The organism is Microbacterium sp. NPDC096154, from assembly GCF_040302945.1.
Taxonomy (GTDB): Bacteria; Actinomycetota; Actinomycetes; order Actinomycetales; family Microbacteriaceae; genus Microbacterium.
Map to the genome: position 1 here is coordinate 75063 of NZ_JBEOSM010000009.1, position 55092 is coordinate 130154.

Sequence of the window (55092 nt, forward strand, 5' to 3'; positions counted from 1 at the left end):
GTGTTCTGGGGTTGCCGAGCCGAGTGCACACCAATGTGGGTGTGTTCTGGGGTTGCCGAGCCGAGTGCACACCAATGTGGGTGTGTTCTGGGGTTGCCGAGCCGAGTGCACACCAATGTGGGTGTGTTCTGGGGTTGCCCGGCCGAGTGCACACCAATGCGCGTGTGTTCTGGGGTCCAGGCGAGTGCACACGCAAATTGGTGTGCAGCCGGGCGGGGTGGGGCGTCAGGGCTGGTCGCCGCGCATGGCGCGCTCGTTGGCCTCGTCTTCGAGCTGGTCCTCGAGCTCGCGCTCGGTCTGGGCGCGCGGGCGCGGAGCGCCGGAGGTCTCGGCCGCCGCCCGGCGAGCCGCCAGCGACTGCGACACCTCGCCGAGGGGACGGCGCAGGAACAGCACCGAGATGCTCAGTCCGATCAGCGCGGCGAAGACGGCGGCGAGCCACCACAGGTCGTGGAACGCCGGCAGCAGCATCATCAGCCCGAAGGGCACCAGGAACGCCGCGAGGCGCAGCACCGCATAGACGACGAACGACAGACCGGCTGAGTTCTTCACCCCTCGAGTCTAGATTCGCGACCTGAGCGCGCACCCGGCGGGCGGCGCCCATCCCGTGCATAGGCGGCACGCCTAGGATGAGGTGGTGGCACGCCTTCTCATCGTCCTCGGCATCGCCGCCGCGGTCTTCTGGGTCTTCAGCATCGTCGACTGCGCGGTGCAGCCTCCCGCGCGCCACCGCGGCGTCTCCAAGGGCGCCTGGATCGCGATCGTCGTGCTGATCCCCGTACTGGGCGGCATCCTGTGGTTCGTGCTGGGCCGCGCGCGGCCGCAGGCGCCGGGCCGCGTGATCGCGCCCGACGATGACCCGAACTTCCTCGGCACCCTGCGCGCGCCGAGCGATCAGGATGAGCGCATCCGGCTGCTCGAGGAGGAGCTGGCGCGTCTCGACTCCGAAGGCGACGACCCGCGCACCCGCCCGGACCAGGCCGAGCCGACGGCGCCGGATGACGACGAGCCCGGTGCCGACGACGACCCCCGCGGCCGCCGCGGCGGGGCGCTCTGACGTGACGTCGCCCGCCGGCGCGCACGCGCCGCTGGCCTCGCCCGCGAGCGAGGCGGCAGCCGCGCTGCTCGACGAGCTCGTCGCCCTCGGCGTGAGGCACGTGGTCGTGAGCCCTGGCTCGCGCTCGCAGGCGCTCGCCCTGGCCGCTGCGGCGCTCGAGAGGGTCGGGCGCATCCGGCTGCACGTGCGCATCGACGAGCGCGTCGCCGGATTCACGGCGCTCGGCATCGGCCGTGAGACGCGGCGGCCCGCGGCGGTGATCTGCACGTCGGGCACCGCGGTGGCCAACCTGCTGCCCGCCGCCCTGGAGGCTTTCCACGCCGGCGTTCCGCTGCTGCTGCTCACCGCCGACCGGCCGCCCGAGCTGCGCGGCGTGGGCGCGAACCAGACCACGACGCAGCCGGGGCTGTTCCCCCACGCGCTGTTCGCCGACGATCTGCCGGTGCCCGAGGGCGCCGCGGGCGAGCTCGCACGCGTCCGGCGCACTGCCGCTGAGGCGTTCGCGCGCGTGACCAGCGGACCCGTGCAGGGTGTGGGGCACCTCAACCTGCCGTACCGCGAGCCGCTCGCGGGCACGCTGCCCGACTGGTTCACCGCCGGCGAGACGCGAGCGGTGCCCGGCGACTGGCGCATCCGCTGGCACGATCCGCGGCCGCTGGCGCGGGGGCCACGCACGGTCGTGATCGCCGGAGCCGACGCGGGCGCCGACGCCGAGCAGCTGGCTCACGAGGGCGGATGGCCGCTGATCGCCGAGATCGTCAGCGGCGCCCGCTTCGGCCGGCAGGTCGTGCACGGCTACCGCGCCCTGCTGCGCGACCCCGACCTGGGCGGGCGCGTCGAACGTGCGATCGTGCGGGGGCATCCGACGCTGTCTCGCGAGGTGACCGCGCTGCTGTCGCGTGCCGATGTCGAGGTGATCGCGGTCGAGGGGCCGGGGGAGCCGCTCAACCTGAACCGCGCCACCACGCATGCGGCCGCCGTGGCGGTCGCGCCGGGCGAGACGGATCGCACGTGGCTCGGCGAATGGATGCGCGCATCCGCGGCGCAGGCCGTGGACCTGGATGCCCCCGCGCCGGATCTCGACGGCCTCACGTCGACCGAGCCGCGCACACGCGCCCACGCCGTGGCGGCCGAGCTCGCGGCGGTGCGGCGTCCGCTCGACCGCGAGCAGCTCGTCGCCGCCGTGTGGGCGGCGACGTGGCCGCACGACCGGCTCGTGTTCGGGTCGTCCCGGCTCGTCCGTGTGGCCGATGCGGTGCTGCCGGGCAAGCGCGTGCCCGTGCACGCCAACCGCGGCCTCGCGGGCATCGACGGCACGATCGCCACGGGCCTGGGCATCGCGCTGGCGAGCCAGGCGGACGGTCGCCCGGGCGTCACGCGCATCCTGCTCGGAGACCTGACGCTGCTGCACGACGTCGGCGCGCTGCTGCTGCCGGTGTCGGAGGACGAGGCGCGCATCCAACTCGTGGTGGGCAACGACGGCGGCGGCACGATCTTCGACGGCCTGGAGGTCGCCCGCGTGGCGTCGCCCGACGACATGGCGCGGGTGCAGTACACGCCCCAGGCGGTCGATCTCGCGGCGCTCGCTCAGGCCTACGGGTGGGAGCACACGCGGGTGACCACGCGGTCGGCGCTCGACCAGGCGCTGATCGCTCCCGGCGCGCGGCGCATCATCGAGGTTCCGCTCGACCGGTGACATCCGCCCGCCCCGGAGGAGGCGGCCTGCTAGAAAAGGCCCATGAGCGCCAAGAGTCAGGCCAAGTGGACCGAAGACGCCCTGCGTGCCCTGCGGGTCGACCGGGGGTTCCGGCTCGCCGACATCGACCCCGAGTCGACGCCCGGATACTCCGGCGACAAGGCCGACGGCACGCTCGACCTCGCCGCGGGCCTGGACCAGCTCGCCGAGTATCAGGAGCGCCTCTACGCCGCCAGCCGCGGCGGCGTCGCGAAGGACTCGGTGCTGCTCGTGCTGCAGGCCATGGACTCGGCGGGCAAGGGCGGCATCATCCGGCACGTCGTGGGCGGAGTCGACCCCCAGGGCATCCAGCTCGCGGCGTTCAAGGCGCCGACGGAGGAGGAACTGGCGCACGACTTCCTGTGGCGCGTGCAGAAGCGCGTGCCGGGGCCCGGGCTCATCGGCGTCTTCGACCGCTCGCACTACGAGGACGTGCTGATCGGCCGCGTGCGCAGGCTCGCCGACCCGCAGGAGATCGAGCGCCGCTACGGGGCGATCGTCGACTTCGAGCGCCGGATGGCCGAGTCGGGCACGCGCATCATCAAAGTGATGCTGCACATCTCGCCCGAGGAGCAGGGCGCCCGGCTCATGGAGCGTCTCGAGCGGCCCGACAAGCATTGGAAGTACAACCCCGGCGACGTCGACGAGCGCGCCAAGTGGCCGGCGTACATGGAGGCGTACCAGGTGGCGCTGAGCCGCACGTCGACGGACGACGCGCCCTGGTACGTCGTGCCGGCGAACCGCAAGTGGTACGCGCGCCTGGCGGTGCAGGCCCTGCTGCTCGAGACCCTGGAGTCGATCGACCCGCAGTGGCCGGTCGCCGACTTCGACGTCGAGGCCGAGAAGGCCCGCCTGCGCGCGACGCTGTAGTCGCCGGACGCGGTCTCGCCCGAGCACGACCCCGCCGCGGGGGCGGGCCTAGGCTGGGCGGGTGGGCACTCGCGTCGTGATCGCGCCCGACGGCTTCAAGGGCACCGTCGGGGCCGCCGACGCGGCACGCGCGATCGCGGACGGCTGGCTCGCCGTCGAGCCCGGAGCCGACGTCGTGCTGCGCCCCATGGCCGATGGCGGGGAGGGCACGCTGGAGGCGTTCGCCGGCGCGTTCCCGGATGCGCGCCGGATGCCGCTGCGCGTCACGGGCCCGGCGGGTGCTCCCGTGGACGCCACGTGGCTGCTGCTGCCGGCCGACGAGGCGACGCCCGGCGGCACCGGCGTCGTGGAGCTCGCATCGACATCCGGCATCGAGCTGCTGCACGGCGACCTGCGGGGGCGGGATGCCTCGACGCTCGGCTTCGGGCAGGCGATCCGCGCCGCGCTGGATCATGGCGTCTCGCGGCTGATCCTCGGCATCGGGTCCAGTGCCTCCACCGACGGCGGGATCGGCGCGCTCACGGCACTGGGCGCGCGCTTCACCGACGCGTACGACGTGTCGGTGCCTCCCGGCGCCGCCGGGCTCGACGAGCTGGGCAAGGCCGACCTGACGCGCCTGCGTCCGGCGCCGGCCGGGGGCGTGCTCGTGCTGACCGACGTCACGAACCCGCTCACCGGCACGCAGGGGGCCGCGGCCGTGTTCGGGCCGCAGAAGGGGCTCGACGCGGACGCCGTCGCGCGGGCCGACGCGGGCCTGAGCCGGCTTGCGAAGCTGCTCGCGGCGGATCCGGACGCGGCGGATCCGGACGCGGCGGATCCGGACGCGCCGGGGGCCGGCGCGGCGGGGGGTACGGGTTTCGCGCTGCTCGCCTGGGGCGCCCGCCTCGTGGGCGGCGCAGCCGAGATCGCGAAGCTGACGGGACTGCGCGATGCGGTCGCCGCGGCGGATGTCGTGGTCACGGGCGAGGGGTCGTACGACCGGCAGTCGGCGGCCGGCAAGACGACGGGCTATGTCGCGGAGCTCGCGCGCGCCGCCGGCGCGCGCGTCGCGCTGGTCGCCGGGCGCATCGGGGACGATGCCGACACGTCCGGCCTCTCGGCCGTGTCGCTGACGGCGCTCGCCGGATCGGCCGAGGCCGCGATGCAGGATGCCGACCGCTGGCTGCGCGCGGCGGGGGAGACGCTGGCCCGCGAGGGGAAGGATACCCGATAGGGCTGACCAACAGGGGGCTGACCAACATGGGGCTGACCAACGTGGAGCTGACCAACTGGGCGGGCAACGTGCGTTTCCGCGCGAGCCGCATCGCGACGCCGCGCACCGTGGACGACGTGCGCGACATCCTGCGCGGTCCAGGGCCGGTGCGCGCGCTCGGCACGGGACACTCGTTCAGCCTGATCGCCGACACCGACGGCACGATCGTCTCGACCGCCGGGCTCGACGCGGCATCCGCGATCGATCCGGACGCCCGCACGGTCACGGTCGGCGCGGGCGTGCGCTACGGACATCTGGCGCGGGAGCTGGAGGCGGCGGGGTGGGCACTGGCGAACCTGGCGTCGCTGCCGCACATCTCGATCGGCGGCGCCATCGCCACGGGCACGCACGGATCGGGCGACGCCGTCGGCACCCTGTCGTCGGCGGTCGCGGCGCTCGAGCTGGTGACCGCGACCGGCGACATCCTGACCCTGCGGCGCGGCGACGCGCAGTTCGACGCGGCGGTGGTGTCGCTGGGTGCGCTGGGCATCGTGACGTCGGTCACGCTCGACATCGAGCCGTCGTTCGAGGTGCGCCAGCGGCTCTACGAACGGCTGCCGCTCGAGACCGCGCTGGCGCACTTCGACGCGCTGACGGGCGCCGCGTACAGCGTCAGCCTGTTCCTGCGCTGGACCGATCCGGATGTCATCGACCAGGTGTGGACCAAGTCGCGCGACGGGCGGGCGCCCGCGATTCCGGGAGAACCGGCCCCCGCCGCCGAGCCGCTGCACATGCTGGCGGGCGCGTCGCCGGATGCCTGCACACCGCAGCTGGGACAGCCCGGCAGGTGGCTCGACCGGCTGCCGCACTTCCGCCTCAGCCACACGCCCTCCAGCGGCGCGGAGCTGCAGTCGGAGCACCTCGTGCCACGGCGGCACGCGGTGGCGGCGATCCGGGCCGTCCGCGAGCTGGCCGACGACATCGCGCCACTCATCCAGGTGACCGAGATCCGGTCGATGCGCGCCGACCGGCTGTGGCTGAGCCCGGCGTACGACACCGACGCCGTGGGGCTGCATTTCACCTGGCTGCCGGACCAGCCCGCGGTGGAGGCCGTGGTGGCGAAGATCGAGGCGGCCCTGGCACCGTTCGCCGCGCGCCCGCACTGGGGCAAGCTCTCGACCATGGATGCCGCCGGCCGCGCCGCCGTGTGGCCGCGGCTCGCCGACTTCGCCGCGCTCGCCCGTGAGCTCGACCCGGCGGGCCGCATGCGCAACCCGTACCTGTCGTTCCTCGACGAGCTGTAGCGGGCGCCGACGCCTGGGACCGGGGGCACCCACCCGGGCGAGGCGCCCGCCGAGGCGAGGCGCCGCCGGGCGAGGCGCCCGCCGGGAGGGGCGCCGAGCGCGCGTCAGTTCAGGCTGTCGACGATGGGGCGGAACTTCACCCGGGTCTCGAGCAGCTCGGCTTCGGGCACGCTTCCCGCCACGATGCCCCCGCCGGCGTGGGCCGTGACGGCACGCGTGCCGTCCGGATCGATGCGCCATCCCCCGTCGATCGACTCGCCGGGCACGCCGAACTGCGCGCAGCGCAGGGCGATGGCCCACTCGCCGTCGCCATCGCCGTCGATCCATCCGACCGGGCCCGCGTAGCGACCCCGATCGAAGGGCTCGATGCGCCGGATGGCCGCCATGGCGGCATCGCGCGGGGTGCCCGCGACGGCCGCGGTGGGATGCAGCGCGCGCACCATGTCGAGGGCGGTCGATCCGTTCGACAGCGTGCCCTCGACGTCGGTCGCGAGATGCCAGAGGTTCGGCAGCTTGAGCGTGAACGGCTGCTCGGCGGCGGCCAGCGCCGACGTGTGCGGACGCAGCGCATCGACCACCGAGCGCACGGCGTACTCGTGCTCGTCGACGTCCTTGGGGTTGGCGGCGAGCTCGGCGATGATCGCGGTGTCCTCGTCGGCATCGGCCCCGCGCGGCCGGGTTCCGGCGAGCACCCGGGCCGTGACCTCGCCGCCGCGCACGGTGACGAGGGTCTCGGGGCTGGCGCCGATGATGCCCTCGACGGCGAACGTCCACGTGTCGGGGTAGCCGCTGGCGAGCGCCCGCACGAGGCGCCGCAGGTCGGCGGCGACCGGCACGGTTCCCGCGATGTCGCGTGCGATCACGACCTTCTTCACCTCGCCCGCCTCGATCGCCGCGAGCGCAGCGCGCACGGCCTCGCCATGGGCGGCGGGGTCCATCCTGCCCGGTCCGAGCGTGGCCGACCAGTGCGGCCCGTACGGGGTGGGCGACGGCTCCTCGTCGGCGCCGAACGCGCGGGGAGAGCGGATGCGGGTGAGCCAGGATCGCCCGCCGCGCCGGCCCAGGATCAGCGACGGCACGGTGAGCGTGCTGCGCAGCTCGGAGGCGTCATCGAACGCGAAGGCGCCGAAGGCCACGAGGCCCGTGCCGGGCAGGCGCACCTGGTCGTCGACGTCCGCGGCCGCCATGATCTCGCGCCATGCGGCCGCGATGCGCTCGAGCCGGTCGGGGCCGTCGACATCCATGCGCAGCACCTCGGTGCCGGATCCCACCAGGATGTCTCCCCGCCGCTGCCAGACGAGGGGCCATGCCGGGCTGGCCCAGAGCAGCGGATCCTCGACCGGATCGATCTCCCGGGTCTCCACGATCAGACGCGGGACACGGCGGGAATCGCTCACCCGACCAGTCTAATTCGGCGGGCGCTTCGCCCCGGCGCCTGCCCGCCCCGAGTGCACACCAATGTTCGTGTGTACTGGGGCCGGCTGCCTGCCCGCCCCGAGTGCACACCAATGTTCGTGTGTACTGGGGCCGGCTGCCCGCCCGCCCCGAGTGCACACGCACTTCGGTGTGCAGTCGAGAAGGAGCCGGACGGCGGCGCGGGCATAGGGTCGAGGGATGCGCCACGTGCCCGGAACCACGCTCGCCTTCCGCTGGAGGAAGTGGGACGGGTCGCCGCACTGGCAGCACGAGTGCGTGTACCTCGGCGCGGACGAATACGGCGACTGGGTCGGGCAGCGGATCGGATCGCGCAGCTTCCGTCCCGGGCGCGACGTCACGCTGCGCTCGACGAGCGTCATGATGCTGCCCCACGACCGCCAGGACTTCGTGCTCACGGTCAACGACGCCCCGCAGGTGACGCGCGTCTACATCGACGTGGCATGGGATGCCGGCTGGGGCGACGACGGCCTGCCCACCGCGATCGACATGGACCTCGACGTCGTGCGTCGCCTCGACGAGCGCGGCGTCTACATCGACGACGAGGACGAGTGGGAGGAGCATCGCGTGCGCTACGGCTATCCCTCGCGCGTGATCGAGATGCTCGAGGCCACCGCCCACGAGCTCGAGGCGCGGGTGCGAGCGTTCGAGGCGCCGTTCGACGACGCCACCGCCGACCGCTGGCTGGCCGTGCTGGCCCGCCTAGACTCGAACGCGTGACCCGCGACGACCGACCCGCCCCCAACCGCGCCGACCTGGGCAAGGACCCGGATCGCGTGAGCGGGATGTTCGACCAGGTCGCCGCGAAGTACGACGTCACGAACACGGTGCTGAGCGTGGGCAACGACCGCCTGTGGCGCGTCGCCACCACGCGCGCGGTGACCCCGCGCCCGGGGGAGCGCATCCTGGATCTGGCCGCAGGCACCGGCGCGTCGTCGATCTCGCTCGCCCGGTCGGGCGCCGCCGTGGTCGCGGCCGACTTCTCGCCCGGCATGATCGCCGAGGGCCGCCGTCGGCACGGCGACGTGCGCAACCTCGAGTTCGTGGAGGCCGACGCCACGGCGCTGCCGTTCGGCGACGCCGAGTTCGACGCCGTGACGATGTCGTTCGGTCTGCGCAACGTCAAGCAGCCCAAGAAGGCGCTGGCCGAGCTGCTGCGCGTGACGAAGCCGGGCGGACGCCTCGTGATCTGCGAGTTCTCGCACCCGCCCGTGGCGGCGTTCCGATCGCTCTACCGCTTCTACAACGACCGCGTGCTGCCGCGCGTGGCCCGCCTGGTGTCGTCCAACACGGAGGCCTACGACTACCTCAACGAGTCGATCAGGCACTGGCCCGATCAGCGCACGCTCGCATCCTGGATCCGCGACGTCGGATGGACGGATGTCGCGTACCGCGACCTGACCTTCGGCATCGTCGCGCTGCACCGTGCGACGAAGCCGGCGGACGCCGCGGCGGACGGGTCGGCGGCGCATCCTGCCGACGAGCCCGCCGGTAGGCTGGACGCGTGACCCCCAGTCCCTCCATGGCGAGCCGTTACGGCCTGAGCGATCGGATGTTCGCGGGTCCCGGCGCCAAGCGGCTCATCGGCGTGATCGAAGGCGGCCTCGAGCAGGTCGAGCGCCGACTGTCGGATGAGCTGCGCTCCACCGACTCGCTGGTCGACGCGACCAGCCGCTACCTGTACGAGGCCGGCGGCAAGCGCGTGCGGCCGATGCTCACGATGCTCGCGGCGCAGCTGGGCGACGGCATCGTGCCCGACGTGGTCGACGCCGCCACGGCCCTTGAGCTGACTCACCTCGGCTCGCTGTACCACGACGACGTCATGGACGGCGCGGACCGCCGTCGCGGCGTCGCGAGCGCGCACCGCGTGTGGGGCAACAGCATCGCCATCCTGACCGGCGACCTGCTGTTCTCGCGCGCGAGCCAGATCATGGCGCGCCTCGGCGAGCGGGCGATGGCGCTGCAGGCCGACACGTTCGAGCGCCTGGTGCTCGGCCAGATGCACGAGACCGTCGGCGCGCAGCCGTCCGACGACCCGATCGAGTTCTACATCCAGGTGCTCGCCGACAAGACCGGATCGCTCATCGCGGCCTCGGTGCAGGCGGGGGCGATCTTCTCGCACGCCGACCGCGCGTATCACGAGCCGCTGCGCCAGTACGGCGAGAAGGTGGGCGTCGCGTTCCAGCTGCTCGACGACGTGATCGACCTGTCGGCCGACCCGGGGGAGACGGGCAAGGTTCCGGGCACCGACCTGCGCGCGGGTGTGCCCACCATGCCGTACCTGCTGCTCGCGCGGTCGGGTGATGCCGGGGCCCGCGCCCTGACGGAGCGCATCGACGCCGGGGTCGCGCGCATCGGCGAGGGCGAGGATCCGGAGATCCTCGATGCGCCGCTGGCCGAGTTGCGCGACCACGAGGCCACCGCGCGCACGCGCGAGCTCGCGCTCACCTGGACGCGTGAGGCGATCGACGCCCTCGCGCCCCTGCCGCAGGGTCCGAGACACGGCGGCGTGCGCGAGGCGCTCACCCGCTTCGCCGAGTCGCTCTCGGGCCGCAGCAGCTGACGACGCATTCCCCGCTGTCCCGCCGGAAGGGGATCCGCCCAGGATCTCCCGGCAGACTCGGGAAGATCCACGAAAGGCCTAACCGGCTGAAAGGAAAGTCATGACCAAGCTGAGGCTGGCCATCGTCGGTGCGGGACCCGCCGGCATCTACGCCGCGGACATCCTGCTCAAGGCCGAGAAGCAGTTCGACGTCTCGATCGACCTGTTCGAGCACCTGCCCGCGCCGTACGGGCTCGTGCGCTACGGGGTCGCCCCCGACCACCCCCGCATCAAGGGCGTGATCGGTGCGCTGCGCGAGGTGCTCGACCGCGGCGACATCCGCATCTTCGGCAACGTGCGCTTCGGCGAGGACATCACGCTCGACGACCTCAAGCGCCACTACAACGCGGTGATCTTCGCCACGGGCGCGGTGCGCGACGCCGACCTGAACATTCCCGGCATCGACGCCGAGGGTTCGTTCGGCGCGGCCGACTTCGTGAGCTGGTTCGACGGCCACCCCGACGTGCCGCGCACGTGGCCGCTGACCGCTCCGTCGGTCGGGGTGATCGGCAACGGCAACGTCGCGCTCGACATCTCGCGCATCCTCGCCAAGCATGCGATCGACCTGCTGCCGACCGAGGTGCCGCAGAACGTGTACGAGGTGCTGGAGGCGTCGCCCGTCACGGATGTGCACGTGTTCGGCCGCCGCGGTCCCGCCCAGGTGAAGTTCACGCCGCTGGAGCTGCGGGAGCTCGGCGAGCTGCGCGACGTCGACATGGTCGTCTACGACGAGGACTTCGACTACGACGAGGCGTCCAAGGCCGCGATCGAGACCAACAAGCAGGTCAAGGTGATCGACCGCGTGCTGCAGTCGTGGCGTCAGCGTCCCTCCGCGAACAACGCCGGCGGCACGGCGTCGCGCCGCCTGCACCTGCACTTCTGGGCCAAGCCCGTCGAGGTGAAGAAGGACGCCGAGGGCCGTGTGGCCGCGCTGGTGTACGAGCGCACGAAGCCGGATGGCCAGGGCGGCGTCGTCGGCACAGGCGAGCTGCGCGAGGTGCCCATGGGCCAGCTGTACCGCGCGGTGGGCTACTTCGGATCGCCGCTGCCGGGCGTGCCGTTCGACGAGCGGCACGGCGTCATCCCGAACCACGAGGGTCAGGTGCTCGCGCAGGACTCGAACGACCGCATGCCCGGCATGTACGCGACCGGTTGGATCAAGCGCGGCCCGGTCGGACTCATCGGCCACACCAAGTCCGACGCCATGGAGACCATCCAGCACCTGGTCAACGACCAGGGCTCGTGGTGGCAGCCCGAGGATCCGTCGGAGGCCGCCATCCCGGCGCTGCTCGCCGAGCGCGGGGTCGCCTGGACCGACCTCGAGGGCTGGCACCGCCTGGACGAGCACGAGGTCGCGCTGGGCGCTCCCGAGGGCCGCGCCCGCGTCAAGGTCGTGCCCCGCGACGAGATGGTGAAGATCTCACGCGGCGAGTGAGTCGCTGACACCGCGAGAGCCCGGTCCCTGGAGGGGGCCGGGCTCTCGCCGTCTGCGCCGGATCACATCCACCCGGTCCGGATCACATGGGGCGCGTGAGGCCACGCCCGGATGGATGCGGCCTCACGCGCCGGATGTGATCTCGTGCGCCGGATGTCGCGTCAGCGCGCGGTGCCCGGGGCCGAGGCGCGGCGCGGCCCGCGGCGGCGCTGCGGCTGGGGCGTCGGGGTGGCGGAGCCGCCGTGCGCGGGGCGCTGCGCCGGCTGGCCCGTGGAGGTGCTGAACATCGGGGTCGAGCCGCCGGACGTGCGCGCCGAGCCGCCGGACGTGCGGGCCTGCCCGCCGCGACCGCCGCGACCGCGGCCCTGGCCCTGGCGGGCCTGACCGCCGCCCGTGCCGCCTCCCTGGCGCTCGTCGCGGGCGGCGCGCTTGCGGCGCGCGTTGGCACCCTGCGACTGGCCGCCGCCGGTCGAGCCGGGCGCCGGCGCGTTGCCCACGCCGGGGCCGCCCGCCTGCGGCGCGACGCGCTCGGCGACCTCGCCGATCAGCTCCACGACCTGGGGGCTGGTCACCGTGACGGCCTGCGGCTTGGCCTGGATCGCCGCCCGGCGCAGCAGGATCTCGGTGTCCTTGCGCTGCGAGGGCAGCATGAGCGTCACGACGTCGCCCGCCGCGCCGGCGCGCGCCGTGCGGCCCGAGCGGTGCAGGTACGCCTTGTGCTCGGCCGGCGGATCGACGTGCACGACGAGGTCGATGCCGTCGACGTGCACGCCACGGGCGGCCACGTCGGTCGCCACGAGCACCTTCACGGCGCCCGACGAGAAGTCGGCCAGGTTGCGGTCGCGCGCGTTCTGCGACAGGTTGCCGTGCAGGTCGACCGCGGGGATGCCGGCTGCCGTCAACTGACGGGCGAGCTTCTTGGCCTGGTGCTTGGTGCGCGTGAACAGGATGCGCCGCGCCGTGCCGGATGCGAGCGCCTTCACGAGCTCGGTCTTGGCTTCGGGCGAAGCGGCCTCGAACACGTGGTGCGTCATGGCCGCGACGGGCGACTCGGCGGAGTCGATGGCGTGGCTCACCGGGTCGGTCAGGAACTTCTTCACGAGCTTGTCCACGCCGTTATCGAGCGTGGCCGAGAAGAACATCCGCTGGCCCCCGGCCGGGGTCTTCGACAGCAGGCGCGTGACGCCGGGCAGGAAGCCGAGGTCGGCCATGTGGTCGGCCTCATCCAGCACGGTCACCGCGATGCGGTCGAGGCGCACGACGCCCTGGCCGATGAGGTCCTCGAGGCGGCCGGGGCAGGCCACGACGATGTCGACGCCCTTCACGAACGCGGCCTCCTGCGGCTTCTGCGAGACGCCGCCGAAAACGGTGGTGACGTTCATGCCCGCGGCCTTGGCCAGGGGCTCGACCGTGCGGGTGATCTGGGTCGCGAGCTCGCGCGTCGGCGCCAGCACGAGCGCGGCAGGGGCACCGGGCGTGCGGCGGATGCGTGCCGCGGCGAGGCGGGCGACGAGCGGGATCGCGAACGCGAGCGTCTTGCCCGATCCGGTCTTGCCGCGGCCGAGCACGTCGCGCCCGGCGAGCGTGGAGGGCAGCGTCTCGCGCTGGATCGGGAACGGGGTCGGGCGCTCCATCGCGACGAGCGCGTCGACGAGCACGGAGGGGACGCCGAGGTCGGCGAACGAGGGGGTCTGCTGGTCAGCAGAGGTCATCTGGTGTGTTCCTTCGGATGTCCGGCCGAAAGCGCGCAGGAGCGCGGGCGCGAAAGAGCGCAGGCCGGTGGTGGCGAACTCGGCGGATGCCGGATCCGTTCGCCGCGGCAGGATGTGCGGGTCGTCAGCCGGATCATCCGGCGAGCCCTGGACTCGGAAGTCCTGTCGAGACACGACGATGCGCTCGAGATGCGAACGCACTATGACCGTAGCATCCCCAGCCCGCCGTCGGCTGTGAACCGTGGGTCAGTCCTCTGCGATCCACACCGTGGTGTCGGCGGGCAGCGCATCGCCGTCGAACGGCGTGCTGGCCACGAGCAGCCGGCCCGCCGGGAGCGCGACCGGCTCGGCTCCGAGGTTCGCGATCACCGTGACGCCGGTATTGCGGAACGCCACCGTCTGCGGCGGGAGTCCGTCGATCCACGACAGCTCTCCCGACGCCAGGGCGTGCTCCCGCCGCAGGCGCAGCAGTGTCTTGTACAGGTTCAGCGTCGAGTCGGCGTCGCCCTCCTGCTGGTCGCGCGCCAGCTCCGCCCATTCCGACGGCTGCGGCAGCCACGTCGCGCCCGTGTCGTTGAATCCGTACGCCGGCGCGTGGGCCTCCCACGGGATCGGCACACGGCAGCCGTCGCGACCGTAGCGCTCGCCGCCGGTGCGGAACCACGTGGGATCCTGGCGGGCGTCGTCGGGAAGCTCGATGACCTCGGGCAGGCCGAGCTCCTCGCCCTGGTACAGGTACGCCGAGCCGGGCAGCGCGAGCATCAGGGCCGTCGCGGCACGGCCGCGACGCAGTCCCACGGCGGGGTCGGGCTTGCCCGGCGTCTTCGGCCCGACGCCGTGACCCTGGGGATGGCCGGGTCCGAGCGCCAGCCGTGTGGCGTGGCGGACGACGTCGTGGTTCGACAGCACCCACGTCGTGGGCGCGCCGACCCCGCCGAACGCCTCCAGCGACTCCTCGATCACCTCGCGCAGGCGCGCGGCGTCCCACGGTGCCTGCAGGTACGGGAAGTTGAACGCCTGGTGCATCTCGTCGGGGCGCACCCACAGCGCGACCTCGGCCGCGGTGGGCATCCACGCCTCGGCGCACAGCGCGCGGTCGCCGTCGTACTCGGCGAGCACGCGGTGCCAGTCGCGGTAGATCTCATGCACGCCCTCCTGGCCCCAATAGGGCACGGGCTCCGTGCCGCCCATGGAGTCGGAGTCCTCGGGCGGCATGTAGTCGGGCAGCTCGTCGTGCTTCACGAGCCCGTGCGCCACATCCACGCGGAAGCCGTCGACGCCGCGGTCGAGCCAGAAGCGCAGGATGCGGCGGAACTCCTCGCGCACCTCCTCGTTCGCCCAGTCGAAGTCGGGCTGCGACGCATCGAACAGGTGCAGGTACCACTGCGGGCCGTTGGGGCCCGTGGCGTCGCCGTCGGCCTCCGTGACGCGCGTCCAGGCCGGACCGCCGAAGACCGACTGCCAGTTGTTCGGGGGCTCCTCGCCGTGCTCGCCCTGACCGTCGCGGAAGATGTAGCGCGCCCGCTCGCGGCTGCCGGGTGCCGCCTTCAGGGCCTCCTGGAACCAGGGGTGCTGGTCGGACGAGTGGTTGGGCACCAGGTCGACGATCATGCGGATGCCCCGCTCATGCGCGGCGGCCAGCATCGCGTCGAAATCGGCCAGGTCGCCGAAGAGCGGGTCGACGTCGCAGTAGTCGGCCACGTCGTAGCCCGCGTCCCGCTGCGGCGACGTCATGAAGGGCGACAGCCAGATGGCGTCGACGCCGAGCTCGCGCAACGCATCGAGCCGGGTCGTGACGCCCCGCAGGTCGCCCATGCCGTCACCGTCGGCGTCGCTGAAAGAGCGGGGGTAGATCTGGTAGATCGCGGCGGTGCGCCACCACTCGGGGGCGTGGTCGGACGTCATGGCAACGACTCTAGGAGAGACGGGATCCGGGGCGGCAGCGCTTGCCAACCCGCCGCCGGTCATGAGATAGGCCGGCGAGCGCGGGGGAGGAGGAGGGCCGTCACTAGGCTGAGGGAATGGCAGACGGCTGGATCCCCGACGTCCTCGGCGAGGGATTCGAGCAGCGCACGCTGCCGCTGGGCGAGGACGAGGAAGGGCCCGTCGCCGCGACGGTCGTGCGGCACCTGCCAGCGCCGCGCCGGTTCTGGATGCGCCGCCGCCTGCTCGAGGACGTCGACGTGCTCTACGTGCACGGCTGGTCGGACTACTTCTTCCACCGCCGCCTGGCCCGATTCTGGACGGACCGCGGCGCCCGGTTCTTCGCGCTCGACCTGCGCAAGTACGGGCGCAGCCTGCGCGAGTGGCAGACGCCGGGTTACGTCAACGACCTCGAGACCTACGACGCCGATATCCGTGCCGCGCTGCGGGCCCGCGGCTCATCGACGGGCCGCCGGCTCGTGCTGCTGGGGCATTCGACGGGCGGTCTCGTCCTGAGCCTGTGGGCGTCACGTCACCCGCGTGAGGTGGCGGCCCTGGTGCTCAACAGTCCCTGGCTGGAGTTCCAGCTCAGCGCGGTGGCGCGCGTGGCCCTCTCGCCCGTCGTCGAGCTGCGCGCCCGGCTGCGGCCGCTCGACAAGATCCGCGTCACGGATCACGGCTTCTACGCGCGGGCGCAGGAGGAGGCGGCCGATCCGGACGACCCGGTGTCGATCGACGAATCGTGGCGCCCGCCGGGCGGCTTCCCGGCCTATGCCGGATGGCTCGACGCGATCCTGGCCGGGCACACGGCGGTGTCGAAGGGGCTGGCGATCCCCGCGCCCGTGTGCATCCTGCTGTCGGCCCGCAGCACGCTGCCGGCCCGTTGGAGCGACGACCTGACGCGCTCCGACACCGTGCTCTACGTCGACGACATCGCGAGGGCCGGACTGCGGCTGGGCGCGTCGGTCACCGTGGAGCGCATCGACGGTGCCCTGCACGACGTGTTCCTGTCGCGGCCGGATGTCCGCCGCGACGCCTACGCGCGGCTCGACCGCTGGGCGCGCGGGTTCGCGGCGGCGACGCCGCGAGGGTGACATCGCCGACGGCGACCTCGGCGACCTCGGCGACCTCGGCGCGATCCAGCGGCCGCTGCGGTCAGATGCCGAACTGGGCCCGCACCAGGCGCTCTGCGGTGTCGTTGTCGCGATCGCGGATCGCCTGGCGCAGCTGGGCGTAGTTCTCGCGCAACGCGTCGTCCGACACGACGGGCCCGACGTGCCGGAGGTTGCGCTCGAGCGCGATGTCGAGGTCGTGCAGATGCTGGCTGTACACGTTCTCGGAGGCGAGAGAGGCGATGTAACGCGAGAACGCGACCCGAGCCTCGATCGATGCCTCGTCGTCGCCGAGAGCGGCCTCCATGGCGTCGAGCAGCTCGAGCGCACGGGCCTCCTGCGCGTCGGACATGCCGCGCAGCGTCGCGTGGATCTCGATGCCGCACTTGTAGCCGGCGTAGGCGAGCGACGAGCGCACGATCTCGTCGGTGACCGTCGTGACACGGGTGTACCGGCTCGGCATCATCTCGACCAGACCGATGCGCTCGAGACGCTGCAGAGCCTCGCGGATCGGCATGCGCGACACGTTCAGCTTCTCGGCGAGCTCCGCGTCGCGGATGCGCTCGCCCTGCTCCAACGTCCCGTCGATGATGGCGGCGCCCAGGAACTGGAAGACGGTGTCCGCCAGCAGCTGCTTGCCCTTGTCGATCGGAGCCAACCCGCTCATGCAACTCCTGCCCATCCACGTCGAACTCGCTGGGGGCGGTGGGGGAGGACGAGCGTGCTGCACACGCCAATCGCGCCCGCAGCGATCTGATCGGTATCCATCGTACGGGAGGCCGCCGAAGGATAGCAGGATATCGGGGGTGTCCCGGTGTTCCTTGTGCGCTCCCGACGGGGACCGCTGCCCTGCGAGGGCCGGTACTCGTCGCACCCGTGAAGCGGCCCGAGCACTCAGGCTCTGTGGCGGCGCCACTTACCGTGCCGGGCGCTTCCGCTCAGAGGGCGTCAGCCCCGCCGGATCGCAGCGCCCGCCGCTCGTAGCGTCGTCGGCATGACGACTTCCCGACACCGCGACCGCATCACGGTCGGGCTGCCCGCCGACCGCTTCGCCGTCCTCGCTCTCATCGCCGACTCCCAGGGAACGAGGATCGGCCACGTTCTGATGGACGCCGCGGCCGCGCTCGCCGAAGCGGCGCGCCTGGGCCTCACCGCGAGCCAGGCCCTTCGCGTGGCCCGGATGGCGCCTCCGGCTCCTCCGCGCGGCGCGCACATCCCGAAGGACGCGGCGACCGTGGTCGCCTACCCTCTTCCTCGCGACGTGGTGCGCGCGCTCGCCCACGTCGCCACCCGCATGGGCGTTTCCCTCTCCGCGGTGCTGCGCGACTGCGCGGAGATCGCCGTGGGCACCTCCTGCCGCCGCTCCACGCCCGCCATGCTGCGCGCCGAGCTGCGCGAGCTGGAGCAGATGGGCGTGCTGACCCATCTGGTCCGGCGTGCCCATCGCGCGGCATCGGGCGAGCGGATGACGCGGGTGCGCCGCACGGAGGACGGCGGCCGGACCGCGCGCAGGGCGTCTCGGTCGACGGTGCGGACGCCCCTTCGGGACGCCGCAGCGGCATGATCCCGGGGTCGGGATCCCGGGCCCTCGGTCGAATCAGCCGGATCAGCGCGGCGGCTGAGGCGGCGGCGGATCCGGCGGCTGTTTCAGCGGTAGTTGATGAACTGCAGGTCGATGTCGAGGTCGGCGGCCTTCAGCAGGCGGATGACCTCCTGCAGGTCGTCGCGGCTCTTGCTCGAGACACGCAGCTCGTCACCCTGCACCTGCGACTTGACGCCCTTGGGGCCCTCGTCGCGGATGATCTTGCCGATCTTCTTGGCGTTCTCCTGCGAGATGCCGTCCTTCAGGCTGGAGACGAGCTTGAACTCCTTGCCGCTCGCCGTGGGCTCGCCCGTCTCGAGGCTCTTGAGCGAGATGCCGCGCTTGATGAGCTTCGACTGGAACACGTCGAGCACGGCCTTCGCGCGCTCCTCGCTGTTCGCGGTGATGAGGATCTGCTCGCCGCTCCACGCGATGGACGCTCCGGTGCCCTTGAAGTCGTAGCGCTGCTCGACCTCCTTGCGGGCCTGGTTGAGGGCGTTGTCCGCCTCCTGCTTGTCCACCTTGCTGACGATGTCGAAACTGCTGTCGGCCATGGCGCACAGCCTACTGCGGCCGGGCGCTGTGGCCAGGCCCGGTGTCCGCAGGGCTTCGTAGACTCGTCGGGGAAGTCCGGCCGCCGCCGGTTCCATCCGACATCCGGGAGGTTGCATGCGCGCGCTCACCGAGGCGGAGCTCCGCGAGTCGTTCGTCAATGCTGAGAGGACCGATGCGTCGGTCATCGCCCTGCCCCACGATTTCCTGCTGACGGAGTGGGATCATCTCGACTTCCTCGCGTGGCGCGACCCGCGCACCAAGAGCCGGGGGTACATCGTGGCCGAGGTCGGAGGCGAGGTGACGGGAGTGGTGCTGCGCGCGGCCGAGAGCACGTCGCGCGCCCGCTCGGCGTTCTGCAACATCTGCCGCACCATGCAGCCGGGCAATCAGGTCGCGCTGTTCACGGCGCGCAAGGCGGGCGACGCCGGGCAGCAGGGCGACAGCGTCGGCACCTACATCTGCGCCGACCTCTCATGCCACGAGAACGTGCGGCTCGCGATGCCGCTGGCGCCGAACGAGTATCGCGGCAGCGTCGACATGAAGATCGACGGCACGAAGCGCCGCACGCACGAGTTCGTGGAGCGCGTGCTCGCGAAGGCCGCCTGACGCCTCCCGCGTGCGCTGCCGGACCGCATCGCCACTCCCGGTGGCGGGTGGATTTCGATGCACGGCCAGGTGTGGGTAACATGGACACTCGCGTCTCCGGTTGGCTGGAAAAGTCAGGCGGGTGCGCATGGCAAGTTGCCCGAGCGGCCAAAGGGAGCTGACTGTAAATCAGCCGCGTAATGCTTCGGGGGTTCGAATCCCTCACTTGCCACGCACAGACGAAGGGCGGCCCAGGCGGGCCGCCCTTCGTCGTGTGCGCCGGTCGGCGTGCGTCCGGCGGCTCGCCGTCGCGCGGGTAGCGTGAAGGCATGACGTCGCCTCTCGAGCTTCAGCACATCGCCGTCGAGATCGCGACCGAGGCGGGTGAGCTCGCGCGCCGCCGGCGCGGCGAGGGCGTCTCGATCGCAGCCAGCAAGTCGACCATCGCCGACATCGTCACCGAGGCCGACCGTGAGGTGGAGGCCCTCATCCGCGAGCGGCTCGCGGCGGCGCGGCCCGACGACGGCTTCCTGGGCGAGGAGTCGGGGGACGCCGCGGGCACGACGGGGATCACGTGGGTCGTCGATCCCATCGACGGAACGGTCAACTACGCGTTCGGCATGCCGTCGTATGCCGTGAGCATCGCGGCCGTCGTGGACGGTACCGATCCGGGCACCTGGCGCGCGCTCGCCGGCGTGGTGCACGCGCCGGCCCTCGGCGAGACCTTCCGCGCTGCCGCGGGGGAGGGCGCGTGGCTGGGCGAGCAGCGGATCCGCGTCAACACCGACGCTCCCGCAGGGGCGCTCATCGCCACCGGCCTGGGCTATGACAGCCGCACGCACGCGGGCGACCTCGCGACCCTGACGCGCGCGATGCCGCTCGCGCGTGACATCCGGCGTATCGGCGCGGCGTCGCTGGATCTCGCGTTCGTGGCGGCCGGCCGCCTCGACGGCTACTTCGAGCGCGGGCTGCAGCCGTGGGACATCGCGGCCGGTCGGCTGCTCGTGGACGAGGCGGGCGGCCGATCGGGGTGGTTCGAGCCCGACGCGTTCGGGCGTTCCCTCGCCGTCGTCGCGGGGCCTGAGCTGTATGAGCGGCTGCGCTCCGCGATCCTCGATTGACCCGTCCGGCATATATGCCGGTCGTCCGTCCCGCAGATCGGGAATATCGCACATGGCGCTTTCAGGCGGAACGGGATAGTGTTTACCCAATCGTTACTGAGTCACCCGAGACGCAGGTAGCGAGCAGGAACGCGCTCTCGCGCGAGCCGCCCCGAGAACCCCGTGACTACCCGAAAGTCTCTCTGTGCCCTTCGACGTCCCTCCGGCTGAGCCCGCGCCCACGCGCCGCTCACGTCGCGTCGCAGCCGCGCGCCCTGCAGCCGAGGCGCCGCTGACGCGCCGTCAGCTCCGCGCGCTGGGCGCGCAGAGCGCGATGCAGGCCCCCGAGCCGCTTCCCGAGCTTCTCGCCGAGACCGAGTCGGCCCCCGCCGACGCCACTGCAGCCGTGGTCGCGGCCCCGATCGCCGCCCCTCAGCGGCGCATCCGGCGCAGCCCGCAGGCGGAGGTCCCGGCCGTTCCCCTGCCCTCGGCCCCGGTCGAGCACCTCTCGTTCGAGGGCGACGACGCCGCGGCCCAGCAGCGCGAGTCGGCGCAGGATGCTCCCGCCGTCGCCGTGGCGCAGGCGGTCGTGGCAGATCAGGCCGTCGAACCCTCGACTCTCACGGCCCCGATCGCGGTCGCCGCCGAGCCGGTGGCCGAGGCGATCGAGGCGGCCGCATCCACCGCGCCCGCCGAGGAGCCCGTCGACCTCTTCGTGGAGGCCGCTCGCGCCCTGAACTTCACGGGCGAGACGCCGCTCGCATCCGACGAGCCGCGCCCCGTGCAGGATGCCGCTCCGCGCACCGGATCGCACCACACCGCTCGTCGCAAGCGCCCCACGGTGCGCCGCGTGGCGACCGTCGCGGCGTCCATCAGCGCGTTCGGCGTGGTGGGTCTGCTCGCGGTCGGAATGACCACGCCGTTCAGCGCCCTCGCCACGACCGACGCCGCCGCTGCGGCGGGCGTCTCGATCGCCGCCGGCACGCCGGCCGCTGCGACCGCGGACGATGAGCAGATCCAGGCGTTCGTCGCCCCCGCCGACGCGCAGAACGCGCAGATCGAGCGCACCAGCAAGTACGAGACCACCACGTTCGCCGAGATCGCCGCGGTGACCGGCATCAACACCGCGAACGCCGTGTACGTCAACGACCCGACCGCCGACATCCAGTGGCCCATCGTGCTCGGCACGAGCATGTCGTCGGCCTTCGGTCAGCGCTGGGGCCGCCTGCACGAGGGCATCGACTTCACGCCCGGCAACGGCGCGCCCATCCAGGCCATCGCCGACGGCACCGTGCGCATCGGCCCCTACGGCGCCTACGGCAACAACGTCTACATCGACCACGTGATCGACGGTCAGATGATCACGAGCCACTACGCGCACATGCAGGACGGCTCGGTCCGTGTGACCAACGGTCAGCATGTCGAGGTCGGCGATGTGATCGGTCTCGTGGGCAACACCGGACGGTCGTACGGCGCGCACCTGCACTTCGAGCTGCGACTTCCGAGCGGAACGGCCATCGACCCGATGCCGTGGCTCAAGGAGCACGCCAACACGCACTACCGCAATGACGAGCCGGAGACCGCCGGCGAGTGAGACGCGCGCGGGCGGGGGCTCGGTTCGAGTCCTGGCCCAGAGGATGATATCCTCGTCTGGTTGCCCCGGCGCGGGCAGCACGCCCCGATAGCTCAGTGGCAGAGCACTTCCATGGTAAGGAAGGGGTCGTCAGTTCAATCCTGACTCGGGGCTCTCGACACACCGGATCCGTCCGCGTATGTCTTGCGGCGGAGTAGCTCAGTTGGTGAGAGCGCACGACTCATAATCGTGAGGTCGCGGGTTCGAGTCCCGCCTCCGCTACAGAACGACACGCCCCCGAGACTGGTCCGATCAGTCGCCGGGGGCGTTCTGCATCCTGGGCGCCCCCATGGGCGACCGAGGCACCTAGCCCTTCACGTCGCGCGGGTCGTGACCGTAGGTGCTGCGCTCGCCGATCCGCCCGTCGAGGTCGCGCAGGATGTGCTCGACGCCGCGTTCCCGCGCCAGCTCCCTGCCCGCTCGGGCCGCCTGATCCTTCGTGCGGAACGAGCCGCCCAGCGTGCCGCTCTCGCCTTCGACGCGGTTGTGCCAGGAGCCGTCCTCATGGAATGTCTCGACATCACCGTGGGGCATGCTGCCTCCTTCGCCTCATCTTCTCGCCTGAGACGTGTCTCGTCGCACGTCGATTTCCTTCCTAGCTGCGTGGTGACGCCTCGGCGAGGGGGTTGCGGCGCGGCGCCGTGGGGCTTCGCCCGATGTCGCCATCTCGGTGTCGGCGGCTGGTCGTAGCATCGCTGTTCGGCCGGAGAACAGGAGCGACCGACCGATGGGCAGCACCCTCGTGACCGATGAGAAGCTCGACCTGATGCTCGGGGGGATCGCCCCCTGCACCCTGCCGCCGGACGCGTGGGGGCCGCAGCCGATCGAGTGGCAGCAGAAGCATCCGTCTGTGCGCGCGTGGATCTCGTGGCCGCACCGTGTGGCCGAACGGGTGGAGGCGTTCGCCGCGGGATGGAACGACCGCGTGGTCGTGGTGCGCTGGCACACCGAACGCGGCATGCGCGAGACCGTGGTGTGGCGCAACGCGGTGACCCGGGCCGGAACGACGAACGCGTAGCGCGGGCGCCCCCACCCAGGCAACCCCCTGCATCCCGCGTCCCGACGAGGGCATCGTGGGGTCATGAGCGACAGCACAGCGGGCACCCCCGCACCCGAGAGCGGGGCGAACGACCAGGGGCCGGTCCACGCGAACGACGCCGACCTGCGCGCAGCGGCCTCGCGACGCGTGGAGGATCTCGAGGACGACGTCGTCATCCACGACGATCTCGGCGTCGACGACAGCGGGCCGGAGGGCCCGCACTCGGCGGGCGACACCCTCGGCGGCAGCGCCGCCCCGACCGGCAACGACGGCACCATGGGCGCCGATACGCCGACCGGCGACGCCTCGCTGGCGGACGCCGACATCAATGCGGCCGCGCTGCCGGATGGCGGGGACACGCCGAGCGAGGTCTACGGAGACGACGATGAGTGACGCGTCCGGCCGTCCCGACGGCGAGGCCGCGCACCTCGACCAGCAGGACGCCTCGCGCCTGGCCGCCGAGCACGGCGAGACCGACTTCGCCGGGTTCTCGACGATCGCGGGCGACGACGCCGGTGACGAGGCGGCGACCGCGACGGAGGAGGCCGCGCTCTCCGAGGCCGATCTCGGGCTCGGCGGCGACGGCGACAACGATGACGAGCGCCCGAGACCGGCGTAGCCGGCGTCGTCGGCACCACGCGGCGATCCGCCCACGCAGCCGCCGACGCACGGACGCGCGCCCCGCTGACAGAATGACCGGGTGAGCGACGACGCCTGCTTCGTGCCCGAGTCCCCGACGCGATTCCGCCCGACCGAGCACGTGGGAGGCGGCTGGAACCCTGCCGAGCAGCACGTCGCGCCCGGCATGGGGCTGCTTGCGCACGCGATCGAGCGCGATCGCGCCGCGCGCGGCGGCGCCGGGCGGGATGGCGACCTGCGCCTCGCGCGGTTCTCCTGCGAGATCCTCGGCACGATCCCGCTTGAGCCGGTCGACGTCGAGGTCAGCGTGCTGCGCCCCGGACGCACGATCGAGCTCGTCGAGGCGCGGCTGGTGCACGCGGGACGCCCGGCGCTCATCGCGCGTGCGTGGCTTACGGCGGCGTACGACACGACGAGCCTGGCGGGCACACCGCTGCCGCCCATCCCTGCTCCGGGGTCGCTGCCCGAGTGGCGCATGTCCGAGCACTGGCCGGGGGGCTTCGCGCGCTCCGTGACGATCCGGCGTCGTGAGGACAAGCCGGGCCGCGCCGCCTTCTGGCTGCGGCCGCAGCGCGACCTGATCGCCGGCGTGCCGGTGAGCACCACCGCCCGGCTGCTCGGCGTGGTGGATCTCGCCAACGGGGTCACGCCGCGCGCATCCGGTGACGAGGTGTTCTCGCCGAATCTCGATCTGGCGGCGCACCTGATCAGGCAGCCGGCGGGGGAGTGGATCGGGTGCGACACCGCGGTGTCGTTCGGTCCGCATGGTGCCGGCCTGACGCACACCGTGCTGCATGACGAGCGGGGCCCGCTCGGCACCGTGTCGCAGGGGCTGACCGTGCGGCCCAGATGACGGGACCGCACGGCCGCCCGGGTCAGCGTCGACGGATCATCCGGCCGAGCAGCGCGACCACGCTCCACGCCGCGAGCACCCACGGGCCCGCGACGAGGATCGGATCGATCCAGTGGTGCTTCACATCGGCGCGCTTGCTGCCGAAGCGCGATGAGATGCCGTGGCGGCGCTTCTCGCTCAGCACGCCCGTCTCTGTGCTCGGGTTGTCCGGGTGCCCCGTCACGAACGACGCGAGGTGGCTCTCGACCGCGTCGATCCGGTCGCCCAGGATGAGCAGCAGCCAGTGGGCAGCCCGGCCCTCGCTGAACCGCGCATAGGCGAATCGGCGCACGGCTCCCGACAGCCCGCGCAGCGGCGCGACGGTGCCGAACGCGGGCGTGAGCCGGGCGTGCTCGATCGACCGCTCGCGCGGCGTCAGTTCCGGCTGCTGCTCGGGCAGCTCCCAGTGGGCGCCGGTGTCGCCGGGGGCGTACTTGAGCTTGGGGTAGGAGGGGCGGTCGGCCGGATCCAGGTCGGCGCCCCATCCCGGGATGCGCGCCCGAAGCTCGTCGGCCGACCAGTGTCGCGGGTCCTCAGCGGTGTACGGCATCGTCGTGTCTCCTCTGCGTCCTCTGTCCTCTGCGTCCTGTCTGTCCTCTGCGTCGGCGTCCGTCGCCCCCGACTCAGGCGGCGCCCGGCACGATCACGGGCTTGATGCAGTCATCGAGCTTCGCCGAGAACATGTGGTATCCCTCCGCGATGTGCTCGAGCGGCAGCCGATGCGTGATGATCTCGCTGGGCTTGATGTAGCCGTTGCGGATGTGCTCGAGCAGCCGCGGCCACTGTCGCTTCACCGGGCACTGGTTCATGCGCAGCGTGAGCCCCTTGTTCATCGCGTCGCCGAACTTCACGGCCGAGAACATCGGGCCGTAGGCGCCCATGACCGACACGTTGCCGCCCTTGCGCACCGCGTCGATCGCCCAGTTGAGCGCCACCGGCGAACCGCCCTGGAGCTTGAGCTTGGCGGCGGTGATGTGCTGGGTGAGGTTGCCATCCGCCTCGGCTCCCACCGCGTCGATCACGACGTCGGCGCCGAGGTGGTCGGTCTGCTTCTTGAGCTCGACGACCACGTCGTCGTGCTCGGCGAAGTTGAGGGTCTCGGCGTGCGCGAACTCCCGGGCCTTCGCGAGGCGGTTCTCCAGCTGGTCGACCACGATCACGCGCCCGGCGCCCATCAGCCACGACGACTTCGCGGCGAACAGGCCGACGGGGCCCGCGCCGAACACCACCACGGTGTCGCCTTCGGCGATGTCGCCCAGCTGCGCCCCGAAGTATCCGGTGGGCAGCGCATCCGTCAGCATCAGGGCGTCGTCCTCGTCGAGCCAGTCGGGGATGACGCTGGGACCGACATCCGCGAACGGCACGCGCACGTATTCGGCCTGACCGCCGTCGTAGCCGCCGCAGGTGTGCGAGTAGCCGTAGATGCCGCCGACCGCGGTGGCGTTCGGGTTGACGTTGTGGCAGTTCGAGTACAGGCCGCGCGAGCAGAACCAGCACGACCCGCAGTAGACGTTGAACGGCACCATCACGCGGTCGCCGACCTGCAGGTTCTGCACCGACGGCCCCACGGCCTCGACCACGCCGATGAACTCGTGCCCGAACGTGGTGCCGACCCGGGTGTCGGGCATCATGCCGTGGTACAGGTGCAGATCCGACCCGCAGATCGCCGCCCGCGTGACCCGCACGATCGCATCGTTGGGGTGCTCGATGTCCGGCATGTCCTTCTCCTCGACCCGCACCTTGTACGGGCCGCGGTACACCATCGCCTTCATGGGACCTCCTGTTCGCCTCGCGGTCATTCGCCTCGTGCTCGTTCGCCTCGCGGGCGGCGGGTCGCTCGTGCGCCACCGCCCGGATGCAGCCACCTTCCGCCGCGCCGCCGGTGGCGCTCAAGCCCCTTGCCCTGGGGCGCATCCTGTGCGAGCGGGTGCCTGCGCCGATGCCGATACCCCGCCGAAGCGGCGGCCGCCTGGGTACTGTGATGGCCATGGCCGAGTCCCTGTTCCCGGACGTGCGCGACGACGCGGCCGGATACCTGCGTTCGGGCGTGAGCGTGACGGTCGCCGGGCTCCCGGGCAGCGGCCGCAGCAGGCTGCTGCGCGGGGTGGTGGAAGATCTGGTGGGCGCCGGGTGGGAGGCGCTGGAGATCCACGGCGGCCCCGCCCTGCGGGCCCGGCCGCTGGAGGCGCTGGCCGTGGCCGGGCTGCTCGACCCGCGCCAGGGCGCCGGAACTCCCGTCGCGGCCGCGGTGGCTGCCATCCGGCGCGCCGTCGAGCGGGAGCGCACCGTCGTCGTGGTCGACGACGCCGACCTGCTCGACGAGACGTCGGGTGGTGCCATCGTGGCGGCTCTGCACGGCCGACGGGTGCCGCTGCTGTCGTGCACGTCGATCGCGCGCCGTGCCCCCGAGTTCTCGTTGGCGGCCCACGTGCGGCCCTCGGTGCGGCTGGTCATGCCGCCGCTGGCCTTCGCCGACTCGACGGAGCTGATCGAGCAGCTCTGCCGCGGACCGGTCGCCGTGGAGACCGCAGCGCGCATCCATGCCAAGTCGGGCGGGCTTCCCGGGCTCATCGAGGCGCTGGTCGACAACGCCCTGCGTGAGGGGCTGCTCGTCGAGCGCGGCGGCACCTGGCGGGGGGCTGCCAGCATGTGGTCGACGCGCCTGGCGGGGGTCGTCGAATCGCTCCTGCAGGGCTTGACCTCCTCGCAGTTCGACGCCCTCGCGAAGCTCTCGCTCGTGGGGTCGGTGGACGTGGCTGTCGCCCGGCGCCTCGCGGACTGGGCCGACGTCGAAGCGCTGGACGAGCGCGGGCTGCTGGCGTTCGGCACCGGCGAGGGCGGACTCACCGTGACCGTGTACCCGCCGTTGCTCGGGGAGCACCTGCGTCGCGACCGGATGGGCGCACGGCGCCTGCGTCTGCTCGACGAGATCGACGTCACGCTCACGGGTCGCCTGCCGTACGACAGCCGCTACGCGCAGATCGCTCCCGGCGCCCTCGACGGGTCGACGCCGCGTTCGCTCATGCCCGCGCGCGGGCTTGGAACGCCCGCTCCCGAGGACGAGGAGAACCGTCACTCGCTCGACGCGACGCTCAACCGCATGGTGTTCGAGCGGCTCACCGCCGAATCGCTGGTGCGCAAGGCGGAATGGGATCGCCGGCAGGATGCGCCGTCGGCCATCGCATACGCTCTGTCGCTCATGTCCATGGGGGCGCCGCTGACCGAGGTGCTGGACGTGCTGTCGACGCCGTCGGCCACGTGCGACGACGAGGACCGCGCCATGCTCGCTGTCTGGCGCGCGCTGGCGCTCGCCGCCGAGCCCGACGGCATGGTCGCGGCCCGCGCCTTCCTGGCAGAGGAGCGCGCGGCCGTGCGTGACTGGGCGCCCCTCCTGGATGTCAGTCTCGCCCACCTCGCGCTCGTGTTCGAGGGCATCCCCGAGGCCGGCCCCGTCGCTGCGCCGACCGGCGGCGAGGCGGGCGCGGTCCAGGGCGTGGCACGGCTCGTGCGCGCGGAGCAGCTGCTGGTGCTCGGACGGCCGAGCGCGGCGAGGGACGAACTCGATCTGATCGCCGACGAGGATCCGTCCCTGCTGCAGAGCGCGGCCCCGTTCCGCGCCCTCGCCACGCTGGAGTCCGGCGACCTGGACGCCGCCGAGGACGAGGCGCGCGAGGGCTTCGAGGAGGGCATCGCCCGCCTCGACCCGGAGGGCATCATCCCGTACGGCTACCTGCTGGCGCTCGTGCTGGTGCTGCGGGGCGACGACGAGGGGCTGCGCGAGCACGTCAGCACGCTGCTCTCGGTGGGGTACACGCCGCTGCGCTACTCGCATTTCCATCTCGGAGCCCTGGTGGCCGCCGGGCGCGTCGCCGCCGGGGCCGGCCGGTCCGTGACCGCGACGTCGCTCGCCGATCAGGCCGAGCGCCTGGCTCCCACGCTGGGGCCCTACCCGCTGATGGCGGCCGAGCAGGGCCGGGCGCACGCACGGCTGAGCATCGGCGACCCGCCGCAGCAGGTGGCCGACGCGCTGTGGCACACGGCCGCGTCGGCGCGCGAGCGCGGGTTCGTCATGAACGCGCTGGTGCTGGGAGCGCGGTCGCTCGAGCTGCATCCGGATCGCGGTCGCGCCGAACGGATGGGCGAGTGGGCGCGCCTGGCCGAGCCCGGCGGGCTCGCGCAGGTGCTCATGCGGTATGCCGACGCGCTCACGGACACCGACACGACGGCGATGCTCGCGGCGGCGGAGACGCTGGCGTCCCGCGGGTTCGACGGCTTCTCGATCCGCGTCCAGGTGGCGGCTGCGGCACTGGCTTCGCGCGCGGGAGACGGTGCGGCGGCCGAGATCGCGCGACGGGTGAGAGAGCATGCCGAGCGGCTCGGCGGCGAGTTCCCCGGCCTGGTGCGGCCGCTGCTGCAGGAGAGCGCGCTGACGGCCCGCGAGCGCGAGATCGCGCAGCTCGCCGCCGAGGGTCTGAGCAACGGCGAGATCGCCAAGCGCCTGATCGTGAGCACCCGCACGGTCGAGAACCACCTCTACCGCGTGTTCCAGAAGCTGCGCATCGACGGTCGACAGCAGCTGGCGGTGGCTCTGGACGCCTGAGCGGCGAGCCGATGTCGCGCCGCCACTCAGCGGCGGCGTGCGCCACATGTCCCGGGCCGCGCGACTACTCACGCCGTCGCGGTGCGCCACTCTCGCCCCCGACCTCTCCGGATGTGCACGCTCGCGGGCGTTGTGATGGGTACCGGCCCCGAACGGGTCGAGAACCGGAACGCCCTGCGCCCGCGGGGCAGGGAGCACGCACATGGATATCCGCCACCTCTTCCGCGACCGCATCGGCCGCCGAGTCGCGACCGCCGCGGTCGCCGCGACGGCACTCGTCGGGGCGATCCTGGTGCCCGTGGTCGTGGCGAGCTCGGCGTCGGCCGTCACCGACCTCGTGGTGGACTCGCCGGCGTGGGGCGGTTCCGACGCCGACCCGGGAGACGGCATCTGTGCGACCGTCGAGCTGCTGGGGCTCGGCGGACACTGCACCCTGCGCGCCGCGATCGAGGAGTCGAACGCGCTGAACCGCCCGGCGGGCGAGGTCGCGATCACCGTCTCCGAGGAGCTCGGCACGACCTCGATGGTCGGCATCACGGGCGTCGAGCTCTACCGGATGCTCGGTTCCGCGGTGTCCGACGAGGACACGGGGGCCATCTTCAACGTGACGGCCCCCGTGACGATCGATCTCGGACATCGCCTCTTCGTCGACGCGAGCTACGACGACGCTCCCGAGTCAGCGGCCTTTTATCTCAACGGTCCCGACATCCAGCTGCTCAACGCCGACCGCGTGCTCGGCGCGGGCGGCTCGTCGATCGTCGTGGGCCCCGACGCGCGCGACGTGGTGATCGACGGCGGCGGCGCCGTGGTCGACACCGACGAGGGCTACTACCCGGAGCGGTTCATGGTCATCCGTGAGGGCGTGCGTGGCCTCACCGTCCGCGGCTACGACGTCCGGGGCTTCTACGACTCGGCGACATCGGGCGGCATCTTCACCTTCAACTCGCGTTCGCCGTACACCGCGCGCGAGGACATCGTGATCGAGGATGTCTCGGTCGTGCATGCGGCATCCGGCACGACGTGCACGGCGAGCGACGGCACCGGATGTCGCGCGCGCCTGACGAACTTCTGGCCGTTCAACGGCAACAACGTCACCGATGGGCTCGCCTTCCGAGGCCTCGAGGTGCGCAACATGACGGGCCAGCGCGGCTTCGCCTTCGCCAGCACGCAGGACTGGACGGGCGCCACGTCGGTGCGCGTCTCGGATCTGCAGATCGCGGACAGCACGTTCGCGAACAACCAGGGCGCGGGCACGGGCGAGGCGAACCCCTTCATCATGCTGCCCCTGGGCGGGCGGCTGACCGGAGAGACCCGCATCAGTCGCAATGTGTTCTCGCGTGCCGCGAGCGGTCAGACCTACGCGATCTACTACGCGCGAGGCGGCGCCCTGGGCGACCAGGCGATGGCGAACAGCACCACGGCGTCGCAGACGTACATCGAGGACAACCACTTCGACGGGTACACCGACAACACCATCCGGCTGTTCCAGGTCGGGGTGGTGACGGTCAAGGGCAACACCTTCGGCACCCGCACGGGCTCGCAGGCGCGGCCGGCCGTCGCCGAGGAGTACAGCGACTCCGGCGTCATGCTCGACAACTACTCGGGCATCGTGAACTACAACGCCAACCAGAACATCCGCACCTGGGCCCCGAGCTCCGCCGCCTCGGTCCCGCAGGGGCCGGTTCCGGCCGGCGCGCTGCGCGTGGAGCCGGCGCAGGCCGGGATGCCGATGTGCACGGCCACGGTGGAGGTGCAGAGGATCACCGCCACGGACAGCACCTCGAAGGCACCAGGAGAGCCGGTGACGCTGGACGTGTTCTGGACCGCCGACGACACCGCCGAGATCCTCCTCGGCAGCGTGACGGGGGTCACCGGAACCGCCGCGACGCTCGCCCTGCCCCTGCCGGTGGGCCCTGTCGCGCTGCCCGACGGCACCGCGCAGGCGGTCGACCCGAGCAGCGGCGACGTGAGCGGTCGCATCCGGCTGCAGACGCAGGTCGAGGGCCTCGCCCAGCTCGAGTCGTCGCAGTACTCGCGCCTCGTGGACGTCACGGGCGACTGCCGGCCCGCCGTGGCCCTCAACCAGGCGACGACCCAGAACGACGCGACTCTCGCTCGCGACCTGCACTTCACACTCACGAGCTCGATGCCGCTCGACCCGGCCAGCGTCACGGCCGACGACTTCGTGGTCGCCGCGACGGCCACGCCCGACACGATCGACGCCGCGCGCCTGAACCCGCGGGTCGGGGCGGTGACCGAGGTGGCCGGCAGCGGCGGCATGGAGTGGGACGTGGTCGTCCGGGTCGACGACTCCGCGACCGTGACCGTCGAGCTGCCCGCCGACGCGGTGATCGCGCTCAGCGGGCTCGGCAACGAGACCTCGGCCGCGCACACCGACAACGCGGTGACCTTCGTGAACCCGCTCGTGGCCGTGCCGGGCGTCATGGACGTCATCGCGGGCGAGCGGTACGGCGAGACCTTCGCCCTCGGCACCCGGAGCGGCGCTCCGGTGCCCGACGCCGATCTCATCTTCACGGCCACGGTGAGCCAGCCCGACGGGACGCCTGCTGTCAGCCTGTCGGAGACGAGCCCGGTGATCGCGTCGGGCGGCGCGAAGACCGGCGAGGTGACCGTCACCGCGGCCGCCGGCGCGGTCGCGGCCGGCACCGAGGCGACCGTGTCCTTCGCGGTCTCCTCGGACGACGCGGACTACGACGGTCTGGTGGCTCCGCGGGTGCACGTGATGCTGTACGCGACGGACCCGGCCATCCGCATCACCAAGACGGCATACGTCGACGTGGCGGACCCGTCCAGCCCGGAGTCGATCGAGGCGACGGGCACGCTGGCTCCGACCGGCTCGCGCCTCACCGATCGGCAGGCGGTGTGCTTCGTCTACACCGTGACGAACGCGTCGCAGGACGACTGGGCCACCCGCCTCACCGACATCACGGTCGCCGACTCCGACGAGCGCCTCGGCGAGAACGGCGTGATCGCGACGATCCCTCAGCTCGCCCAGGGCGAGACCACCAAGGTGTCAGCCTGCACCGTCCTCGTCCCCGGGGACACCACTCAGTCCCGCACGATCCCCGACGCTGAGTAGGCGCCGCGGAGATACGACGGGGGTATGACCATGGACATCACGACGACGGGCCCCGGGGCGTCCGGGCGGCGACGGAGCACAGCCTTCGCGGCGCTCGCCGCGGCCAGCGCGACGGCACTCGTCGCCGGTGCGGTCACGCTCGCGCTGTGGAGCGCATCCGTTCCTCTCGCGGGCGGGTCGGTGCACGCCGGCGACCTGCAGTTCTCGGTCGGGACCCCCACGTGGCGGCAGACCACACCCGGCGTGTCCGACCCCGCCTCCGGCGCGCTCGAGACCACCCCGGCGGACTACCTGTCCGTGCCGGGCGACGAGGTCGAGATCCGCATCCCGGTGACCACGACGCTGGTGGGCGAGAACCTCGAAGCCGGCCTCAGCGTGCGCTTCGACGACACGTCGTCGGTGGCGGAGGGCGACATCCGGGCCTCGTTCCATGTCGAAGACGCCGATGGGCTGCAGGTCGCGCCCGCCGTGGGAGACGCGGCGCTCGGCGCCGTCGCCTCGCCGCCGGAGCTCACTGGCTCCGATGCCGGCGAGACCGACGAATGGACGATCGTGGTCACGGTCGAAGTGGCCGGTGACTACGTCTGGGTCGACCCGACGGCAGAGCCCGAGAGCGCGCGCCCGGAGTGGACGGCGGGCGACCTCGCGGTGCGGCTCGATCAGCTGCGCGGCGGCTCCGCGGGGCCCGGGGGAGGCGCATGATGCGCTGCGTCTCGAGGGTCGCGGCCGCGAGCGTCGTCGCGGGTCTGTTGGCATGCGGGGTCGTCAGCGCGGCCCACGCGCTGTGGTCGGCCGCCGACGCCGAGCCGACGGCGCCGGTCGCGATGGGACGCGTGGCGTTCGGTGCGAACCCGGCCGCCGACCCCGAGGCGGCGGTCTACACGCCCGACGGCGGCCCGGTCGAGGTGAGGATCCCCGGCGCGACGATCGCCGAGGTGCTGGGCCACACCGGCATCGCACCCGATCCGGTGATCTGGCGCTTCCAGGCGCGCGGCTACGCAGAGGGCATCACGGGCCTGGCGTTCGACGTCGCGGCCGCCCGGCAGGTCGCGGCCGACGGCACGACGATTGCTCTCGACGACGGCTACGCCGCTGAGCGCACGGTGCTGCGGTACTCGACCATGAGGGTCTACCCCGCGGCTGCGGGCGGCGACTGCTCGGCGGTGCCCGCCCTCCCCGCCGATGCCGGAGGGCGCAACGTGCTGGTGTACGACGGCGCGGGCCACGTGCTCCAGGCGCCCGGCGCCTACGGCGGCGAGACCGTGCAGGACTGGTGCGTCGCGATCGGCTACAACGCGCCTCCCGACGGCCTGTACCGCAACACCGCCTCGGCCGTCGGTACGGGCGACGACGGCCGTCAGGCGAGCGCCCTGTCGGAGTGGATCACCGCGGTCGGGTACCCGCCCACGCTGGACTCGGTGGGGGAGTACGCGAACGCGGCGGAGACATCCGGCACCGCCGTCGACGGCACATCCGTCTCGGATGCGGCGCGGTGGGCGGCCGTGCTGTACCCCGACGCGTCGGGAGAGCCCGATGTCATCCTGACGCTCGACCCCGTCGTGACCTCGCTGCGCCCCGACGTGGCGCCGGGCGATCACTTCGGCCTCGAGAGCGCGGCGGCCGACTAGTCCCGCTGCCCGCCGCGCTGCCGAACCTCCGGTTGCGGCGCCGCGGCGCCGCGGCGCCCAGGGTGCGGCCCGGTGTGCGCGTCGCCGGGCCGCATCCGTCTGTGCCGCGCGTGAGCATGCGTCTGCGCTGCACTTCAGCAGCCCGGCGCGCCCCGCCGCGGACCCCTGTGCGCCTGTGCGCTTGTACGCCTGTACGCCTGTACGCCTGTACGCCTGTGCGCCTCTCGCGGCTGCGGGCGCGGCCGGCACTCACGTCCCGGGCCTCGGCACCCCTCCACGCCCAGTTGCCTACTCACCCGCGGTCCCGCGGCCTACGCACGTGCCGTGAACCCCCCGGTGTGCGGTGGGTCGGGCGGTTGGCTTGATCCGTCGGGTCCGAACGGAGCCTCGCGGCCCCCGCGGATCCCCGCAGACCACCCGCTCACGCGGGCGACCACACGGATCGGCCCACGAGGGCATGAAAGGAAGAAGAGGAAATGGACACCAACGGCGCCACCGTCATCGTCACGGAGGAGCGCAAGCGTCGTCGCGGCCTGATCTGGGTCGGGCTCGGTGCGGTCGCACTGCTCTCGGGCGGCTCGACCTTCGCGCTGTGGAGCGCGAACGATGCGTTCTCCGGCGGCGACGTCACCGCCGGCGACCTCGACCTGGCGCAGACCGCGGACACCGCCTTCTACGATGTCTCGACCGATCGCGTCGACGAGGGCGACACCATCCCGGGCACCGACGGCACGCAGCCCGGCCACACGATCGACAGCGCGACGTGGCGGGCGGTTCCCGGAGACAAGGTCGCCGCGGCCTTCTCGGCAGACGTCACGCTCGAGGGTGACAACCTCGTCGGCAAGCTGTCGATCGCGGGGTTCGACGCGATGACCGACGGCAACGCCTCCATGGCCTGGACGTACGAGGTCTACAACCAGGACACGCTGCTCGTGACCGAGACGGCGCTGCCCGCCGACGGCACGCTGCTGTACCTGTCCGCCCCGCAGGCCGGGCAGGCCGCGGGCGCCGAGGACGGCATCGCGAAGGCGCCCACCGCGGGCAGTGAGGCCGCGGCGACGGTGTACACGATGGGCGCGGTCACGGAGGACGTGACGGTCGTCGTGTACGGCACGTTCGACGCCGCCGCCGGCGAGGCCGGCAAGGCCACGGTCGGGGCCGACGGCACCTACGCGGATCAGACCGCCGCCGCCACGGGCACCCGTGAGGACGCCCAGACCGTCGACACCCTGGCTGCCATGAAGCTGCAGTTGGACCAGGTGCGCGACACGGGCGCTCAGTTCGACTGAGACCCCCGCAGGCGCCGCGGCGTCGGGACCCCCTCCCGGCGCCGCGGCTGGCGTCTCACCCCTCCCTCGGGATCCGCCGGGATCCTGCCCGAACCCTCTCGGAGATCCGATGTCCCCCCGAGCTCGCCGGCTCAGCGGAACGCAGCGTCGTGACGACGTCCGCCGCGCCCGTCCGGTCGTCTGGCACGACTCGCCGTGGCGCATCGCCGGGCACGCGGCGGCGGTCGCGATCGGCGCGGCGCTGCTGGTGCTGGTCGTCGCGATCTTCGTCGTGCCGCGGCTGATGGGCGGTACGAGCATCACCGTCCTCACCGGCTCGATGGAGCCGGGCCTGCAACCGGGAGACGTCGTGGTCACCCGGGGCATCGACGTCGCCGATGTCTGCGCCGACGTCGCGATCGGTGACATCGTCACCTACCTTCCGAAGCCCGACGACCCCACTCTCATCACGCACCGCGTCGTCGGCAAGACCATCGGCACGTTCACGGATGCGACGGGTGCGGACGACGGCACCGGGTGCCGCCTCATCACGCAGGGCGACGCGAACAGCGCCGTCGACGAGCCCGTCTCGCCTGTGCAGGTGCGTGGCGTGTTCCTGTACGGCGTGCCGAAGCTCGGCTGGATCCGCAACTGGGTCGCCGACAACCAGACCGCGGTCGTGATCGGCGTGCTGGCCATGATCGGCCTGCTCGTGCTGTGGGACAGCATCCGCCCCGCCCGCACCCGCGTCATCACGACCGCCGCACCCGCCGCCGCAACGCAGTCCCGCCCGGAGCCGCAGATGGCGGATGTCGCGAGCGATCGCGACTACGAGCTGCGGGTGCGAGAGCTCGCGATCCGCGAGCGCGAGGTCGCGGTGCGCGAGACCGAGCTGGCGATGCTGCTCGGCGTTCCCTCTGGCGCCGTGGCGCCGAGCGGCATCGCGTGCCCTTCCGAGATCGCGTCCCCTTCCAAGACCGCGGCGACCGGCCGTGCCGACCGCGATGAGGTGCTCTCGTGAGCGCCGTCTCGGCGGGCGGAACGACGTACGTCGTGCGCGGCGGCGGCCCGGGCCTGTCGCGTGCGGGCCGCGCGATCGCGGGGCTCATGGCGCTCATCCTGCTGCTCATCGCGGCGCTCGTCGTCATGAGCGCGGCCGGCGCGACCGTGCTCGGCCGTGCGGCCGACCCGACCGTGCCGGGTTCGATCGGCGCCGACGCCGAGGCGGTGGACGGCGGCCGGTACTCGGTCGCGCCGGGGACCGGCGACACGGGGCAGGAGCCGGCGCTCGAGGATGCGATCGCCGCGCGCTGGGACGGCCCCACGACGCACCTCGACTGGCGGGGCAGCGGCTACGCGACGGCCGAGGCCGGCTTCGTGGCCGAGAGGATCGCCTCGCCCGGCGACCGCGTGCACCGCACGCTGACCGTCGGCAACGCCGGTCCGGCCGACGCGGTGATGGCCATCTCGCTGGCGCTCGCGCAGCAGCTGCCCGCGACGTCCGAGAACCCCGACCTCGCCCAGCGCGTCGAGCTGTTCTGGGACGCCGCGGGCGTCGCGGGGAGCGCGAGCTTCGCCGACCTGCTGCGGCGCGACGGCGGTCGCCCCGTCGTCGCGGAGGTGCGCGTGCCGCGCGGGGCGGAGGTCGACATCACGGTGGGCTTCGCCGTTCCCGCCGAAGTGGAGACCGAGCGCGCGTCGGGCGGCGGTGAGACCCTGCTGTCGTTCGACGTGCTCGTGCGGATGCACGGCGATGTCGACGCGCCCGCCGCCGGGCCGGATGACTCTGGGCCCCTCGCTCGCACCGGCGTGTCGGCGGTGGTGCTCGCGACACTCGCCGTGCTGGGGCTGCTCGTCGTGCTGGTCGGTCTGCGGCTTGTGTGCCGTCGTGGTCGCCGGTGCGACGCGTGCGGCGCCCGCATCCGGCGCGACGAGCCCTGGGTGGTGCTGCACCGGCGCGACGGGGCGCGCCAGGTGCTCTGTCTCGAGTGCTCGCCGGCGAGCGCTCGCGCGGCGGCTTTGGAACCCGCCGTCACGACGACGGCGTCGGGGGACGCCGTCCGGGCCGCGATCTGAAGCGGCCTGTCCGCGGCCGCGCGAACGGGGAGGGAACGCGGATGCGGGGCACACGTCCTGGCGGCGCGCTCGGGGGAGGAAGCGCCGCCAGGACGTCGTGCCGCCCGACGAGAGCCGCGGCATCCCCCGGCCGCGATAGCGTGGACCCGATGATCGACGCGCTGCGCTCTCGCGGTCCCCGGGCCATCGTCACGTTCGCGGCGATCGGCCTTCTGTCCGGCTTCCTCTCGGGGCTGTTCGGTGTGGGCGGGGGCACGGTGATCGTGCCGCTGCTCGTGATGCTCGCGGCGTTCGGGCAGAAGCTCGCGTCGGGCACCTCGTCGGCGGCGATCATCCCCACCGCAGCGGTCGGTGTGATCTCGTACGCCGTGCACGGCGACGTCGACTGGCTCGCGGCGCTGCTGCTGGCCGCCGGAGCGGTCGTGGGCGCGCAGATCGGCACGCGCCTGCTGCACCGGCTGTCGGAGCCGTTCCTACGCTGGTTCTTCGTAGGCTTCCTCGTGGTGGTGATGATCAGCCTGTTCGTGATCATCCCCTCGCGCGACGCCGAGCTCGAGATCCATTTCTGGTCGGGCGCCGCCCTGGTGCTCACGGGCCTGATCACGGGCATCCTGTCGGGCCTGATCGGCGTGGGCGGCGGCATCGTCGTGGTGCCCGTGCTGATCCTGCTGTTCGGCGCGAGCGACCTCGTGGCCAAGGGCACGTCGCTGCTGATGATGATCCCCACCACCATGTCGGGCACGATCGGCAACATCCGGCACAAGAACGTCGACCTTGTCGCCGGGCTGGGGATCGGCATCGCCGCGTGCGTGACCACGCCGCTCGGCGCGATTGTCGCCAACGCGGTCGACCCTCAGGTCGCGAACATCCTGTTCGTGGTCTTCCTTGTGGTCATCACGGTGCAGATGACGCAGCGCGCGATCCGGGCCAGCCGCAAGCCGAAGGCCTGATCCCGGGCGCGAGCGGGCACGAAACGCCGCAGGGGCGGCACCGCATACGGCGTTTCGTGACCGCCGGGCCTCAGGTGCCGCCTCAGGCGCCGAGTTCGCGCGCGAAGGCGCGCACGTGCTCGCCCAGGCGGCGGATGCGCTCGTCGCGGGCCGCCTCGCGGTCGTAGCCCTCGTACGCCAGCGGCGGCAGCTTGCGCACCGCGGCCGAGCAGCCGAAGTTCGCGCAGATCAGGGTGCCGAGCGTGTCGCCCTTGCGGCCTGCCGGGCCGGCCTTGCGCGCCGCGAAGAACTGCACGTCGTTGGCGAGTGTCACGTCGTCGCACCACGAGCACTGCGCGCGGGCCGAGGTGCGCTGCTCGGCCTGCTGCAGCAGCATGCCGACCGGTCGGCCGTCGAGCTCGACGACCACGTAGGCGCGGCGTGGGAACTTCGGGTCCGACCAGCCCAGGTAGTCGAGCCGGTCCCAGTCGAGGTCGGCGAAGCCCGGGGGCAGCTGGAGCTCAGAGACCTCGCGCCGGCTCGCGTTGATGAAGGATGCGCGGATGTCGCGCTCGGAGAGGGGAAGCATGGATGTCCTCGGTGAGATGAGCGGATGAGACCCGCCGGGCACGGCGGGAGAGGCCCGCGCCGGCAGAGCGCGGCACGGGAGAAGGCGCGTCAGCCTCTGCCGGCGCGAGAAGCGCCGACGACCTCCTCCGCCCCGAGGGGCACCCGCTGATCCATGCCGACATTCTACGCGCCGACGCCAAGCCCCTCGGTGGCTGCGCCCCAGACGAGCCGGCAGACGACCCCGCCGATAGGATCGAGTGGTGCCTGTGAACCCTGATCTGCTCGGCCGCGAGTTCCCGCCGACGCCGCCGTACCTGGTCGGCCGCGAGAAGGTGCGCGAGTTCGCGCGCGCCGTGTTCGCCGAGGCTCCGCAGCACCACGACCCCGAGGCCGCGCGGGCTCTCGGGTACGGCGACGTCGTGGCACCCCCCACCTTCGCGATGGTCATCCAGGACATGACGCTGCAGCAGCTGCTCGCCCAGCCCGACTCGGGCATCGCGCTCGAGCGCACGCTGCATGCCAAGCAGAGCTTCCGGTGGACGCGGCCGATCGTCGCCGGCGACGAGCTGACGGGCCGGATGAGCATCACCGGCCTGCGCGCGATGGGCTCGGGCGCGATGGTCACGAGCGAGACCGAGATCGTCGACGCGGCGGGCGCGCATGTGGTCACCGCAACGTCGGTGCTGCTGATCGGAGGCGACGAATGAGCGACCTGACCGCCATCCAGGTGGGCGACGTGGTGGCCGAGCGCACCGTGCACCTGACGCGCGAATCGCTCGTGCGCTACGCGGGGGCATCCGGCGACTTCAACCCCATCCACTACCGCGATGACGTGGCGGCGCGTGTGGGGCTCGAGGGCGTGCTCGCGCACGGCATGCTCACGATGGGTCTCGCCGTGGCGACGATCGGCGAGTGGCTCGGCGACCCGGGGCGCATCCTCGACTACGGCGTGAACTTCAGCAAGCCGGTCGTGGTCGATCCCGAAGCCGGCGCCGATGTGGACGTGACCGCGAAGGTGGGCCAGGTCGGCGACGGCGCCGCGCGCATCGACCTGACGGTCACGTTCGCCGACACCGCGGTGCTCGGCAAGGCGCAGGTGCGGATCCGGACGGCCTGATGAGCGAGGTCACGCCGATCCCGCTGAGCGAGCTGACGACCCTGCGAGTCGGCGCCGCGCCCGATCGCATGGTCGACGCGCGCACGCGCGACGAGCTGGTCGACGCGCTGCGCGAGGTCTGGGCTGCGGGCGACGAGCCGTGGTTCGTGCTCGGCGGCGGGTCGAACCTGCTGCCGGGCGACGAGCCGTTCCCGGGCACGGTCATCCGGATCCTCACGTCGGGCTTCGAGGAGGTGCCGGGCGCGCGCGACGGGTTCGTGCGCATCCGGGTCGAGGCCGGGCAGAACTGGGACGAGCTCGTCGCGTGGAGCGTGTCCCAGGGGCTCTCCGGCATCGAGGCCATGTCCGGCATCCCGGGCACCGTGGGCGCCGCCCCTATCCAGAACGTGGGCGCGTACGGCCAGGAGATCGTTCAGACCCTGGTCGAGGTCGAGCTGATCGATGAGGAGACGGGCGACGTCTCCACCGTGCCCGCGAGCGAGCTGGGCCTCGGGCCCCGCACGTCTGTGCTCAAGCAGCACTACGGGTCGGTGCCGCAGCGCTCGGCCGTGGTGCTGTCGCTCACGCTCGAGCTGGCGCGCGTGGGACACGAGCCGCGGCCGGTCGCCGACGCGCGCCTGCGCGCGGCGCTCGCGCTGGGGCCGGAGGCCGAGGTGTCGGTCGCGTGGATCCGTGAGACCGTGCTGTCGATCCGCGCCGGCAAGGGCATGGTGCTGAACGACGCCGACCATGACACGCACAGCGCCGGATCGTTCTTCAACAACCCGATCGTGACCGACGCGGTCGCGAGCACGCTGCCGGCCGAGTGCCCGCGCTGGCCCATGACGCCCGCGGTCGACGCCGTGTCGGTCATCCCGCTGGACCAGTGGGATGGCTCGGTGCCGCCGCCTTCGGCCGCCCCGACCCTGGTCAAGGTCAGCGCCGCGTGGCTGATCGAGAACTCGGGGCTCCCCAAGGGCTTCGGCCTGCCGCGGTCGCGCGCCACGCTGTCGACCAAGCACACCCTCGCGCTGACCAACCGCGGCGGAGCGTCTGCCGGCGAGATCGCGCAGCTCGCGCGCTTCGTGCAGAGCCGTGTCGCGGCCGAGTTCGGCATCGTGCTGATGCCTGAGCCCGTGCTGATCGGCGTCGAGCTCTAGGCGAGCGGCCGGCCGCCGCGCCGCCGCATGCGCGTGCGGATGCGGGCGGGTTTCACCACGGCGACCGGGGTCGTCATGACGCCGTCGACGACCATCGACCCGTCGGTCGGGCCGATGATCGGGATCGCCGTCGTGGGGGTGACCTCGATCGGGTCCACCTTCATGCCGCCGAGCCTGCGGTACTCGCGCACGTAGGCCGGCACCAGCAGCGCCACCGCGCCGAGCCACGCCAAAGGGTTGCTCAGCGCCACGCCGATGAAGCCCATCGCACCGCCCAGGACGATCGCCGCGCCCGCGCGCATGACGAGCTCGATGATGCCCGTGACGGTCGGGATCAGCGTGTGCCCGAGGCCCTGCAGAGCGCCGCGGATGACGAACAGCACCCCGAGCAGCGCGTAGGCCACGCCGTTCACGATCAGCATGCCGTGGGCGAGCTCGACGACCGCGTCCGAGCCGTCGCCGATGAAGACGCGGACGATCGGGGCGCCCAGCAGCACCATGAAGGCGCCGAGTAGCGCCGACGCGACGAGCGCCAGCCAGGTCGCGTGCACCACACCGCGCCGGATGCGGTCGGGTCGGCGTGCTCCGAGGTTCTGCGCGGCGTACATCGACACCGCGAGCCCGAGGGATTGGAGGAACGCGATGGCGAGGCTGTCGACGCGTGAGGCCGTGGTGTAGGCCGCGACCGCCTCGGTGCCGAGCGTGTTCAGCGCCACCTGCACGGTGATCGTGCCGATCGCGATGATCGACGCCTGGAATCCCATCGGCAGGCCCAGGCGCAGGTGCTCGCGCAGCTCGTCGCGCGCGCCCCGCCAGTCGTCGCGCGTCACGTGCAGCACCGGCAGCCGCCGCCGCACGTACTCGAGGCACATCAGCACCGACAGGCTCTGCGCCAGCACCGTGGCGAAGGCGGCGCCGGCGACGCCCCAGCCGAAGCCCCCGACGAAGGCGAGGACCAGCACGATGTTCAGGGCGCAGGAGATGGTGAGGAAGATCAGGGGAGTGCGCGAGTCTCCGATCGCGCGGATGATCGCCGACAGGTAGTTGAAGAACATCATGGCGCCGGCGCCGAGGAAGCTGATGCGGGTGAAGACCGCGGCTTCGGCCATCAGCTCGTCGGGCGTCTGCATGAGCGCGAGCGCGGGGGCCGCGATCAGCGGCGCGCACACGGTGATGACGATCGTCACCACGGCGGTGAGGATCGTTCCCGCGGCGACGGATCGTCGCACCGCCGCGTGGTCCCGGGCCCCGAATGCCTGGGCGGTCGGGATGGCGAAACCGCTCGTGAGGCCCCACGCGAACCCGAGCAGCAGGAACAGCAGGCTGCCCGTCGCGCCGACCGCCGCGAGCGAGTCGACGCCGAGGTAGCGGCCGACCACGATCGTGTCGGCGATCTGGTACACCTGCTGCACGACATTGCCGAGCAGCAGCGGCACGGAGAACGCCAGGATGACGCGCCACGGCGTCCCGGTGATGAGCGATCGAGCCATGGCTTCCTCAGGGGCGGGGGAGTGAGCGAGGGGAGGAGGGGGAGAGCGAGCACCGACCGAGACGTCCCGGTCCAGCGCGATGCGCGCGAAGCGCTCTTCACGAATTCCCGGCGCTCTTCACGAATGCCCGAGAATCGGCGCCCGAGAAGCGGCGACCGAACGCGTGGGAGCGGGCGCGGAGCGCGCTGAGGGATTGCGTGCGGAGCGGGCTAACGCGTGCGGGTCGCCCGTGGAGCGCGCCTCAAGACGAGAACAGCTTCTGCAGGCGCTGCACGCCCTCGAGCAGGGCGTCGTCGCCGAGGGCGTACGACAGGCGCAGGTATCCGCTCGGGCCGAAGGCCTCGCCCGGCACGACCGCCACCTCGGCCTCGTCGAGGATGAGGTCGGCCAGTTCCAGGGTGGTCGTCGGGGTGCGCCCCGCCCACTCGCGGCCCAGCAGCCCACGGACATCCGGATAGGCGTAGAACGCCCCGAGCGGGTTCGGCACCTCGACGCCGGGGATCTTCGCCAGCTCCGACACGATCAGGGTGCGTCGGCGGTCGAACGCCAGGCGCATCTGCTCGGCCTCGGCCTGCGAGCCGGTCAGAGCCGCGAGAGCCGCGCGCTGCGCGACGTTGTTGACGTTGCTCGAGAGATGCGACTGCAGGTTGGCCGCGAGCTTGATCGCGTCGGCGGGGCCCACCATCCAGCCCACGCGCCATCCGGTCATGGCGTAGGTCTTCGCGACGCCGTTGAGCAGCAGCGTCTGCTGCGCCAGCTCGGGCACGGCCTCGACGATCGACACCGCGCGGGCGCCCTCGTAGACGAGGTTCTGGTAGATCTCGTCGCTGATCACCCAGATGCCGTGCGCGAGGGCCCACTCGCCGATCGCGCGGGTCTCCTCGGGGGTGTAGACCGAGCCGGTGGGGTTGGACGGCGACACGAAGACGAGCACGGTGGTGCGCTCGGTGCGGGCGGCCTCGAGCTGCTCGACCGTCACCTTGTAGTCCTGGTCGGCGCCCGCGAACACCTCCACGGGCACGCCGTCCGCGAGGCGGATGGCCTCGGGGTAGGTGGTCCAGTACGGCGCGGGCAGCAGCACCTCGTCGCCGGGGTTCACGACGGCCTGGAACGCCTGGTAGACGGCCTGCTTGCCGCCGTTTGTGACGACCACCTGCGACGCCGCGACCTCGAGCCCGGAGTCGCGCAGCGTCTTGGCGGCGATCGCCTCGCGCAGCGCGGGCAGGCCGGCCGCCGGGGTGTAGCGGAAGTTCGCCGGATCGCGCAGCGCCTCTGCGGCGGCGTCGACCACGAACTGCGGCGTCGCGAAGTCGGGCTCGCCGGCCGCGTACGAGATCACGTCCTTGCCCTCGGCCTTGAGGGCCTTGGCCTTGGCGTCCACCTTGAGGGTGGCGGACTCGGCGATGGCGGAGAGCTTGCGGGAGAGCGGTGCGCGGTCGGTCACACGCACGAGCGTAGTGTCCGTCTCGCCGCGCTGCGACCGCGTGTCAGCCCGCGGGGTCCGAGAATCGCCACTATGTGCAGCCGCACATGCTCGCCTGACGATGATGGATCACAGCTCACATACACGGGGCATGGGTGGGGCGTAATCTCGCGGATGTAGGGAGGGGCCGTCGCCGTCGAAGTCGACGAGCGCGACAGCGGCCCGCCCACCCCGATCCGAACCGGAGGACAACCGTGAACGAACGCGAGAAGGCGCTGCTGGCCGAGGTGGAGACCCGCCTGTTCATCGGCGGCGATTGGGTGGAGTCGTCGTCGGGCAAGACGTTCGACGTGCGCGACCCCGCCACGAACGACGTCATCGCCCAGGTCGCCGACGCGACGGCCGAGGACGGCATCAAGGCGCTCGACGCCGCGGTCGCGGTGCAGGAGGAGTGGGCGAACACCCCGCCGCGCGTGCGCAGCGACATCCTGCGCCGCGCGTTCGACCTGGTGCGCGAGCGCGCCGACGACGTGGCCCTGCTGATGACCATCGAGATGGGCAAGCCGCTGTCCGAGGCCAAGGGCGAGGTGACGTACGGCAACGAGTTCAACCGCTGGTTCAGCGAGGAGGCCGTGCGCATCGCCGGCCGCTACGGCTCGAACCCCGAGGGCACCGGACGCATCATCGTGTCGCAGCGCCCCGTGGGCCCGTCGTTCTTCATCACGCCGTGGAACTTCCCGTTCGCGATGGCCACGCGCAAGATCGCTCCGGCGCTGGCCGCGGGCTGCACCGTGGTCATCAAGCCCCCGCAGCTGACGCCGCTGACCACGCTGTTCTTCACGCAGCTCCTGGTCGAGGCCGGCCTGCCCAAGGGCGTCGTCAACGTCATCACGTCGGCCTCGTCGAGCCGCGTGTCGGCCCCGATCATCGCCGACCCCCGCCTGCGCAAGCTGTCGTTCACGGGGTCGACCGAGGTGGGGCGCAAGCTCATCGCGCAGGCCGCCGAGGGCGTGCTGCGCGTGTCGATGGAGCTGGGCGGCAACGCGCCGTTCGTCGTGTTCGAGGACGCCGACCTCGACAAGGCCGTCACGGGCGCCATGCAGGCCAAGTTCCGCAACATCGGCCAGGCGTGCACCGCGGCGAACCGCTTCATCGTGCACGAGTCGGTCGCCGAGGAGTTCGCGAACCGGATCACCGAGCGCGTCAAGCAGATGAAGATCGGCCGCGGCACGGAGGAGGGCGTCGAGATCGGCCCGCTCATCGACGGCGACGCGGTCGACAAGGCCGCAGAGCTGGTCGCCGACGCCACGCAGCGCGGCGCGACGCTCGTCACGGGCGGCGAGAAGCTCGACGGCCCCGGCACGTTCTACCAGCCCACCGTCGTCACCGGCGTGCAGCCGGGCAGCGCCATCCTGCGCGAGGAGATCTTCGGGCCCGTGCTGGCGATCGCCACGTTCTCGACGGAGGACGAGGCCGTGGCCCTGGCCAACGACACCGAGTACGGCCTGGTCTCGTACGTCTTCACGGAGGACCTGCAGCGCGGCCACCGGATGATCGAGCGTCTCGAGACCGGCATGATGGGCCTCAACGCGGGCGTGGTCTCGAACGCGGCGGCGCCCTTCGGCGGCGTCAAGCAGTCGGGCGTCGGCCGCGAGGGCGGCTTCGAGGGCATCCACGAGTACCTCTCGACGAAGTACACGTTCCTGCCCAACGCGTGAGCCGTATCGGTCGCTGAGGCGGCGCCGCGGGGTTCGCCCCGCGGCGCCGCTTCGTCGTGGCCCCGGTGCCGCCACGCGCGGGCCGGGCCCCGGTTCGCGGGCTCTCAGGGCATGCCGTATGCTTGTTCGTGCAGTTGTCGTCTGCATTCTTTCGCCGTGCCCTGGTTCGGATTCGGTGGAGAAGCGGATGATCCCGGGATCCGACGGATCCTTAGGGCGGTAGCTCAATTGGCAGAGCAGCGGTCTCCAAAACCGCAGGTTGCAGGTTCGATTCCTGTCCGCCCTGCGCGTCAGCGTCAGCTGACTCACGAAAGGCAGCCAATGGTCCAGGACGCAGCTCACGGCGAGACCGCCGCGGCAGGCACGACCGGCGAGAAGAAGCCCGGCTTCTTCGCGCGGATCGTGATCTTCTTCCGCCAGGTCATCGCCGAGCTCCGCAAGGTGGTCACGCCCACCCGTTCGGAGCTGCTGAAGTTCACCCTGGTCGTGCTGGGCTTCGTGATCGTCATGATGGGCCTGGTCTACGGTCTCGACTACGTCTTCTCGTGGGTCGCGACGGTCGTCTTCGGAGTCCCCGCCTGACCTGCTGAGGCACCGCTCGTTCTGTTCGGATGGACAGGGGAGCACGCGGATGAGCGCACCGCCCACCCGCTGCGCAAACGGAAGAGATGAAGCCAGTGTCTGAAAAGCACGTCGACGACGCCGACTGGGCGCCGGCCGCAGAGCAGTCGAGCGAGGACGACGAGGCCCAGGAGGGCAACGTCCTGTACGCCGACTCGCACGCCAGCGACGCGGCCGAGCATCTCGCGATGCACATCGACGGCGGCGACGGGGATGACGTGAGCGACGACGAAGACATCGAGATCGACGACCCGGAGGCCGACGCGATCGTGAACGACGCACTGAACATCGACGAGACGAACGAGGTCGAGGCCGCCGCCGAGGTGCTGACGGACTCCCTCGAGGACGAGCAGGCGGAGGCCGCGGCCGAGGCGGCCGACGAGGTGACCCCCTACGACGGCCCCGACGTGAACGGCGACGACGCCGAGGGCGCCGTGGACGAGGACGACCCCTACGAGGCGTTCCGCCAGGAGCTGCGCTCGCTCGAGGGCAAGTGGTACGTGATCCACTCGTACGCGGGCTTCGAGCGCAAGGTGAAGGCCAACATCGAGCAGCGCAAGTCGACGCTCGAGGTCGAGGACGACATCTACCAGGTCGAGGTCCCGATGGAGGACGTCGTCGAGATCAAGAACGGCCAGCGCAAGATGGTCACGCGCGTGCGCATTCCCGGCTACGTGCTGGTGCGCATGGAGCTCAACGAGGACACCTGGTCGGTCGTGCGCCACACCCCGGGTGTCACGGGCTTCGTGGGCAACGCCCACAACCCCACCCCGTTGCGCTTCGAAGAGGCCTTCAACATGCTGAAGCCCCTCGTCGAGATCAAGGAGGCGCAGGCCCAGGCCAAGGGCGGCGCGCCCAAGGGTCAGGCCGCGGCCCCGCGCGTGCTGCCTGCCGAGGTCGACTTCGAGGCCGGCGAGACCATCACCATCAAGGAGGGCTCGTTCGCGGGCCTGCCCGGCACGATCAGCGAGATCAAGCCCGAGAGCGGCAAGCTCACGGTGCTGGTGTCGCTCTTCGAGCGCGAGACCCCGGTCGAGCTGTCGTTCGACCAGGTCACCAAGATGATCTGACGTTCTCTCTGCGAGGTCGCTTCGCTCGCAAGGGCTTGCGACCCTGGCTGATATCGGAGAGCCGGTCCCTCGGGGCCGGCTCTCTGCTGTTCTCTGCTAGGATCTATTGGTTCGCGCCCTGTCTGCGCGCACATCCCACACCGCTCGCCCGGATCATCCGGCGTGCGGGAGAGCGGATGCAACCGGCACCCGCTCGTCGAAAGGAAGAGATATGGCACCCAAGAAGAAGGTGACGGGGCTCATCAAGCTCCAGATCCAGGCTGGCGCCGCCAACCCCGCGCCGCCCATCGGTCCGGCGCTCGGTCAGCACGGCGTCAACATCATGGAGTTCTGCAAGGCGTACAACGCGGCGACCGAGTCGCAGCGCGGCAACGTCATCCCCGTGGAGATCACCGTCTACGAGGACCGCAGCTTCACGTTCGTGCTGAAGACCCCGCCGGCCGCCGAGCTCATCAAGAAGGCCGCGGGCGTCGCGAAGGGCTCGTCCACGCCGCACACGGTCAAGGTCGCGAAGCTCACCAAGGAGCAGGTCGCCGAGATCGCCAAGACGAAGCAGCCCGACCTGAACGCGAATGACCTCGAGGCCGCCTCGAAGATCATCGCCGGCACCGCTCGCTCCATGGGCATCACGGTCGAGGACTGAGGGGGATCACGACAATGGCTACCAAGTCCAAGGCTTACACCGCCGCCGCTGAGAAGCTCGAGGCCGGCAAGCTCTACTCGCCCAGCGAGGCCGTCGCTCTCGCCAAGGAGACCGGCTCGAAGAAGTTCGACTCGACCGTCGAGGTCGCGCTGAAGCTCTCGGTCGACCCCCGTAAGGCCGACCAGATGGTGCGCGGCACCGTCATGCTGCCGCACGGCACCGGTAAGACCGCCCGCGTCATCGTCTTCGCCAACGGCCCCGCGGCCGAGGCCGCCATCGCGGCCGGCGCCGACGAGGTCGGTGGCGCCGAGCTGATCGAGAAGGTCGCCGGCGGCTGGACCGACTTCGACGCGGCCGTCGCCGTGCCGGAGCTCATGGGCCAGGTCGGCCGTCTGGGTAAGGTGCTCGGCCCCCGTGGTCTGATGCCGAACCCCAAGACCGGCACCGTGACCCCCAACCCGGCCAAGGCCGTGGAGGAGATCAAGGGCGGCAAGATCGAGTTCCGTGTCGACAAGCACGCCAACGTGCACTTCATCGTCGGCAAGGCGTCGTTCACCGCCGAGCAGCTCGACGCCAACCTGCAGGCTGCGCTCGACGAGGTCGTGCGCCTCAAGCCGTCGAGCTCGAAGGGCCGTTACATCCAGAAGGGCGCCGTGTCGACCACGTTCGGCCCCGGCATCCCGCTGGACGTCAACTCGCTCGTCTGATCCGTCGGACATCCGAAGGGGCTTCGCCGTACGGCGGGGCCCCTTCGTCGTACCCGGATGGCCGTGCCTGATCGCGGAAATCGGGTGTCGGCTGGGGCATGTCAGCTCGTGCCGCGGATCTCGAAGCCGGTCGCGCCGGACGGCCCGGCGGGGGCGGAGTCGACTGCGTCGACGGCCGCACCGGCCGGCCCGTGCTCCATCCACGCCAGCAGCGCCTCGACCGCTCCGTCCTCGCCCTCGAGCAGCGCCTCGACCGAACCGTCGCCCCTGTTGCGGACCCAGCCGCTCACGCCCATCCGCTCCGCCTGTGCACGGGTCTCGAAGCGGAAGCCCACCCCCTGCACCCGCCCCCGGACGATCACGCTCACGTGCTTCATGCGTTCATCCTGTCGTGCGGCGCGCGCGTGCGGGAGAGGCGGCGACCGCCGCGTCAGCCGAGCGCGAGGCTCGCGGCGAGGGCGAGCATGGCCACGGCGATGACACCGTCGAGCAGGCGCCATGATCGCGGCGACCGCAGCCATCGTGCGGCGAAGCGCGCAGCGATGGTCATGAGGCCGAACCAGATGGCGCTGCCCAGCACTGCGCCCGCGCCGAATGCCCACCGCATGTCGCCGTAGCTGGCCGACACCGAGCCCACGAGGAACACGGTGTCGAGGTAGGCGTGCGGGTTCAGCCAGGTGATCGCGAGGCACGACAGGATGGCCGGCGCCAGCGTGCGCGCCGGTGCCGCCACGCGGGCGGGTCGCGTGAGCGTGGCGGTGCCGCCGTGCCCCGCCGGCGGGTTCGCGGCCAGGGGTGCGTCCGTCGGCTGGTCGATCACGATCGCCTCGGCCTTCGGGCGCACCGCGCGCCAGGCCGCCGAGAGGCCGTAGACCGTGAGGAACGCGACGCCGGCCCAGCGCACGAGCTCGAAGATCCAGGGCAGGTGCGACACCACGACGCCGAAGCCCGCCACGCCGGCCGTGATCATGATGGCGTCGCTCACCAGGCACGTGACCGCCAGCGCGACCACGTGCCGACGCTGGATGCCCATACGCAGCAGGAAGACGTTCTGCGCACCGGGAGCGATGATCAGCGACAGGCACAGGCCGAGACCGGCCAGAAGCGCGGCGAGCGCGGGGGAGGGCGTCAGGGGGAGCACGTTCCGACGGTACGGACGCGCATGGAATGATCAAAAGCGACGTTCAAGATTCTCACTCGGCATAAGGAACGCTTCATGTGGATCGCGCCCGATCTCGCCGCGACCGTCGCGGCCATCGTCGACGAGGGCAGCCTCGAGGGTGCCGCCCGGCTGCTGCGCATCACCCCGTCCGCCGTGAGCCAGCGGCTGCGGGCGCTCGAAGGGCAGCTCGGGCGCGTGCTCGTCGTGCGTGCCAAGCCCGCTCGCGCCACGGAGGCCGGCGCCGTGGTGGTGCGTCTGGCGCGCCAGTACGCGCTGCTCGGCCACGACGCGAGTGTCGAGCTGGGCCTGGAGGGTCCGGGGCGCATGCACGTGCCCATCGCGGTGAACTCCGATTCGCTCGCCACCTGGTTCCTGCCCGCCCTGCGCCCGGTCATCCACGCGCACGACGTGTCGTTCGAGCTGCATCGCGACGACCAGGACCACACGGCCGAGCTGCTCGAGGCGGGTACCGTGACGGCGGCGGTCACATCGCAGCGCGATCCCATCGCCGGATGCGTCGTGACGGCGCTGGGCGCGACGATCTACCACCCGGTGGCCTCGCCGGCGTTCGTGGAGCGCTGGTTCCCGGCCGGATCGACCCTGGACGCGCTGGCGGCGGCCCCGGTCGTCGACTACGACCGCAGCGACGACCTGCAGTCCCAGTGGCTCACCGAGCGCGGCGTCGATCCGTCCCGACCGCCCCGCCATTACGTGCCCGCCTCCGAGGACTACGCCACCGCGGTGCGCCTCGGCTTCGGCTGGGGTCTCCTGCCTCCCCTGCAGGCGCAGGCCTCGCTCGACGCCGGACGCCTCGTGGCGCTCGACGGGCCGCGCATCTCGGTGCCCCTGTACTGGCAGCAGTGGAACCTGCGCTCGCCGCTGCTCGCCGACATCCGGGAGGCGGTCGTGGCGGCCGCCCGCGCCGCGCTCGACCCGGCGTGAGCCCGGATCAGCCCTCCGACACGCGCAGCACGAGCTTGCCGCGCGTGTGGCCCTCCTCGAGCTTGCGGTGGGCGGCCTGCACGTCGTCGAGCTCGAACACCTGCTCGACGTAGACCTGCACGGCGCCCGAGTCGAGCAGTCGCGCGATCGTGCCGAGCGCCGTGCCGTCGGGAACGACCTTGAACGCCGTCGCGCGCACGCCCGCGGCGGCCGCCTCCTCGGCGTACCCGGGCCAGCTGCCCGACGGCACCAGGATGAGCAGCCCTCCGGGCCGCAGCACCGTGAGCGATCGCGATCCGGTGTCGGCATGCACATTGCCGACCAGGTCGATGACCACGTCGACGTCGGTCACCACGTCCTCGAATCGCGTGCTGGTGTAATCGATCACGACCTGGGCGCCGAGCTCGCGCAGCCAGGGGGCGTTGCCTGCGGAGCTGGTCGCCGTGACATGGGCGCCGAAGTAGGCCGCGAACTGCACGGCGAAGTGTCCGACGCCCCCGGAGCCGGCATGGATCAGGATGCGCTGACCCTCGTGGGCGTGCGCGGTCTCCACCACGAGCTGCCACGCCGTCAGGGCGGCGAGCGGCACGCCCGCCGCCTCGGCATGGGACAGGGAGGCCGGCTTCGCGGCCACCGCGCTCGACGGCACGACGACGTACTCGGCGTATGCGCCGGAGGCGCGCGGCACCGCGGCCATGCCGAACACGGCCGTTCCCGCCGGCAGCGGGTGCGCCTCGAACGGCGACGCCACCACGACGCCTGAGAAGTCGAAGCCGGGAACGACCGGGTACGAGCTCACCGCAGGGGTCACCCCCGCGCCGGAGCGCGTCTTCGCGTCGATCGGGTTGACCCCGGCCGCGACCACGCGCACCAGCACCTCGTCCATGACGGGCACCGGCACGGGCACGCTGTCGACGCGCAGCACCGAGGCATCGCCCGGCTCGTCGAACAGTGCCGCACGCATGTGCGTGGGCGGCGTCGTGACGGCCTGCTGTGCCACGACGGTCGACGCGCTCCGCGTCGACGTGGACCTCGGCGGTCGGAATCTCATCTGCGCCCCCTCTTCCGATCGTCGGGATCGCGCCGTGGCTCGATCCGGTGCTCTCAGTCAAGCGGCACTTCATCACGCGTGTGTTTCGGCGGTGCTACGGCTCGTGCCTGCCGGCGTGCGCGCGGGGGCCGTCGTCCGGGCGGGGCCGCCGGACGTGCGTGGTCAGCCGGCGCTCGGCACCTGCTCGTTCGCGAGCGCGTGCAGCAGATCGGCGAGGCGCCGCACATCCGCGACGTCCCACTGCTCGAGGGCACGCGCCAGGCCGTGCTCCTGCGGCGCCCGGGCCTCGTCGAGGCGGCGGCGGCCGTCGGGCGTCGCGTCGAGCAGGTGCGCGCGTCGATCGGAGGGATCGGGCGTGCGCACGATCAGGCCGAGGTCCTCGAGCTCGCGGATCGTGCGGCTGAGCTGGCCCTTGTCGATCAGCAGGCGCTCGGCGATCGCCGACGCGGTCAGGGGACCGGTGTCGGCGATCGTCGTGAACACCTTGTACGCGCCGGGGAGCATGCCCGGGGCGACGCGCTCCGCGTTGCGCATGATGATGCGGCGGATGTGCGTGACGAGCTCCGAGAACTCGACCTCGACCGCGCGGATGGCCTGCTCGCGCTCGTCGGCCGGGGCCGTCATGCGCGATGCTCCGTGTCCGTGCCGTTGCGGTCATCCTGCGCGCGCACCACGGGGATGGTGCCCGTCGAGGCGACCGGCACTCCGGCCTGTGCGAGCGCCTCGTCGACGATGTCCTCGCCTGCATCGGCAGCGGCTGCCTCGCGCAGACGCTCGGCGTTGTTCTTGCGGCCCAGCGGGATGTTCGGCAGGAACGCGATCGTGATGAGGCTCAGCACGCCGAGCGGGATGCCGATCAGGAAGGCGTGCGCGATCGAGGTGGCCGCGACCTGCTCGACGATCACACGCACGGCATCCGGCAGCTCGCGTGCGATGGGCATCGTGCCCGACTGGAACTGCTCGGCGACCTTGGCGCCCTCAGCTCCGAGGCCCATGATCGCCGTCATGAGCTCGTCCTTCCGCTGGGCGAGCAGGTCGGCCATGCTCGACGCCAGCACGGCGCCGATCACCGCGACGCCCGCGGTGCCGCCGATGGTGCGGAAGAAGTTGACGCCCGAGCTGGCGACGCCCATCTCCTCGGGCTTGGCGGTGTTCTGCACGACGAGCACGAGGTTCTGCATCGTCATGCCCATGCCGGCGCCGAGCAGGAACATGTACACCCCGACGAGCACGAGGTTCGTGTCGGCGGTGAGCGTGGCCAGCAGCGCGTTGCCGGTGGTCATGACGATCGCGCCGATCACCAGGTAGCGCTTCCAGGCGCCGAAGCGTGTGACGAGCTGGCCCACCACGGTCGAGCAGATCAGCATCCCGGCGGCCATGGGGATGGTCATCAGGCCGGCTCCGGTGGGGTCGAAGCCGCGCGCCATCTGGAAGTACTGACCCAGATAGACCGCGGTGCCGAACATCGCGACGCCGATCGAGATGGAGGCCAGCACCGCGAGCGTGAAGGTGCGGTTGCGGAAGAGCGTGAGCGGCACGAGCGGCTCGGCCGCGCGGGTCTCGACCCAGATGAACAGCGCCGTGGCGACGAGCGCGCCGCCCACCATCGTGTAGGTCTCGGTGCTGGCCCAGCCGTAGTCCTTGACGTTCGTGACCCAGAGGAGCAGCAGGCTCGAGGCCACCGAGAGCAGCACGATGCCGAGGTAGTCGATGCGCACCTTGCGGTTGGCGCGCGGCGCGAGCTTCAGGGTCTTCACGATCACGGCGAACGCGATCAGTCCCAGCGGGATGCCGACGAAGAAGTTCCAGTGCCATCCGACGGTGTCGGTGAGAAGGCCGCCAATGATGGGACCGCCCACGGTCGAGACACCCATCACCACGCCGAACAGTCCCATGTACTTGCCGCGCTCGCGGGGGCTGATGATGTCGGCCATGATGACCTGGCTCAGCGCCGCCACGCCGCCGGCGCCGATGCCCTGGAAGGCGCGCGCGCCGATCAGCATGCCGGGGCTGGTCGCGAAGCCCGCCACGGCGCTCGCGGCGAGGAAGAACGTCAGCGCCACGAGCACGAGCGTCTTGCGGTTGGTGAGGTCGGCGAGCTTGCCCCAGATCGGGGTCGAGATCGCCGTGGTCAGCAGCGCGGCCGTGACGACCCACGTGTAGTCGGTCTGCGTGCCGCCGAGGTCGGGCACGATGATCGGCAGCGAGGTGCCGACGATGGTGTTGGCCATCATGGAGGCGAACATCGCCAGGAGCAGGCCGGAGATGGCCTCGAGCACCTGGCGGTGCGTCATGCGTGCGGGAGCTGCGGCGTCGGTCATCGGACCCTTTCGGCGGTTCAGGAGGCGTTCGGAGCGCGGCATCCTCGACGCGCGGCAAAAGTTGTGCGTCGTCAACTATAGCCGAATCGTTGACATTCAGCAACCATCCGGGCGTGGCTTTCGCGACATCCGGCAGCAGTGGGGCGGCTGTGGGGGAGGCGCGGGTTAGGGTCGATCCGTGACACCCGAACTGCAGGCCCGGATCATCGCGGATTCCCGCGATCGGGTCGGCTGGCTCCGCGCGCGGGCGCGCGGGATCACGGCGACGGATGTCGCCTCCCTCACTGCGAGCGAGCGCTCGATCGCGCGCGCCGCGGAACAGAAGCTGATGGGCTCGCGCTTCTCGGGCAACGCCTACACCGACCATGGCCGGCGCCGCGAGCCCGAGATCGCGGCGTGGATCGCGGCGACGCACGGCATCCAGCCCTCGAGTGCGCTGTTCCACGCGGTGGTCGAGAAGCGCCACCTCGCCACGCCGGACGGCATCGGCGTCGACGCGCAGGGGCGGGTCGCGCTCGCCGAGATCAAGACCACCAACAAGTCGTGGCGGTCCATCCCGCGCAGCTATCTGCGGCAGGTCTGGTGGCAGCAGCACGTGCTCGGTGCCGAGCGCACGCTGTTCGTGTGGGAGGAGCACCGCGACTTCCAGCCGCTGCACGACGAGCCAAAGTGCACCTGGATCGAGCGCGACGACCGCGAGATCGCCCAGCTCGTGCGGCTCGCGACGCGCCTGATCGACGAGCTCTACCAGCGCACGACCGGCAACCGCCTCGAGCGCCCGGCGCCCCTTCCCGCGTCGAACCGCGATCGTCTCCGCGAGCGCGACATGTTCCGCGCTCTCGCCCTCTCCGACTGACGCCCCGGGGCTGCTCCGGGCCGCCCGCCGGTCGACTCCACACCAATGTGCGTGTGCACTCGGCCGCACTTCAGAGCGGTCCCCTCAGCCCCGCAGCATGGCCCCGGGTCTCGCGAAGCCGATCGCGCATCACGAAGCCGCCCGGCTCATCCATTCGCCGCATGTAACCCGCCCGGGGCGGCGCGCTCGAGTGCACACCAACGTGCGTGTGCAGTGGGGCGGGGTGGGGTGAGGGAGTGCTCGAGACCACACGCACATTG

General features: G+C 72.0%; 53 protein-coding genes and 4 tRNA genes. 40 read left to right on the top strand and 17 right to left on the bottom strand.

The annotated features are described in order from the left end of the window. Nucleotides 1–225: 225 nt before the first annotated feature. Nucleotides 226–552: a DUF4229 domain-containing protein gene (locus tag ABTW64_RS12875; RefSeq protein ID WP_350623026.1), complete on the bottom strand. Its 327-nt coding sequence runs from the start codon at nt 550–552 to the stop codon at nt 226–228. Between the two features lie 85 nt (nt 553–637). Between ABTW64_RS12875 and ABTW64_RS12880 the strand changes: the two genes are divergently transcribed. The 5 genes from ABTW64_RS12880 to ABTW64_RS12900 all read left to right on the top strand — a co-directional run bounded on the left by ABTW64_RS12880 (nt 638) and on the right by ABTW64_RS12900 (nt 6158). Beyond that, the gene (locus ABTW64_RS12880; RefSeq protein ID WP_350623028.1) at nt 638–1057 is read left to right on the top strand and encodes a PLD nuclease N-terminal domain-containing protein; all 420 of its coding nucleotides are present in this window, start codon (nt 638–640) and stop codon (nt 1055–1057) included. Next, nucleotides 999–2753 carry a 2-succinyl-5-enolpyruvyl-6-hydroxy-3-cyclohexene-1-carboxylic-acid synthase gene (gene menD / locus ABTW64_RS12885; protein ID WP_502892340.1) on the top strand — a complete coding sequence of 585 codons (1755 nt, stop codon included), beginning with the start codon at nt 999–1001 and terminating at the stop codon, nt 2751–2753. The genes ABTW64_RS12880 and menD overlap by 59 nt, the downstream gene beginning before the upstream one ends. Before the next feature lie 42 nt (nt 2754–2795). Beyond that, the gene (locus ABTW64_RS12890) at nt 2796–3662 is read left to right on the top strand and encodes a polyphosphate kinase 2 family protein (RefSeq protein ID WP_350623030.1); all 867 of its coding nucleotides are present in this window, start codon (nt 2796–2798) and stop codon (nt 3660–3662) included. Nucleotides 3663–3723: 61 nt separating this feature from the next. Beyond that, nucleotides 3724–4875, top strand: a complete 1152-nt coding sequence (locus tag ABTW64_RS12895; RefSeq protein WP_350623032.1) for a glycerate kinase — start codon at nt 3724–3726, stop codon at nt 4873–4875. 26 nt (nt 4876–4901) lie between these two features. Continuing rightward, the gene (locus ABTW64_RS12900; RefSeq protein ID WP_350623034.1) at nt 4902–6158 is read left to right on the top strand and encodes an FAD-binding protein; all 1257 of its coding nucleotides are present in this window, start codon (nt 4902–4904) and stop codon (nt 6156–6158) included. 104 nt (nt 6159–6262) lie between these two features. Here ABTW64_RS12900 and ABTW64_RS12905 read toward each other — a convergent pair whose 3' ends face one another. Further along, a complete protein-coding gene (locus ABTW64_RS12905; RefSeq protein ID WP_350623036.1) occupies nt 6263–7555 on the bottom strand; it encodes an isochorismate synthase in 1293 nt (430 codons plus the stop codon). A gap of 217 nt (nt 7556–7772) precedes the next feature. Between ABTW64_RS12905 and ABTW64_RS12910 the strand changes: the two genes are divergently transcribed. From ABTW64_RS12910 to ABTW64_RS12925, 4 genes are all read left to right on the top strand, one after another. After that, entirely contained in the window at nt 7773–8312 is a 540-nt protein-coding gene (locus tag ABTW64_RS12910) for a DUF402 domain-containing protein (RefSeq protein WP_350623038.1), read from the top strand. Continuing rightward, nucleotides 8309–9100 carry a demethylmenaquinone methyltransferase gene (locus tag ABTW64_RS12915; protein WP_350623040.1) on the top strand — a complete coding sequence of 264 codons (792 nt, stop codon included), beginning with the start codon at nt 8309–8311 and terminating at the stop codon, nt 9098–9100. Before ABTW64_RS12910 ends, ABTW64_RS12915 begins: the two co-directional genes overlap by 4 nt. A 14-nt stretch (nt 9101–9114) precedes the next feature. Continuing rightward, nucleotides 9115–10155: a polyprenyl synthetase family protein gene (locus tag ABTW64_RS12920; RefSeq protein ID WP_350623261.1), complete on the top strand. Its 1041-nt coding sequence runs from the start codon at nt 9115–9117 to the stop codon at nt 10153–10155. A 100-nt stretch (nt 10156–10255) separates the two neighbouring features. Further along, nucleotides 10256–11629, top strand: coding sequence for an FAD-dependent oxidoreductase (locus tag ABTW64_RS12925; RefSeq protein ID WP_350623042.1), 1374 nt, complete (start codon nt 10256–10258; stop codon nt 11627–11629). Nucleotides 11630–11790: 161 nt separating this feature from the next. On the opposite strand, the gene ABTW64_RS12930 is transcribed toward ABTW64_RS12925, so the two are convergent. Then, on the bottom strand, nt 11791–13341 hold the full coding sequence (locus ABTW64_RS12930; protein WP_350623044.1) for a DEAD/DEAH box helicase: 1551 nt from the start codon (nt 13339–13341) through the stop codon (nt 11791–11793). Nucleotides 13342–13587: 246 nt separating this feature from the next. Next, nucleotides 13588–15246: a glycoside hydrolase family 13 protein gene (locus ABTW64_RS12935; RefSeq protein ID WP_350623046.1), complete on the bottom strand. Its 1659-nt coding sequence runs from the start codon at nt 15244–15246 to the stop codon at nt 13588–13590. A 116-nt stretch (nt 15247–15362) separates the two neighbouring features. Between ABTW64_RS12935 and ABTW64_RS12940 the strand changes: the two genes are divergently transcribed. Then, nucleotides 15363–16358, top strand: a complete 996-nt coding sequence (locus tag ABTW64_RS12940) for an alpha/beta hydrolase (protein WP_350623048.1) — start codon at nt 15363–15365, stop codon at nt 16356–16358. Nucleotides 16359–16419: 61 nt separating this feature from the next. Here the strand turns inward: ABTW64_RS12940 and ABTW64_RS12945 are convergent, their stop codons facing one another. Next, the gene (locus ABTW64_RS12945) at nt 16420–17043 is read right to left on the bottom strand and encodes a GntR family transcriptional regulator (RefSeq protein WP_350623050.1); all 624 of its coding nucleotides are present in this window, start codon (nt 17041–17043) and stop codon (nt 16420–16422) included. 327 nt (nt 17044–17370) lie between these two features. On the opposite strand from ABTW64_RS12945, the gene ABTW64_RS12950 reads away from it, so the two are divergent. Next, complete coding sequence (locus tag ABTW64_RS12950) at nt 17371–17940, top strand: hypothetical protein (protein ID WP_350623052.1); 570 nt, start codon at nt 17371–17373, stop codon at nt 17938–17940. Between the two features lie 83 nt (nt 17941–18023). Here ABTW64_RS12950 and ABTW64_RS12955 read toward each other — a convergent pair whose 3' ends face one another. Beyond that, the gene (locus ABTW64_RS12955) at nt 18024–18512 is read right to left on the bottom strand and encodes a YajQ family cyclic di-GMP-binding protein (RefSeq protein ID WP_350623054.1); all 489 of its coding nucleotides are present in this window, start codon (nt 18510–18512) and stop codon (nt 18024–18026) included. 115 nt (nt 18513–18627) lie between these two features. Here ABTW64_RS12955 and ABTW64_RS12960 point away from each other — a divergent pair, with 115 nt between their 5' ends. The 6 genes from ABTW64_RS12960 to ABTW64_RS12985 all read left to right on the top strand — a co-directional run bounded on the left by ABTW64_RS12960 (nt 18628) and on the right by ABTW64_RS12985 (nt 22053). Further along, complete coding sequence (locus tag ABTW64_RS12960; RefSeq protein ID WP_350623056.1) at nt 18628–19119, top strand: FBP domain-containing protein; 492 nt, start codon at nt 18628–18630, stop codon at nt 19117–19119. Between the two features lie 129 nt (nt 19120–19248). Beyond that, nucleotides 19249–19330, top strand: a tRNA-Tyr gene (locus ABTW64_RS12965). Between the two features lie 97 nt (nt 19331–19427). Further along, nucleotides 19428–20219 carry an inositol monophosphatase family protein gene (locus ABTW64_RS12970; protein WP_350623058.1) on the top strand — a complete coding sequence of 264 codons (792 nt, stop codon included), beginning with the start codon at nt 19428–19430 and terminating at the stop codon, nt 20217–20219. Between the two features lie 184 nt (nt 20220–20403). Further along, nucleotides 20404–21792 (top strand): M23 family metallopeptidase, encoded by a 1389-nt coding sequence (locus ABTW64_RS12975; protein WP_350623060.1) that lies wholly within the window; start codon nt 20404–20406, stop codon nt 21790–21792. 81 nt (nt 21793–21873) lie between these two features. Continuing rightward, nucleotides 21874–21945, top strand: a tRNA-Thr gene (locus tag ABTW64_RS12980). Nucleotides 21946–21979: 34 nt separating this feature from the next. Then, a tRNA-Met gene (locus tag ABTW64_RS12985) sits at nt 21980–22053 on the top strand. Nucleotides 22054–22137: 84 nt separating this feature from the next. On the opposite strand, the gene ABTW64_RS12990 is transcribed toward ABTW64_RS12985, so the two are convergent. After that, nucleotides 22138–22365: a DUF2188 domain-containing protein gene (locus tag ABTW64_RS12990; protein ID WP_350623062.1), complete on the bottom strand. Its 228-nt coding sequence runs from the start codon at nt 22363–22365 to the stop codon at nt 22138–22140. 193 nt (nt 22366–22558) lie between these two features. Here ABTW64_RS12990 and ABTW64_RS12995 point away from each other — a divergent pair, with 193 nt between their 5' ends. The 4 genes from ABTW64_RS12995 to ABTW64_RS13010 all read left to right on the top strand — a co-directional run bounded on the left by ABTW64_RS12995 (nt 22559) and on the right by ABTW64_RS13010 (nt 24362). Continuing rightward, entirely contained in the window at nt 22559–22849 is a 291-nt protein-coding gene (locus ABTW64_RS12995; protein ID WP_350623064.1) for a hypothetical protein, read from the top strand. A gap of 63 nt (nt 22850–22912) precedes the next feature. After that, nucleotides 22913–23263 carry a hypothetical protein gene (locus ABTW64_RS13000; protein WP_350623066.1) on the top strand — a complete coding sequence of 117 codons (351 nt, stop codon included), beginning with the start codon at nt 22913–22915 and terminating at the stop codon, nt 23261–23263. Next, nucleotides 23256–23489 (top strand): hypothetical protein, encoded by a 234-nt coding sequence (locus ABTW64_RS13005; protein WP_350623068.1) that lies wholly within the window; start codon nt 23256–23258, stop codon nt 23487–23489. The genes ABTW64_RS13000 and ABTW64_RS13005 overlap by 8 nt, the downstream gene beginning before the upstream one ends. 81 nt (nt 23490–23570) lie before the next feature. Then, on the top strand, nt 23571–24362 hold the full coding sequence (locus ABTW64_RS13010) for a thioesterase family protein (RefSeq protein ID WP_350623070.1): 792 nt from the start codon (nt 23571–23573) through the stop codon (nt 24360–24362). A 22-nt stretch (nt 24363–24384) separates the two neighbouring features. Here the strand turns inward: ABTW64_RS13010 and ABTW64_RS13015 are convergent, their stop codons facing one another. Together ABTW64_RS13015 and ABTW64_RS13020 are read right to left on the bottom strand one after the other, a co-directional pair. Further along, nucleotides 24385–24951, bottom strand: a complete 567-nt coding sequence (locus ABTW64_RS13015; RefSeq protein ID WP_350623072.1) for a hypothetical protein — start codon at nt 24949–24951, stop codon at nt 24385–24387. Between the two features lie 73 nt (nt 24952–25024). After that, nucleotides 25025–26173, bottom strand: a complete 1149-nt coding sequence (locus tag ABTW64_RS13020; protein ID WP_350623074.1) for a zinc-dependent alcohol dehydrogenase — start codon at nt 26171–26173, stop codon at nt 25025–25027. Between the two features lie 215 nt (nt 26174–26388). Here ABTW64_RS13020 and ABTW64_RS13025 point away from each other — a divergent pair, with 215 nt between their 5' ends. The 8 genes from ABTW64_RS13025 to ABTW64_RS13060 all read left to right on the top strand — a co-directional run bounded on the left by ABTW64_RS13025 (nt 26389) and on the right by ABTW64_RS13060 (nt 38023). Continuing rightward, nucleotides 26389–29001 carry a LuxR C-terminal-related transcriptional regulator gene (locus ABTW64_RS13025; protein WP_350623076.1) on the top strand — a complete coding sequence of 871 codons (2613 nt, stop codon included), beginning with the start codon at nt 26389–26391 and terminating at the stop codon, nt 28999–29001. A gap of 202 nt (nt 29002–29203) precedes the next feature. Further along, entirely contained in the window at nt 29204–32101 is a 2898-nt protein-coding gene (locus ABTW64_RS13030) for a hypothetical protein (RefSeq protein ID WP_350623078.1), read from the top strand. A gap of 24 nt (nt 32102–32125) precedes the next feature. Next, entirely contained in the window at nt 32126–32803 is a 678-nt protein-coding gene (locus ABTW64_RS13035; RefSeq protein WP_350623080.1) for an alternate-type signal peptide domain-containing protein, read from the top strand. Continuing rightward, nucleotides 32800–33729, top strand: a complete 930-nt coding sequence (locus tag ABTW64_RS13040) for a hypothetical protein (protein ID WP_350623082.1) — start codon at nt 32800–32802, stop codon at nt 33727–33729. The genes ABTW64_RS13035 and ABTW64_RS13040 overlap by 4 nt, the downstream gene beginning before the upstream one ends. A 476-nt stretch (nt 33730–34205) precedes the next feature. Further along, a complete protein-coding gene (locus ABTW64_RS13045; protein ID WP_350623084.1) occupies nt 34206–35018 on the top strand; it encodes an alternate-type signal peptide domain-containing protein in 813 nt (270 codons plus the stop codon). 109 nt (nt 35019–35127) lie between these two features. Further along, entirely contained in the window at nt 35128–36018 is an 891-nt protein-coding gene (locus ABTW64_RS13050; protein WP_350623086.1) for a signal peptidase I, read from the top strand. Further along, on the top strand, nt 36015–37073 hold the full coding sequence (locus ABTW64_RS13055) for a hypothetical protein (protein WP_350623088.1): 1059 nt from the start codon (nt 36015–36017) through the stop codon (nt 37071–37073). The genes ABTW64_RS13050 and ABTW64_RS13055 overlap by 4 nt, the downstream gene beginning before the upstream one ends. A 149-nt stretch (nt 37074–37222) precedes the next feature. After that, entirely contained in the window at nt 37223–38023 is an 801-nt protein-coding gene (locus ABTW64_RS13060) for a sulfite exporter TauE/SafE family protein (protein ID WP_350623090.1), read from the top strand. Nucleotides 38024–38105: 82 nt separating this feature from the next. Here ABTW64_RS13060 and ABTW64_RS13065 read toward each other — a convergent pair whose 3' ends face one another. After that, a complete protein-coding gene (locus ABTW64_RS13065; RefSeq protein ID WP_350623092.1) occupies nt 38106–38591 on the bottom strand; it encodes an FBP domain-containing protein in 486 nt (161 codons plus the stop codon). Between the two features lie 241 nt (nt 38592–38832). On the opposite strand from ABTW64_RS13065, the gene ABTW64_RS13070 reads away from it, so the two are divergent. The 3 genes from ABTW64_RS13070 to ABTW64_RS13080 are packed head-to-tail and all read left to right on the top strand — an operon-like array spanning nt 38833 to nt 40828. Next, nucleotides 38833–39279 carry an FAS1-like dehydratase domain-containing protein gene (locus ABTW64_RS13070; protein WP_350623094.1) on the top strand — a complete coding sequence of 149 codons (447 nt, stop codon included), beginning with the start codon at nt 38833–38835 and terminating at the stop codon, nt 39277–39279. Beyond that, nucleotides 39276–39689 carry a MaoC/PaaZ C-terminal domain-containing protein gene (locus ABTW64_RS13075; protein ID WP_350623096.1) on the top strand — a complete coding sequence of 138 codons (414 nt, stop codon included), beginning with the start codon at nt 39276–39278 and terminating at the stop codon, nt 39687–39689. Before ABTW64_RS13070 ends, ABTW64_RS13075 begins: the two co-directional genes overlap by 4 nt. Further along, nucleotides 39689–40828 carry a UDP-N-acetylmuramate dehydrogenase gene (locus tag ABTW64_RS13080; RefSeq protein ID WP_350623098.1) on the top strand — a complete coding sequence of 380 codons (1140 nt, stop codon included), beginning with the start codon at nt 39689–39691 and terminating at the stop codon, nt 40826–40828. Before ABTW64_RS13075 ends, ABTW64_RS13080 begins: the two co-directional genes overlap by 1 nt. On the opposite strand, the gene ABTW64_RS13085 is transcribed toward ABTW64_RS13080, so the two are convergent. Next, a complete protein-coding gene (locus tag ABTW64_RS13085; RefSeq protein WP_350623100.1) occupies nt 40825–42318 on the bottom strand; it encodes an MATE family efflux transporter in 1494 nt (497 codons plus the stop codon). The two genes, ABTW64_RS13080 and ABTW64_RS13085, sit on opposite strands and share 4 nt — an antisense overlap. Before the next feature lie 241 nt (nt 42319–42559). Further along, nucleotides 42560–43762, bottom strand: coding sequence for a pyridoxal phosphate-dependent aminotransferase (locus tag ABTW64_RS13090; RefSeq protein WP_350623102.1), 1203 nt, complete (start codon nt 43760–43762; stop codon nt 42560–42562). 233 nt (nt 43763–43995) lie between these two features. Between ABTW64_RS13090 and ABTW64_RS13095 the strand changes: the two genes are divergently transcribed. From ABTW64_RS13095 to rplA, 6 genes are all read left to right on the top strand, one after another. Further along, nucleotides 43996–45459, top strand: coding sequence for an NAD-dependent succinate-semialdehyde dehydrogenase (locus tag ABTW64_RS13095; RefSeq protein WP_350623104.1), 1464 nt, complete (start codon nt 43996–43998; stop codon nt 45457–45459). A gap of 213 nt (nt 45460–45672) precedes the next feature. Further along, a tRNA-Trp gene (locus ABTW64_RS13100) sits at nt 45673–45745 on the top strand. 35 nt (nt 45746–45780) lie between these two features. Then, nucleotides 45781–46041, top strand: a complete 261-nt coding sequence (gene secE, locus ABTW64_RS13105; protein ID WP_350623106.1) for a preprotein translocase subunit SecE — start codon at nt 45781–45783, stop codon at nt 46039–46041. Nucleotides 46042–46136: 95 nt separating this feature from the next. After that, nucleotides 46137–47150, top strand: a complete 1014-nt coding sequence (nusG, locus tag ABTW64_RS13110; RefSeq protein ID WP_350623108.1) for a transcription termination/antitermination protein NusG — start codon at nt 46137–46139, stop codon at nt 47148–47150. Nucleotides 47151–47361: 211 nt separating this feature from the next. Beyond that, nucleotides 47362–47793, top strand: coding sequence for a 50S ribosomal protein L11 (rplK, locus tag ABTW64_RS13115; protein ID WP_350623110.1), 432 nt, complete (start codon nt 47362–47364; stop codon nt 47791–47793). Nucleotides 47794–47807: 14 nt separating this feature from the next. Beyond that, nucleotides 47808–48500, top strand: a complete 693-nt coding sequence (gene rplA / locus ABTW64_RS13120; protein WP_350623112.1) for a 50S ribosomal protein L1 — start codon at nt 47808–47810, stop codon at nt 48498–48500. Nucleotides 48501–48601: 101 nt separating this feature from the next. Here the strand turns inward: rplA and ABTW64_RS13125 are convergent, their stop codons facing one another. Next, nucleotides 48602–48877, bottom strand: a complete 276-nt coding sequence (locus tag ABTW64_RS13125; protein ID WP_350623114.1) for an acylphosphatase — start codon at nt 48875–48877, stop codon at nt 48602–48604. A 53-nt stretch (nt 48878–48930) separates the two neighbouring features. Continuing rightward, on the bottom strand, nt 48931–49641 hold the full coding sequence (locus ABTW64_RS13130) for a LysE/ArgO family amino acid transporter (RefSeq protein WP_350623116.1): 711 nt from the start codon (nt 49639–49641) through the stop codon (nt 48931–48933). A 75-nt stretch (nt 49642–49716) separates the two neighbouring features. Between ABTW64_RS13130 and ABTW64_RS13135 the strand changes: the two genes are divergently transcribed. Next, nucleotides 49717–50604 carry a LysR family transcriptional regulator ArgP gene (locus tag ABTW64_RS13135; RefSeq protein WP_350623118.1) on the top strand — a complete coding sequence of 296 codons (888 nt, stop codon included), beginning with the start codon at nt 49717–49719 and terminating at the stop codon, nt 50602–50604. 7 nt (nt 50605–50611) lie between these two features. Here ABTW64_RS13135 and ABTW64_RS13140 read toward each other — a convergent pair whose 3' ends face one another. The 3 genes from ABTW64_RS13140 to ABTW64_RS13150 form a co-directional block, all read right to left on the bottom strand. After that, complete coding sequence (locus tag ABTW64_RS13140; protein WP_350623120.1) at nt 50612–51655, bottom strand: NADP-dependent oxidoreductase; 1044 nt, start codon at nt 51653–51655, stop codon at nt 50612–50614. A gap of 162 nt (nt 51656–51817) precedes the next feature. Continuing rightward, complete coding sequence (locus tag ABTW64_RS13145) at nt 51818–52279, bottom strand: MarR family winged helix-turn-helix transcriptional regulator (protein WP_350623122.1); 462 nt, start codon at nt 52277–52279, stop codon at nt 51818–51820. After that, nucleotides 52276–53976, bottom strand: a complete 1701-nt coding sequence (locus tag ABTW64_RS13150) for an MDR family MFS transporter (RefSeq protein ID WP_350623124.1) — start codon at nt 53974–53976, stop codon at nt 52276–52278. Before ABTW64_RS13150 ends, ABTW64_RS13145 begins: the two co-directional genes overlap by 4 nt. 178 nt (nt 53977–54154) lie before the next feature. Between ABTW64_RS13150 and ABTW64_RS13155 the strand changes: the two genes are divergently transcribed. Then, nucleotides 54155–54832 carry a YqaJ viral recombinase family protein gene (locus ABTW64_RS13155; RefSeq protein ID WP_350623126.1) on the top strand — a complete coding sequence of 226 codons (678 nt, stop codon included), beginning with the start codon at nt 54155–54157 and terminating at the stop codon, nt 54830–54832. Nucleotides 54833–55092 lie beyond the last annotated feature (260 nt).

What these genes read in the sequence shown, in the direction of transcription:
- secE (WP_350623106.1), top strand. Translation starts at nt 45,781, where the DNA reads ATGGTCCAGGACGCAGCTCACGGCGAGACCGCCGCGGCAGGCACGACC.
- ABTW64_RS13145 (WP_350623122.1), bottom strand. Translation starts at nt 52,279, where the DNA reads ATGACGGCCCCGGCCGACGAGCGCGAGCAGGCCATCCGCGCGGTCGAG.
- menD (WP_502892340.1), top strand. Translation starts at nt 999, where the DNA reads ATGACGACGAGCCCGGTGCCGACGACGACCCCCGCGGCCGCCGCGGCG.
- ABTW64_RS12925 (WP_350623042.1), top strand. Translation starts at nt 10,256, where the DNA reads ATGACCAAGCTGAGGCTGGCCATCGTCGGTGCGGGACCCGCCGGCATC.
- ABTW64_RS12930 (WP_350623044.1), bottom strand. Translation starts at nt 13,341, where the DNA reads ATGACCTCTGCTGACCAGCAGACCCCCTCGTTCGCCGACCTCGGCGTC.
- ABTW64_RS12900 (WP_350623034.1), top strand. Translation starts at nt 4,902, where the DNA reads ATGGGGCTGACCAACGTGGAGCTGACCAACTGGGCGGGCAACGTGCGT.
- ABTW64_RS13000 (WP_350623066.1), top strand. Translation starts at nt 22,913, where the DNA reads ATGAGCGACAGCACAGCGGGCACCCCCGCACCCGAGAGCGGGGCGAAC.
- ABTW64_RS13035 (WP_350623080.1), top strand. Translation starts at nt 32,126, where the DNA reads ATGACCATGGACATCACGACGACGGGCCCCGGGGCGTCCGGGCGGCGA.
- ABTW64_RS13040 (WP_350623082.1), top strand. Translation starts at nt 32,800, where the DNA reads ATGATGCGCTGCGTCTCGAGGGTCGCGGCCGCGAGCGTCGTCGCGGGT.
- ABTW64_RS12910 (WP_350623038.1), top strand. Translation starts at nt 7,773, where the DNA reads ATGCGCCACGTGCCCGGAACCACGCTCGCCTTCCGCTGGAGGAAGTGG.
- ABTW64_RS13015 (WP_350623072.1), bottom strand. Translation starts at nt 24,951, where the DNA reads ATGCCGTACACCGCTGAGGACCCGCGACACTGGTCGGCCGACGAGCTT.
- ABTW64_RS13150 (WP_350623124.1), bottom strand. Translation starts at nt 53,976, where the DNA reads ATGACCGACGCCGCAGCTCCCGCACGCATGACGCACCGCCAGGTGCTC.
- ABTW64_RS13045 (WP_350623084.1), top strand. Translation starts at nt 34,206, where the DNA reads ATGGACACCAACGGCGCCACCGTCATCGTCACGGAGGAGCGCAAGCGT.
- ABTW64_RS12940 (WP_350623048.1), top strand. Translation starts at nt 15,363, where the DNA reads ATGGCAGACGGCTGGATCCCCGACGTCCTCGGCGAGGGATTCGAGCAG.
- ABTW64_RS13085 (WP_350623100.1), bottom strand. Translation starts at nt 42,318, where the DNA reads ATGGCTCGATCGCTCATCACCGGGACGCCGTGGCGCGTCATCCTGGCG.
- ABTW64_RS12960 (WP_350623056.1), top strand. Translation starts at nt 18,628, where the DNA reads ATGCGCGCGCTCACCGAGGCGGAGCTCCGCGAGTCGTTCGTCAATGCT.
- ABTW64_RS13065 (WP_350623092.1), bottom strand. Translation starts at nt 38,591, where the DNA reads ATGCTTCCCCTCTCCGAGCGCGACATCCGCGCATCCTTCATCAACGCG.
- ABTW64_RS13140 (WP_350623120.1), bottom strand. Translation starts at nt 51,655, where the DNA reads ATGAGATTCCGACCGCCGAGGTCCACGTCGACGCGGAGCGCGTCGACC.
- ABTW64_RS13080 (WP_350623098.1), top strand. Translation starts at nt 39,689, where the DNA reads ATGAGCGAGGTCACGCCGATCCCGCTGAGCGAGCTGACGACCCTGCGA.
- ABTW64_RS13025 (WP_350623076.1), top strand. Translation starts at nt 26,389, where the DNA reads ATGGCCGAGTCCCTGTTCCCGGACGTGCGCGACGACGCGGCCGGATAC.
- ABTW64_RS13050 (WP_350623086.1), top strand. Translation starts at nt 35,128, where the DNA reads ATGTCCCCCCGAGCTCGCCGGCTCAGCGGAACGCAGCGTCGTGACGAC.
- ABTW64_RS13060 (WP_350623090.1), top strand. Translation starts at nt 37,223, where the DNA reads ATGATCGACGCGCTGCGCTCTCGCGGTCCCCGGGCCATCGTCACGTTC.
- ABTW64_RS12970 (WP_350623058.1), top strand. Translation starts at nt 19,428, where the DNA reads ATGACGTCGCCTCTCGAGCTTCAGCACATCGCCGTCGAGATCGCGACC.
- ABTW64_RS13075 (WP_350623096.1), top strand. Translation starts at nt 39,276, where the DNA reads ATGAGCGACCTGACCGCCATCCAGGTGGGCGACGTGGTGGCCGAGCGC.
- ABTW64_RS13005 (WP_350623068.1), top strand. Translation starts at nt 23,256, where the DNA reads ATGAGTGACGCGTCCGGCCGTCCCGACGGCGAGGCCGCGCACCTCGAC.
- ABTW64_RS12890 (WP_350623030.1), top strand. Translation starts at nt 2,796, where the DNA reads ATGAGCGCCAAGAGTCAGGCCAAGTGGACCGAAGACGCCCTGCGTGCC.
- ABTW64_RS13020 (WP_350623074.1), bottom strand. Translation starts at nt 26,173, where the DNA reads ATGAAGGCGATGGTGTACCGCGGCCCGTACAAGGTGCGGGTCGAGGAG.
- ABTW64_RS12990 (WP_350623062.1), bottom strand. Translation starts at nt 22,365, where the DNA reads ATGCCCCACGGTGATGTCGAGACATTCCATGAGGACGGCTCCTGGCAC.
- rplA (WP_350623112.1), top strand. Translation starts at nt 47,808, where the DNA reads ATGGCTACCAAGTCCAAGGCTTACACCGCCGCCGCTGAGAAGCTCGAG.
- rplK (WP_350623110.1), top strand. Translation starts at nt 47,362, where the DNA reads ATGGCACCCAAGAAGAAGGTGACGGGGCTCATCAAGCTCCAGATCCAG.
- ABTW64_RS12995 (WP_350623064.1), top strand. Translation starts at nt 22,559, where the DNA reads ATGGGCAGCACCCTCGTGACCGATGAGAAGCTCGACCTGATGCTCGGG.
- ABTW64_RS12920 (WP_350623261.1), top strand. Translation starts at nt 9,115, where the DNA reads ATGGCGAGCCGTTACGGCCTGAGCGATCGGATGTTCGCGGGTCCCGGC.
- ABTW64_RS12935 (WP_350623046.1), bottom strand. Translation starts at nt 15,246, where the DNA reads ATGACGTCCGACCACGCCCCCGAGTGGTGGCGCACCGCCGCGATCTAC.
- ABTW64_RS13030 (WP_350623078.1), top strand. Translation starts at nt 29,204, where the DNA reads ATGGATATCCGCCACCTCTTCCGCGACCGCATCGGCCGCCGAGTCGCG.
- ABTW64_RS13135 (WP_350623118.1), top strand. Translation starts at nt 49,717, where the DNA reads ATGTGGATCGCGCCCGATCTCGCCGCGACCGTCGCGGCCATCGTCGAC.
- ABTW64_RS12950 (WP_350623052.1), top strand. Translation starts at nt 17,371, where the DNA reads ATGACGACTTCCCGACACCGCGACCGCATCACGGTCGGGCTGCCCGCC.
- ABTW64_RS13125 (WP_350623114.1), bottom strand. Translation starts at nt 48,877, where the DNA reads ATGAAGCACGTGAGCGTGATCGTCCGGGGGCGGGTGCAGGGGGTGGGC.
- ABTW64_RS12955 (WP_350623054.1), bottom strand. Translation starts at nt 18,512, where the DNA reads ATGGCCGACAGCAGTTTCGACATCGTCAGCAAGGTGGACAAGCAGGAG.
- ABTW64_RS12945 (WP_350623050.1), bottom strand. Translation starts at nt 17,043, where the DNA reads ATGAGCGGGTTGGCTCCGATCGACAAGGGCAAGCAGCTGCTGGCGGAC.